General features: G+C 67.5%; 47 protein-coding genes, 1 other RNA gene and 1 riboswitch (1 of these 49 only partly in view). Of the genes, 20 read left to right on the top strand and 28 right to left on the bottom strand.

The window, feature by feature from the left end; translation table 11 throughout:
* From AB4083_RS18050 to AB4083_RS18030, 5 genes are all read left to right on the top strand, one after another.
* Positions 1 to 417: the 3' portion of a TetR/AcrR family transcriptional regulator gene (locus AB4083_RS18050; RefSeq protein ID WP_441609656.1), read on the top strand. 201 nt of this gene lie to the left of the window's left edge; the window shows 417 of its 618 coding nt (coding positions 202-618); its start codon lies off the left edge, out of view; it ends in the stop codon at positions 415 to 417.
* Between the two features lie 76 nt (positions 418 to 493).
* The gene (locus tag AB4083_RS18045; RefSeq protein ID WP_441609655.1) at positions 494 to 2,878 is read left to right on the top strand and encodes a 3-hydroxyacyl-CoA dehydrogenase/enoyl-CoA hydratase family protein; all 2,385 of its coding nucleotides are present in this window, start codon (positions 494 to 496) and stop codon (positions 2,876 to 2,878) included.
* Between the two features lie 73 nt (positions 2,879 to 2,951).
* Complete coding sequence (locus AB4083_RS18040) at positions 2,952 to 4,157, top strand: acetyl-CoA C-acyltransferase (RefSeq protein ID WP_441609653.1); 1,206 nt, start codon at positions 2,952 to 2,954, stop codon at positions 4,155 to 4,157.
* A 311-nt stretch (positions 4,158 to 4,468) separates the two neighbouring features.
* On the top strand, positions 4,469 to 5,221 hold the full coding sequence (locus AB4083_RS18035; protein ID WP_441609652.1) for a methylated-DNA--[protein]-cysteine S-methyltransferase: 753 nt from the start codon (positions 4,469 to 4,471) through the stop codon (positions 5,219 to 5,221).
* Entirely contained in the window at positions 5,218 to 5,955 is a 738-nt protein-coding gene (locus AB4083_RS18030; RefSeq protein WP_441609650.1) for a 2OG-Fe(II) oxygenase, read from the top strand. Before AB4083_RS18035 ends, AB4083_RS18030 begins: the two co-directional genes overlap by 4 nt.
* A 22-nt stretch (positions 5,956 to 5,977) precedes the next feature.
* Here AB4083_RS18030 and AB4083_RS18025 read toward each other — a convergent pair whose 3' ends face one another.
* Complete coding sequence (locus AB4083_RS18025) at positions 5,978 to 6,622, bottom strand: trimeric intracellular cation channel family protein (RefSeq protein WP_441609648.1); 645 nt, start codon at positions 6,620 to 6,622, stop codon at positions 5,978 to 5,980.
* A gap of 127 nt (positions 6,623 to 6,749) precedes the next feature.
* On the opposite strand from AB4083_RS18025, the gene AB4083_RS18020 reads away from it, so the two are divergent.
* Complete coding sequence (locus AB4083_RS18020; RefSeq protein WP_441609646.1) at positions 6,750 to 7,685, top strand: MBL fold metallo-hydrolase; 936 nt, start codon at positions 6,750 to 6,752, stop codon at positions 7,683 to 7,685.
* 184 nt (positions 7,686 to 7,869) lie between these two features.
* Here AB4083_RS18020 and bla read toward each other — a convergent pair whose 3' ends face one another.
* The 13 genes from bla to cmk form a co-directional block, all read right to left on the bottom strand.
* Complete coding sequence (bla, locus tag AB4083_RS18015) at positions 7,870 to 8,745, bottom strand: subclass B3 metallo-beta-lactamase (protein ID WP_441609644.1); 876 nt, start codon at positions 8,743 to 8,745, stop codon at positions 7,870 to 7,872.
* Between the two features lie 80 nt (positions 8,746 to 8,825).
* Positions 8,826 to 9,173, bottom strand: coding sequence for a tRNA-binding protein (locus AB4083_RS18010; protein WP_441609642.1), 348 nt, complete (start codon positions 9,171 to 9,173; stop codon positions 8,826 to 8,828).
* On the bottom strand, positions 9,170 to 10,459 hold the full coding sequence (locus tag AB4083_RS18005) for an NAD(P)/FAD-dependent oxidoreductase (protein WP_441609640.1): 1,290 nt from the start codon (positions 10,457 to 10,459) through the stop codon (positions 9,170 to 9,172). The genes AB4083_RS18010 and AB4083_RS18005 overlap by 4 nt, the downstream gene beginning before the upstream one ends.
* A gap of 100 nt (positions 10,460 to 10,559) precedes the next feature.
* Positions 10,560 to 12,968, bottom strand: a complete 2,409-nt coding sequence (gene pbpC / locus AB4083_RS18000) for a penicillin-binding protein 1C (protein WP_441609639.1) — start codon at positions 12,966 to 12,968, stop codon at positions 10,560 to 10,562.
* A gap of 178 nt (positions 12,969 to 13,146) precedes the next feature.
* Positions 13,147 to 19,170 carry an alpha-2-macroglobulin family protein gene (locus AB4083_RS17995; protein WP_441609637.1) on the bottom strand — a complete coding sequence of 2,008 codons (6,024 nt, stop codon included), beginning with the start codon at positions 19,168 to 19,170 and terminating at the stop codon, positions 13,147 to 13,149.
* A 413-nt stretch (positions 19,171 to 19,583) separates the two neighbouring features.
* Positions 19,584 to 20,459 (bottom strand): UTP--glucose-1-phosphate uridylyltransferase GalU, encoded by an 876-nt coding sequence (gene galU / locus AB4083_RS17990; RefSeq protein ID WP_441609635.1) that lies wholly within the window; start codon positions 20,457 to 20,459, stop codon positions 19,584 to 19,586.
* Entirely contained in the window at positions 20,460 to 22,355 is a 1,896-nt protein-coding gene (locus tag AB4083_RS17985; RefSeq protein ID WP_441609633.1) for a polysaccharide biosynthesis protein, read from the bottom strand.
* The gene (locus AB4083_RS17980) at positions 22,342 to 23,376 is read right to left on the bottom strand and encodes an MraY family glycosyltransferase (protein ID WP_441609631.1); all 1,035 of its coding nucleotides are present in this window, start codon (positions 23,374 to 23,376) and stop codon (positions 22,342 to 22,344) included. Before AB4083_RS17980 ends, AB4083_RS17985 begins: the two co-directional genes overlap by 14 nt.
* A gap of 7 nt (positions 23,377 to 23,383) precedes the next feature.
* Positions 23,384 to 24,556: a lipopolysaccharide assembly protein LapB gene (lapB, locus tag AB4083_RS17975; protein WP_441609629.1), complete on the bottom strand. Its 1,173-nt coding sequence runs from the start codon at positions 24,554 to 24,556 to the stop codon at positions 23,384 to 23,386.
* On the bottom strand, positions 24,553 to 24,813 hold the full coding sequence (locus tag AB4083_RS17970; protein WP_441609627.1) for a lipopolysaccharide assembly protein LapA domain-containing protein: 261 nt from the start codon (positions 24,811 to 24,813) through the stop codon (positions 24,553 to 24,555). The genes lapB and AB4083_RS17970 overlap by 4 nt, the downstream gene beginning before the upstream one ends.
* Positions 24,814 to 24,968: 155 nt before the next feature.
* Positions 24,969 to 25,280, bottom strand: coding sequence for an integration host factor subunit beta (locus AB4083_RS17965; RefSeq protein WP_441609625.1), 312 nt, complete (start codon positions 25,278 to 25,280; stop codon positions 24,969 to 24,971).
* Between the two features lie 69 nt (positions 25,281 to 25,349).
* Positions 25,350 to 27,023, bottom strand: coding sequence for a 30S ribosomal protein S1 (gene rpsA / locus AB4083_RS17960; protein ID WP_441609623.1), 1,674 nt, complete (start codon positions 27,021 to 27,023; stop codon positions 25,350 to 25,352).
* A gap of 155 nt (positions 27,024 to 27,178) precedes the next feature.
* Positions 27,179 to 27,871, bottom strand: a complete 693-nt coding sequence (cmk, locus tag AB4083_RS17955) for a (d)CMP kinase (protein WP_441609621.1) — start codon at positions 27,869 to 27,871, stop codon at positions 27,179 to 27,181.
* A gap of 106 nt (positions 27,872 to 27,977) precedes the next feature.
* Between cmk and AB4083_RS17950 the strand changes: the two genes are divergently transcribed.
* From AB4083_RS17950 to ykgO, 4 genes are all read left to right on the top strand, one after another.
* On the top strand, positions 27,978 to 28,238 hold the full coding sequence (locus tag AB4083_RS17950; protein ID WP_441609619.1) for an acyl-CoA-binding protein: 261 nt from the start codon (positions 27,978 to 27,980) through the stop codon (positions 28,236 to 28,238).
* Positions 28,239 to 28,303: 65 nt separating this feature from the next.
* Positions 28,304 to 30,316 carry an FAD-dependent oxidoreductase gene (locus tag AB4083_RS17945; protein ID WP_441609617.1) on the top strand — a complete coding sequence of 671 codons (2,013 nt, stop codon included), beginning with the start codon at positions 28,304 to 28,306 and terminating at the stop codon, positions 30,314 to 30,316.
* 241 nt (positions 30,317 to 30,557) lie between these two features.
* The gene (locus AB4083_RS17940) at positions 30,558 to 31,472 is read left to right on the top strand and encodes a LysR substrate-binding domain-containing protein (RefSeq protein ID WP_441609615.1); all 915 of its coding nucleotides are present in this window, start codon (positions 30,558 to 30,560) and stop codon (positions 31,470 to 31,472) included.
* 76 nt (positions 31,473 to 31,548) lie between these two features.
* Positions 31,549 to 31,674, top strand: coding sequence for a type B 50S ribosomal protein L36 (gene ykgO / locus AB4083_RS17935; RefSeq protein WP_008215056.1), 126 nt, complete (start codon positions 31,549 to 31,551; stop codon positions 31,672 to 31,674).
* Between the two features lie 172 nt (positions 31,675 to 31,846).
* Here ykgO and greA read toward each other — a convergent pair whose 3' ends face one another.
* The 3 genes from greA to carA are packed head-to-tail and all read right to left on the bottom strand — an operon-like array spanning position 31,847 to position 36,676.
* Positions 31,847 to 32,323, bottom strand: a complete 477-nt coding sequence (gene greA, locus AB4083_RS17930; protein WP_441609612.1) for a transcription elongation factor GreA — start codon at positions 32,321 to 32,323, stop codon at positions 31,847 to 31,849.
* Entirely contained in the window at positions 32,320 to 35,547 is a 3,228-nt protein-coding gene (gene carB, locus AB4083_RS17925) for a carbamoyl-phosphate synthase large subunit (protein ID WP_441609610.1), read from the bottom strand. Before carB ends, greA begins: the two co-directional genes overlap by 4 nt.
* Position 35,548: 1 nt before the next feature.
* Positions 35,549 to 36,676 carry a glutamine-hydrolyzing carbamoyl-phosphate synthase small subunit gene (gene carA / locus AB4083_RS17920; RefSeq protein ID WP_441609608.1) on the bottom strand — a complete coding sequence of 376 codons (1,128 nt, stop codon included), beginning with the start codon at positions 36,674 to 36,676 and terminating at the stop codon, positions 35,549 to 35,551.
* Positions 36,677 to 36,903: 227 nt separating this feature from the next.
* On the opposite strand from carA, the gene AB4083_RS17915 reads away from it, so the two are divergent.
* The 5 genes from AB4083_RS17915 (at position 36,904) to AB4083_RS17895 (ending at position 40,963) form a co-directional block, all read left to right on the top strand.
* Positions 36,904 to 37,599: a 2OG-Fe(II) oxygenase gene (locus AB4083_RS17915; RefSeq protein WP_441609607.1), complete on the top strand. Its 696-nt coding sequence runs from the start codon at positions 36,904 to 36,906 to the stop codon at positions 37,597 to 37,599.
* Positions 37,600 to 37,685: 86 nt separating this feature from the next.
* On the top strand, positions 37,686 to 38,450 hold the full coding sequence (locus AB4083_RS17910; protein ID WP_441609605.1) for a tetratricopeptide repeat protein: 765 nt from the start codon (positions 37,686 to 37,688) through the stop codon (positions 38,448 to 38,450).
* A 19-nt stretch (positions 38,451 to 38,469) separates the two neighbouring features.
* Positions 38,470 to 39,219 (top strand): prolipoprotein diacylglyceryl transferase, encoded by a 750-nt coding sequence (locus AB4083_RS17905; protein WP_441609603.1) that lies wholly within the window; start codon positions 38,470 to 38,472, stop codon positions 39,217 to 39,219.
* Positions 39,204 to 40,640, top strand: a complete 1,437-nt coding sequence (locus tag AB4083_RS17900) for a radical SAM protein (RefSeq protein ID WP_441609601.1) — start codon at positions 39,204 to 39,206, stop codon at positions 40,638 to 40,640. The genes AB4083_RS17905 and AB4083_RS17900 overlap by 16 nt, the downstream gene beginning before the upstream one ends.
* Positions 40,637 to 40,963: a hypothetical protein gene (locus AB4083_RS17895; protein ID WP_441609599.1), complete on the top strand. Its 327-nt coding sequence runs from the start codon at positions 40,637 to 40,639 to the stop codon at positions 40,961 to 40,963. Before AB4083_RS17900 ends, AB4083_RS17895 begins: the two co-directional genes overlap by 4 nt.
* Before the next feature lie 33 nt (positions 40,964 to 40,996).
* Here AB4083_RS17895 and AB4083_RS17890 read toward each other — a convergent pair whose 3' ends face one another.
* The 6 genes from AB4083_RS17890 to hrcA form a co-directional block, all read right to left on the bottom strand.
* Positions 40,997 to 41,998, bottom strand: a complete 1,002-nt coding sequence (locus AB4083_RS17890) for a sodium:calcium antiporter (protein ID WP_441609597.1) — start codon at positions 41,996 to 41,998, stop codon at positions 40,997 to 40,999.
* 18 nt (positions 41,999 to 42,016) lie between these two features.
* Positions 42,017 to 42,228: riboswitch (yybP-ykoY riboswitch) on the bottom strand.
* A gap of 38 nt (positions 42,229 to 42,266) precedes the next feature.
* Complete coding sequence (gene dapB / locus AB4083_RS17885; protein ID WP_441609595.1) at positions 42,267 to 43,061, bottom strand: 4-hydroxy-tetrahydrodipicolinate reductase; 795 nt, start codon at positions 43,059 to 43,061, stop codon at positions 42,267 to 42,269.
* A gap of 79 nt (positions 43,062 to 43,140) precedes the next feature.
* The gene (gene dnaJ, locus AB4083_RS17880; protein ID WP_441609593.1) at positions 43,141 to 44,268 is read right to left on the bottom strand and encodes a molecular chaperone DnaJ; all 1,128 of its coding nucleotides are present in this window, start codon (positions 44,266 to 44,268) and stop codon (positions 43,141 to 43,143) included.
* 133 nt (positions 44,269 to 44,401) lie between these two features.
* Entirely contained in the window at positions 44,402 to 46,324 is a 1,923-nt protein-coding gene (gene dnaK / locus AB4083_RS17875) for a molecular chaperone DnaK (protein ID WP_441609591.1), read from the bottom strand.
* A gap of 162 nt (positions 46,325 to 46,486) precedes the next feature.
* Entirely contained in the window at positions 46,487 to 47,020 is a 534-nt protein-coding gene (gene grpE / locus AB4083_RS17870; RefSeq protein WP_441609589.1) for a nucleotide exchange factor GrpE, read from the bottom strand.
* Between the two features lie 81 nt (positions 47,021 to 47,101).
* Positions 47,102 to 48,163 carry a heat-inducible transcriptional repressor HrcA gene (gene hrcA / locus AB4083_RS17865; protein ID WP_441609588.1) on the bottom strand — a complete coding sequence of 354 codons (1,062 nt, stop codon included), beginning with the start codon at positions 48,161 to 48,163 and terminating at the stop codon, positions 47,102 to 47,104.
* A gap of 159 nt (positions 48,164 to 48,322) precedes the next feature.
* Here hrcA and recN point away from each other — a divergent pair, with 159 nt between their 5' ends.
* Positions 48,323 to 49,999: a DNA repair protein RecN gene (recN, locus tag AB4083_RS17860; RefSeq protein ID WP_441609586.1), complete on the top strand. Its 1,677-nt coding sequence runs from the start codon at positions 48,323 to 48,325 to the stop codon at positions 49,997 to 49,999.
* 190 nt (positions 50,000 to 50,189) lie between these two features.
* On the opposite strand, the gene AB4083_RS17855 is transcribed toward recN, so the two are convergent.
* Positions 50,190 to 50,834, bottom strand: a complete 645-nt coding sequence (locus AB4083_RS17855; protein ID WP_441609585.1) for a response regulator — start codon at positions 50,832 to 50,834, stop codon at positions 50,190 to 50,192.
* A gap of 184 nt (positions 50,835 to 51,018) precedes the next feature.
* On the opposite strand from AB4083_RS17855, the gene AB4083_RS17850 reads away from it, so the two are divergent.
* Positions 51,019 to 52,614: an MASE1 domain-containing sensor histidine kinase gene (locus AB4083_RS17850; protein WP_441609583.1), complete on the top strand. Its 1,596-nt coding sequence runs from the start codon at positions 51,019 to 51,021 to the stop codon at positions 52,612 to 52,614.
* A gap of 537 nt (positions 52,615 to 53,151) precedes the next feature.
* Here the strand turns inward: AB4083_RS17850 and fur are convergent.
* On the bottom strand, positions 53,152 to 53,568 hold the full coding sequence (fur, locus tag AB4083_RS17845) for a ferric iron uptake transcriptional regulator (protein WP_167257702.1): 417 nt from the start codon (positions 53,566 to 53,568) through the stop codon (positions 53,152 to 53,154).
* A 78-nt stretch (positions 53,569 to 53,646) separates the two neighbouring features.
* Here fur and AB4083_RS17840 point away from each other — a divergent pair, with 78 nt between their 5' ends.
* Positions 53,647 to 54,117, top strand: coding sequence for an outer membrane protein assembly factor BamE (locus tag AB4083_RS17840; RefSeq protein WP_441609580.1), 471 nt, complete (start codon positions 53,647 to 53,649; stop codon positions 54,115 to 54,117).
* A gap of 22 nt (positions 54,118 to 54,139) precedes the next feature.
* On the opposite strand, the gene AB4083_RS17835 is transcribed toward AB4083_RS17840, so the two are convergent.
* Both AB4083_RS17835 and AB4083_RS17830 read right to left on the bottom strand, forming a co-directional pair.
* The gene (locus AB4083_RS17835; protein WP_441609578.1) at positions 54,140 to 54,421 is read right to left on the bottom strand and encodes an RnfH family protein; all 282 of its coding nucleotides are present in this window, start codon (positions 54,419 to 54,421) and stop codon (positions 54,140 to 54,142) included.
* The gene (locus AB4083_RS17830) at positions 54,414 to 54,845 is read right to left on the bottom strand and encodes a type II toxin-antitoxin system RatA family toxin (RefSeq protein WP_441609576.1); all 432 of its coding nucleotides are present in this window, start codon (positions 54,843 to 54,845) and stop codon (positions 54,414 to 54,416) included. Before AB4083_RS17830 ends, AB4083_RS17835 begins: the two co-directional genes overlap by 8 nt.
* 81 nt (positions 54,846 to 54,926) lie before the next feature.
* On the opposite strand from AB4083_RS17830, the gene smpB reads away from it, so the two are divergent.
* Positions 54,927 to 55,415: an SsrA-binding protein SmpB gene (gene smpB / locus AB4083_RS17825; protein ID WP_441609575.1), complete on the top strand. Its 489-nt coding sequence runs from the start codon at positions 54,927 to 54,929 to the stop codon at positions 55,413 to 55,415.
* Between the two features lie 39 nt (positions 55,416 to 55,454).
* Here smpB and AB4083_RS17820 read toward each other — a convergent pair whose 3' ends face one another.
* A complete protein-coding gene (locus AB4083_RS17820; protein WP_441609573.1) occupies positions 55,455 to 55,907 on the bottom strand; it encodes a GNAT family N-acetyltransferase in 453 nt (150 codons plus the stop codon).
* Between the two features lie 117 nt (positions 55,908 to 56,024).
* On the opposite strand from AB4083_RS17820, the gene ssrA reads away from it, so the two are divergent.
* Positions 56,025 to 56,376, top strand: a transfer-messenger RNA (tmRNA) gene (gene ssrA / locus AB4083_RS17815).
* Positions 56,377 to 56,661 lie beyond the last annotated feature (285 nt).

The raw sequence follows: 56,661 nt of genomic DNA, 5'->3' as shown, positions 1-56,661 counted from the left end.
GGCCACCGCATGGCCGCGCTGACGCGCATTGCCGGCCTGCCGGAAACCAGCCTGGAGGACGTCCTGGCGGCCTTTATCAAGCCGGCGCTGGAGCTGTCCCACGAAGGCAGCGGCTCGCTCTTCATGCGCGTGCTGGCCCGCGCCTTCGCCGAACACGACGACACCCTGCGCAAGTTCCTGTCGGAGAACTACGGCCACGTCATGCGCCAGTTCACCGCCGAATTCGGCCGCCTGCTGCCGGACCTGAGCAAGCAGGAGCTGTACTGGCGGGTGGACCTGGTCACCGGCGCGCTGACCCATGCCATGTCCGGCTTCGGCATGATCCAGCGCAAAAGCGATGTCACCGAGCGGGTGCATCGTGAGCAGACGGCCGAGCACCTGATCCGCTTCGCGGCCGCCGGCCTCAACGCCCCCTGAATTTTCTGCGGAGGCCGGCGACGGCCTCCTTTGCGTTTTCAACACACCCCTCAGTGTCCGTATCACGGAGAAGCCAATGACCGCTCCAGTCGCATCCCATCCGCTGCGCATCCGCAAGGCCGCGGTGCTCGGCGCCGGCGTCATGGGCGCGCAGATCGCCGCGCACCTGACCAACGCCAATGTCGAGACCGTGCTGTTCGACCTGCCCGCCAAGGAAGGTCCCAAGAGCGGCATCGCGCTCAAGGCGATCGAGAACCTGAAGAAGCTCTCCCCTGCTCCGCTGGCCGACGGCAGCCGCGCCGCCGCGATCATCCCGGCCAACTACGACGACGACCTCGATCACCTGAAGGACGTCGACCTGGTGATCGAGGCGATCGCCGAACGGATGGACTGGAAGCTGGATCTGTACAAGAAGATCGCGCCCTACGTCGCGCCGCACGCCGTGCTGGCCAGCAACACCTCGGGCCTGTCGATCAACGGCCTGGCCGAAGCGCTGCCCGAAGAAATGCGCCACCGCTTCACCGGTGTGCACTTCTTCAATCCGCCGCGCTACATGCACCTGGTCGAGCTGATCCCGACCCGCCTCACCCACCCCGATGTGCTGCAAGGCCTCGAAGCCTTCCTCACCACCGTGGTCGGCAAGGGCGTGGTCTACGCCAAGGACACGCCGAACTTCATCGGCAACCGCATCGGCGTGTTCTCGATGCTGGCCACCATGCACCACACCGAGCAGTTCAAGCTCGGCTTCGACGTGGTCGACGCGCTCACCGGCCCGGCCGTAGGCCGTCCCAAGAGCGCCACCTATCGCACCGCCGATGTGGTGGGCCTGGACACCATGGCGCACGTGATCAAGACCATGGCCGACACCCTGGCCGACGATCCGTGGCACCAGTACTTCAAGGCGCCGGCGTGGCTGCAGGGCCTGATCGAACAGGGCGCGCTGGGCCAGAAGACCGGCGCCGGTTTCTACCGCAAGGCCGGCAAGGACATCGTGGTGCTGGATGTCGCCAAGCGCGACTACCGCGCATCGGAGCAGCAGGCTTCCGACGAAGTGGCCGCGATCCTCGCCATCAGAGACCCGGCGGAGAAGTTCGCCAAGCTGCGCGCGTCGAGCGATGCGCAGGCACAGTTCCTGTGGGCCACCTTCCGCGATCTGTTCCATTACACGGCTTACCACCTGGCCGATATCGCCGACACCGCGCGCGACGTCGACTTCGCCATCCGCTGGGGCTACGGCTGGAAGCTCGGCCCGTTCGAGACCTGGCAGGCCGCCGGCTGGCAGCAGGTGGCGAAGTGGATCGAGGAAGACATCGCCGCCGGCAAGGCCATGAGCAGCGCCCCGCTGCCGACGTGGGTGACCGACGGGCGCAGCGGCGTGCACGGCAAGAGCGGTTCGTACTCCGCCGGTGCCAACGCCGACAAGCCGCGCTCGCAGCACCCGGTGTACCAGCGCCAGCTGTTCCCCGATCCGATCCTGGGCGAGAAGTTCGACCAGGGCAGCACGGTGTGGGAGAACGACGGCGTGCGCCTGTGGACGCTGGGCGACGACGGCGTCGGCATCATCTCGTTCAAGACCAAGATGAACACGGTCAATGACCAGGTGCTCGACGGCATCCAGCAGGCGATCGACGTCGCCGAGCAGCAGCTGAAGGCGGTGGTGATCTGGCAGACCGGCGAACCGTTCTCCGCCGGCGCCGACCTGAAGGGCGCGCTGGGCCTGCTGCAGGCCGGCAAGCTGGGCGACTTCGAGGCGATGGTCGCCAACTTCCAGCGCACCAGCATGCGCATCAAGCACTCGCTGGTGCCGGTGGTGTCGGCCGTGCGCGGCCTGGCCCTGGGCGGCGGCTGCGAATTCCAGATGCATTCGGCGCGCACCGTGGCGGCGCTGGAAAGCTATATCGGCCTGGTCGAGGCAGGCGTCGGCCTGCTGCCGGCCGGCGGCGGCCTGCACGAGCTGGCGATCCGCGCGGCGCAGGCCAACCCGGGCGATCCGTTCGAGCCGCTGAAGAAAGTGTTCGAGACGGTGGCCATGGCCAAGGTCTCCGGCAGCGCGATGGAAGCGAAGCAGCTGGGCCTGCTGCGCGACAGCGACGTGGTGGTGTTCAACGCCTACGAACTGCTCTACGTGGCCAAGCAGGTGGCGCGTGCACTGGCCGAGAGCGGCTACCGCCCGCCGCTGCCGGCGCGCAGCATCCCGGTGGCCGGCGACGTCGGCACCGCCACCTTCCGCGCCTCGCTGGCCAATATGCAGGCCGGCTACTTCGTCTCCGAGCACGACGTGGCGATCGCCACGCGCATCGCCGACACCTTGTGCGGCGGCGCGATCGAGCGTGGCTCGCAGGTGGACGAGGCATGGCTGCTGGAGCTGGAGCGCAAGCACTTCGTGGAGCTGGCGCAGACGGAAAAGACCCAGGCGCGCATCGCCCACACGATGACCACCGGCAAGCCGCTGCGCAACTGACGCCGACGCCACCGAACCCTTCCATCCCTGACGGCGTCGCCGCGCATCGCGCGACGCCACGGAGCAAAAGACCATGAGCAAGCAAGTGCAAGACGCCTACATCGTCGCCGCCACCCGCACCCCGGTCGGCAAGGCACCGCGCGGCGTGTTCCGCAATACCCGTCCCGACGACATGCTGGCCCACGTGATCCGCGCCGTGATGGCGCAGGCGCCGGGCATCGACCCGCACCGCATCGGCGACGTGATCGTCGGCTGCGCCATGCCCGAAGCCGAGCAAGGCATGAACGTGGCGCGCATCGGCCTGCTGCTGGCCGGCCTGCCGGACACCGTGCCGGGCGTCACCGTCAACCGTTTCTGCTCCTCCGGCGTACAGGCCATCGCCCAGGCCGCCGACCGCATCCGCCTGGGCGAAGCGGACCTGATGCTGGCCGCCGGCACCGAGAGCATGAGCATGGTGCCGATGATGGGCCACAAGGTGGCGATGAACCCCGGCATCTTCGATAACGAGCACATCGGCATCGCCTACGGCATGGGCATCACCGCCGAGAACGTGGCCAAGCAGTGGAAGGTCAGCCGCGAAGAGCAGGACACGTTCGCCGCCGCCAGCCACGAGCGCGCGCTGGCCGCGATCAAGGGCGGCGAGTTCAAGGACGAGATCACCCCGTTCAAGCTCGACGACCACTACCCGGACCTGGCCTCGCGCTCGATCAAGACGGATAGCCGTCTGATCGACACCGACGAAGGCCCGCGCCCGGGCAGCACGGTGGACGTGCTGGGCAAGCTCAAGCCGGTGTTCCGCAACGGCCAGTTCGGCGGCTCGGTCACCGCGGGCAATTCCTCGCAGACCTCCGATGGCGCCGGCGCGGTGCTGCTGGCCAGTGAGGCGGCGATCAAGGAATACGGCCTGACGCCGATCGCCCGCTTCGTCAGCTATGCGGTGGCCGGCGTGCGTCCGGACATCATGGGCATCGGCCCCAAGGAAGCGATTCCGAAGGCGCTCAAGCAGGCCGGCCTGACCCAGGACCAGCTGGACTGGATCGAGCTCAACGAAGCCTTCGCCGCGCAGTCGCTGGCAGTGATCAAGGACCTGGGCCTGGATCCTTCGAAGATCAATCCGCTGGGCGGCGCCATCGCGCTCGGCCACCCGCTGGGCGCCACCGGCGCGATCCGCGCCGCCACCCTGGTGCACGGCATGCGCCGCCGCAAGCAGAAGTACGGCATGGTGACCATGTGCATCGGCACCGGCATGGGCGCGGCGGGGATCTTCGAGTCGCTTTGAGCTTTGAAGCCCCTCTCCCACTGGGAGAGGGGTTGGGGTGAGGGTACGGGCGGAGCGCAAGAGTGATGTGCATCGCTCCGCCCGTACCCTCATCCGGCTGCCGCCACCTTCCTCGCTCCTCAGAGCCGCGCACATCCCTGTGCGCTCCCCGCGTGCTCCCACAGGGAGAAGGATCCGGCCTTGGAAAGTAGAGAGAAAAAGCGTCGCCTGGTGCAGCGCTTTTTTATGGACAACGCCCACAGCAAGAATCGGAGTGTGCGCAAGTCGCGCGAAACCTAAGCTGGCGTCACCCTCGAACCAGGAGACGCGCCATGAACGCCGCCGCTCGAATGAAAGACCATATCGACGCCACCCTGCGCGATCCGCGCTGGACGCAGATGCGCAACCGCGACGAGCGTGCCGATGGCTCGTTCTGGTACTCGGTGCGCAGCACCGGCGTGTATTGCAAACCTTCCTGTGCCGCGCGCCCGGCACGCCCCGAAAACGTCGCGTTTCACCATAGGCGCGAAGACGCCGAACGCGCCGGCTTCCGGCCCTGCGCACGCTGCCGGCCGGACCGTGTGCGCGAAGCCTTGCACTACGGCATCGGCGACTCGCCGCTGGGCATGCTGCTGGTAGCAGCGAGCGAGCGCGGCGTGTGCGCGATCCTGTTCGGCGAGAACGCCGGGGCGCTGGAAGCGGATCTGCGCCAGCGCTTTGCGCAGACGGAACTGACCCGCGACGACGCTGCACTGGCCGCGACGCTCGCACAGGCCGCGGCGCTGATCGAGCATCCGGATACGGCGTTCAAGGCCACGCTCGACCTGCGCGGCACGCCGTTCCAGCGCAAGGTATGGGAAGCGCTGCGCGCGATCCCCGCCGGCAACACGGCGAGCTACAAGGAAGTCGCCCTGCGCATCGGCATGCCGGACGCATCGCGCGCCGTGGCCTTGGCCTGCGGCGCCAATGCGCTGGCGATGGCGGTGCCTTGCCATCGGGTGATCCGCGGCGACGGCTCGCTGTCCGGCTATCGCTGGGGTGTCGAGCGCAAGCGCGCGCTGCTGGAGCGGGAGGCGCGGGCATGAGTGCAATGATCGAAGCGTTGGCCGGCGACGATGTCGACGCGCGCCTGGCGGCGTTCGACTGGCCGCGCGTGCTGCAGCAACTGGATGCGCAAGGGCACGCCGTACTGCCCGGCCTGCTCGCGCCGGAAACCTGCGACCGGATCGTCTCGCTGTACGACCGCCCGGCGCTGTTCCGCAGCAAGGTGCTGATGGCTCGCCACGGCTTCGGCCGTGGCGAGTACCAGTACTTCGACTATCCCCTGCCCTCGCCGGTGGCCGAGCTGCGCGCCGCGCTCTATCCGCGCCTGGCGCCGCTGGCCAACCAGTGGAACGAAGCGATGGGCATCGACGTGCGCTATCCGGAACGGCACGCCGAGTTCCTGCAACGCTGCCATCACGCCGGCCAGCTACGCCCGACGCCGCTGCTGTTGCGCTACGGCACCGGCGACTACAACTGCCTGCACCAGGATCTCTACGGCGAACATGTGTTTCCGCTGCAGGTGGCCGTGCTGCTTTGCGAACCCTGGCGCGATTTCAGCGGCGGCGAGTTCGTGCTGACCGAGCAGCGCCCGCGCATGCAATCGCGTCCGCACGTGGTGCCGCTCGGCGAAGGCGATGCGGTGATCTTCGCCGTGCATCACCGCCCCGTGCGCGGCAGCCGCGGCAGCTACCGGGTGAACCTGCGCCACGGCGTCAGCGAGTTGCGCTCCGGGCGGCGCCACACGCTGGGGATCATCTTCCACGACGCCACCTAGGCGCCGCGCGGCCACGCGCGCATCAAGCCGGCGGCTCCTGCGCGCCCATCGCGCGCGGCAGATGCCAGCCGTAGCGGATCGCCATGAAGCGCAGGCCGAAGCAGGCCGCCGCGCCGGTCAGGATGGACAGCGTGGGCGGCAGGTGCAGCCAGTCGCCTGCCACCACGATCGCGGCGCCAGCCAGCGCGGCCACCGCATACAGGTCCGCGCGCAGCACGGTCGGGATCTGCGTGACCAGCACGTCGCGCAGGATGCCGCCGCCGACGCCGGTGAGCATGCCCAGCAAGGCAGCCATCGCCGGATTGAGCCCATGCGCCAGCGCCTTCTGCGCGCCGGCCACGGCGAACAGCGCCAGGCCGGCCGCATCCGACATCTGTACCGGGTTTTTCAGGCGCTCGATCAGGCCATAGCGGTAGAAAGTGACGATGCCGGCCAGCACGGACACCGCCAGGTAGCGCCAGTCGGCGATCGCCGCCGGCGGCGTGGCGCCGATCAGCAGGTCGCGGGTGATGCCGCCGGCATTGCCCGCGGCGAAGGACAGTACCAGCACGCCGAACAGGTCGAGCTGGCGCCGCACACCGGTGAGCGCGCCGCTGAGGGCGAACACGAAGGTGCCGAGCAGGTCGAGCACCAGCAGCAGCACATGCGTCATAAAATCGGGGGTCATGGGCATGAATAATGGTAGGTTGGGGTGAGCCGCCGGCGAACCCCAACAGGCGGGTTGCCGGCGAGACCTGTTGGGGTTCGCCGGCGGCTCACCCCAACCTACCTCAATATCCACGGCGAAGGCGGATATGGCTCCCTCACACGGCATCCACGTCATCGACACCGGCTTCGTCCGTCCGCGCTTCGATGCCGCCTACCTGGTGGTCGAGCAAGGCCATGGCGCCTTTATCGACTGCGGCACTAACTACGCCGTGCCGCGCATGCTCGAGGCGCTGGACCAGGCCGGCCTCACGCCGGCCCAGGTGGACTGGCTGATCCTCACCCACGTGCACCTGGACCATGCCGGCGGCGCCGGCGAGCTGATGGCGCAGCTGCCGAACGCGAGGGCCGTGGTGCATCCGCGCGGCGCGCGGCACATGATCGATCCGACCCAGTTATGGGCCGGCGCCACGGCGGTGTACGGCGATGAGGTGATGCAGAAAAGCTACGGGCGCCTGCGGCCGATTCCGGCCGAACGCGTGGTGGAAGCACCGGAAGGCCACGTGGTCGAACTGCACGGACGGCCGCTGCGCTGCCTGGATACGCCGGGGCATGCAAGGCACCATCTGTGCGTCTACGACGAACAGGGCCGGGCCTGTTTTACCGGCGATACCTTTGGCCTTTCGTATCGCGAGTTCGATACCGAACGCGGCCCCTTCGCGATCCCCACCAGCACGCCGGTGCAGTTCGAACCCGAGGCGCTGCACCAGTCGATCGACCGGCTGGTCGCACTGAAACCCGATGCCATGTACGTCACCCACTTCGGCCCCGTCGGCGATATCGAGCGGCTGGCCAAGGGGCTGCATGCGCAGATCGACGCGATGGTCAGCCTGGGCCATGCGGTGCGCGGCGAGCCGAAGGACAAGCGCCACGAAGAGCTGAAGTGGGCGCTGACCGATCTGTACGCCGGACGCCTGGCGGCGCATGGCTGGAAGGGCTCGCGCGATGACTTGCTGCGGATATTGGGCATGGATATCGAGCTCAATGCGCAGGGGCTGGAAGTGTGGCTGGATCGCGGCGGCTGATTCACCACCGCCCCCAAGTGCGTCACCATCCCGACCCCGTCATTCCGGCGCAGGCCGGAATCCAGTAGCGATAAGGTTTGGTTGTCGCGAGTACGTTCAAGAGCGACGCCCTGGAGCGACTCGCTCCATGCGGCGCCCCTCTACTGGATTCCGGCCTGCGCCGGAATGACGGGGTTGGGTGGCCTCAGGGCTTCGCAGCGCGCTCCTGCTTCAACTTCTCATCGAACTTCACCACCGACGACTGCGCCAGCGCCTTGCACGCATCGCGATCGAACAACGGATCCGGCTGCTTGCCCGCACGATGCGCCGCGGCGCGTCCGAGGAAATCGCTCATATCCGGATGCGTGGTGACCAGCACATCGCAGGGCAGCGCCGCGACGACCTCGAAAGTTTTGCGGAAAGCGGTGACGCGCTCGGGATGCGCGGGGTCGCTGTAGCGATATACGTCGTTGGTGAAGGCGGTGATGCTGTCGGCATAGACCACGTCGAGGCAGCGATCCTTGTCGCAGGAGCGCCAGGTCCACGTCGTCGCACCCGGCGTATGGCCCGGCGTGTAATGCGCGGTCACCACGATATCGCCCACCTTCACCGTGCCGCCGTCGCTCACCTCGTTGACCTTGGCCACCTTCGGGAAATGCGGCGCCTCGCCGTTCTGCGGATCCTCCGCATAATCGCCGCCGGCCTTCAGTTCCTCCGCGCCGTAGTGGCTGGCGTAGACCGGAGCGCCGCTGGCAGCGGCCAGCGCGGCGATCGCGCCGGCATGATCGGCGTGCGCATGCGAGTTGAGGATCGCCTTGACGTCGCCGAGGCGAAAACCGAGCGAGCGGATGTTCTGCTCCACCAGCTTCGCATTCTCCGGCAAGGTGCCGTCGATCAGCACGTGGCCCTGCGGCGAGGTGATCAGGATCGCGCTCAGGCCATGCGTGCCGACGTACCAGGTATCGCCGTAGATGCGGAACGGCTTTTCGGGCGTGCTCCAGCCGCGGTCGTCGGCGGCATGCAGCTGGGCGCAAGCCAGCGCGACGGCGCCGGCAAGAAGGAGGCGGAGCGGCTTGTTCATCGTGCGTCCTGAGCGGGGAAAGACCGCAGCATGCCGGCCGTGTGTGGAGCGGAGATGGCCCGACGCGGGCGAACAGCGGCTCAGGCCAGGCGCGTGCCGTTCGGCACCGGGCGTTCGATGCCGGTGATCACCACGCCCTCGTCGGTGGGAAAGCCGGTCAGCAGGAATTGCGAACGGAACGGCCCGATCTGTTTCTCCGGAAAATTGATCACGCCGACGATCTGCCGGCCGAGCAGGTCCTCGGGCCGGTACAACGCAGCGATCTGCGCGCTGGTCTTCTTCTCGCCGTAGGGGCCGAAGTCCACCCACACTTTCCAGGCCGGCTTGCGCGCCTCGGGAAACGCTTCCACCCGTGTGACGGTGCCGGCCACCAGCAGCACCTTTTCGAAATCGGCCCAGCTGATGGGTGCTGCGTCTTCGGTCGTCATGCTTCCAGCCTCGTCTTGAACCAGTCCCGGCCCTGGTGCCACCAGTAGCTCGCCTGCGCCGCCAGGTAGCCGGCGGGGCGATGCGCATGCGCCAGCCCGTAGTTGGCGAACAGCTTCCAGCGCTCGTCGCGTTCGGCGATCGCCGCGGCGAGCAGCTCGCCGGCCGCGCAGGTGGGTGCCAGGCCGTGGCCGCCGAACGCCTGCGCCCACCACAGGCCTTCCTCGCCGCCGCCGATCTGCGGCATCTGGTGGCGCGCGTAGCTCATCAGGCCGGACCAGGCGAAGTCGACGCGCGCGCCCTTGAGCGCCGGAAACACGCGCAGCATGTCGTGCGTCAGCAGGCGGCGCACCGCCTGCGGCGAGCGGTTGCGGATGGAGATGCGGCCGCCCCAGAGCAGGCGCGTATCCGGCAGCGGGCGGTAGTAGTCGAAGGCGAAGCGGGTGTCGTAGACCGCCGCGCGCGTGTCCAGGCATTCGCGCAGGCGCTCGCCCAGCGGCTCGGTGGTCATCACATAGGTGGCGATCGGCAGGATGGCGCGGTCGATCGAGCGCCGCAGCCCGGCCAGGTAGCCGCCGCAGGCCAGCACCACGTGCTCGGCCAGCACCGCGCCCTGGTCGGTCTCCACGCGCCAGCGCAAGCCGTCGCGGCGCAGCCGCCAGGCGTCGGTGTTTTCGTGGATGCGCACGCCCTGCCCCGCGGCCGCCGCGGCCAGGCCGACGGCGAAGTTCAGCGGATGCAGGTGGAAGGCGTGGCGCTCGTACAGCCCGTCGAAATAGCGCGCGCTATGCACGCGTTCGCGCAGCGCCTGCTGCGGCACCCATTCCCACTGCACGCCATAGTGTTTTTCCAGCAGCGCCTGGCGCGCGCGCAGCACGGCGGGGTCGCGGAACCAGTTGGCCCACAGCACGCCGTCGTCGACCAGATCGCAGTCGATGCCATAACGCAGCACCTGCGCGCGGATGCGTTCGACCGCCGCGGTGGTCAGGCCGAACAGCGCGCGGGCGCGCTCCTCGCCGAGCTGGTCCAGCAGGCTCTGCTCGCCCAGCGAATAGCCGGCGAACACGAAGCCGCCGTTGCGGCCCGAGGCGCCGAAGCCGACCTGCTCGCGCTCCAGCAGCACCACGTCGCGCACGCCGCGCTCGGCCAGTGCCAGCGCCGTATGCAGGCCGGCGAAACCGCCGCCGACGATGACTACCTTGGCCTCGGCGCGGCCGCGCAACGCGGCGTACGGCTCGTAGGCCTTGGCCGTGGCGCGGTAATAGGAAGAGGCCGGTGACTGCTTCATGGTGGCGCTCGGAGGCAGGCTGCGCGGGACAGGCCTGGCAGCATAGCGCAGCCCCGCGCGGGCTCCGGGGTGACCCTTGGCAGGGTCAATCGGGCCTGCCTCATTCGACCAGGCTCACGCCCAGCGGGCGCGTATCGCTCATGCCGCGGTCGTCGACCACGCGCACGTCGTAGTTGCCCGCCGTCGGCGCCTGCCAGAACAGCGGCTGCCCCGGCGCGCTGCTGCCGACATAGGCGTCGTTGACGAACCAGTACAAGGTGCGCGTGGCGGCGTCGCCGTTGGCGCTGAAGGCGATGCGGTCGTCCTCGCGCCGCTTCAGCCGCAGCGCATAGATGCTGCCGCGTAGCGGCGAGGTGATCCGCGGCGGTTCGCCCACCGCCTCGCCGCCGTTGACGCAGGCCTCGTTGCGCGGCGGCGTTCGGCGCGGGATGCCGGCCTGGATAAACACCTGCTGCAGTTCGGACGGCCAGAACTCGTACACCTCCAGATGGGTGCGCTTGCCGGCGTAGGGCGGACAGGCCGGCTTGCCGGTGGCGTCGTCGATCACCACCGGGCGATGCACCTGGCTGACCCGGATCGGCGACTTGCCGGGAATGAACCAGGTGCTGCCCTTCTGCGGACACCACTGGTTCGGCAGCTCGCCGCTGGCCAGGCAGATCGATACGCGCTTGAGATTGGCCGGCATATGGCGGATCGGCTCGGCCATGCCCGGCTGCTCGGCGCGCAGCGCGTCGACGATCTGGAAGAACAGCGGCGCGGCCGCCTCCACGCCGACAAAGGCGGGGTTGCCGCTGCCGTCGAAATTGCCCACCCACACCACCAGCACATAGGGCCCGAAGCTGCCGGCGGTCCAGGCATCGCGGAAGCCCCACGAGGTGCCGGTTTTCCAGTACACCGGCAGGCGGTTCGGCTGCGCGCCGGTGGTTTCGTCCGGCCGCTGGTTCTGCCGCAGCATGTCCATCACCATGAAGCTGGCTTCTTCGCTGAGCAGGCGGGTGCCCTGCTTCGCCACCGGATCGTTCGCCGCCAGGCGCAAGGGTTTCAGTTCGCCACGGTTGGCCAGCATCGCGTACAGGCTCGCCAGCTCCTGCATGGTGACTTCGCCGCCGCCGAGCACCAGGGCCAGGCCGTAGTGCTTCTCGCTGGCCAGGCGACCGATGCCGGCGTCGCGCAGGAACTGGTAGAAGCTCGGCCCGTGCAGCTGCGAGGCGACCCACACCGCCGGGATATTGCGGCTGCGCACCAGCGCCTCGGTCGCCGTCACCGGGCCGAGGAAATGCCCGTCGAAGTTCTCCGGCGTGTAAGGGCCGAACGACGTGGGCACGTCGCGCAGCACGGTCTGCGGATGCAGCACGCCCTGGTCGAAACCCAGCGCGTAGATAAACGGCTTCAGGGTCGAACCCGGCGAGCGCTTGGCCAGCGTGCCGTTGACCTGGCCATGGATGGCGGCGTCGGCATAGCCGGCCGAACCGATCATCGCCTTGATCGACATGTCGCGCGTATCGACCAGGATCGCCGCCGCGTTGCGCACGCCGCGCGACTGGTTGCGTTCGATATAGCGGGCGACCTGTCGTTCCAGGTCGTGCTGCAGGTCCAGGTCCAGCGTGGTGGCAACGCGGCTGTCGGTCGCGGCGGCCTCCAGCCGCCTCGCGTTGAGCAGCTGCTCCACCGCATGCGGCGCCTCGAACGGCAGGCGCGACAGCGAGCGCAGGTTGAGCGGCAAGGCAAACAGCGGCTTCAGCGCGGCATCGGCCGGATGCTGGTGTAACCAGCGCGTGTACAGACGATTGCGCGAATCGGCGAGATGGCGGTTGATCACCTCCGGCGCCGCGTCCGCCGCGGCGCCGCCCGCGCGCAGGCGGCGGGTCGGATCCTGCGGCACCACCGCCAGGGTCAGCGCTTCGGGCAAGGTCAGCGCGGCGGGCGGCTTGTCGAAATAGGCCAGGCTGGCAGCGCCGACGCCTTCCACATTGCGCCCGTACGGCGCGTAGTTGAGATAGGCCTCGAGGATCTCGTCCTTCGAATAGAACAGTTCCAGCTGCACCGCGCGGCCGAGCTGGCGCAGCTTGCCCAGCGGCGAACGCGTATTGAGCCGCCACAGCAGCCGCGCGAGCTGCATGGTGACGGTGGAGCCGCCCTGCGGATTGCCGTGGCGCACATAGGTGACCCAGGCGCCGCGCGCCAGGCCATAAGGATTGAAGCCGGCATGCCAGCGGTACCAGCGGTCCTCGTGCAGCAGCACGCCCTCGACCAGTGGCGGCGCGATGTCCTTCAGCGGCACCCACAGGCGGTAGCGCTCGTCGCTGGCCAGGGTGAGGCGCAGCAGGCGGCCCTTGGCGTCGTACACCGCGGTGGACGAAGGCATCCATTCGCGCAGGCGCGGATGCGGCCACAGGCGCAAGCCCGCCAGCACGGCGGCGATCAGCGCCGCGCCGACCAGCCAGTTCTGCCAGCGGAGGATCCAGCGGGTGAGGGCTTTGACGGCGGGATGGGCTAATAGAGCTTTCATTGCGATCGAAGCTCTGCGGAGCTTCGCTATTTCCTCAGTCTCCAAGCTGGAACCCTTCTCCCTCCGGGAGAAGGTGCCGGCAGGCGGATGAGGGTGCGGGCGGAGCGCAATGTCCCACTCCGCCCGTACCCTCACCCCAACCCCTCTCCCGATGGGAGAGGGGCTTTTTTTTTCACGCTTACGGCTTGCTCACCGTCAACGTCGTGCCACCCGGCGAACGTGCCTGGATCGTGCGGTCGTACATCGACTCGCCATACGCCGGCGGCACGATGAACTTGCCGGCGTTGGTGGCCTTGATGCGATACACGAACTGGCGCACGTCGGTGGTGGCGGCGCCGTAGATCACCACGCGGTCCTCGCGGATATCCGCGTATTCCGGCGTCCAGGTCGAGCTGGACAAGCCGATCGGCGAGCGCCACGCGCTGGCGGCCACCGTGCTGTCGCCGCCCTGGTCGTTCTGCTCGCTGCCGTCGTCCTGGTGGTCGGTCACTTCCGGCGGCGGCTGGATCACCGGCTCGAAACCGCCGGGCAGCAGGTCGACGATGGCCACGTTGGACACGCCCTCGTCGCGGGTGGCGCGGATCTTCACGTGCACGTCGATCTCCTCGCCCACCTTCACCTCGCTCAGCACCTTGCCGCTGGTGTCGGTGTACTCGCGGATGATCTCCAGGCCGTCCTTCACCGCCTTGGCCGGCGCCTCGCGGTCGTAGCCGCCCTGGCTGGCCACGTACCACGCCGGCAGCGAACCGCCGTTGATGTAGCGCAGGCGGTTGGCCGCGGCACTCCAGCTGCCGGCCTGCAGCAGGTTGCCCTGCAAGGCAGCGATGGCTTTGACACTGCCGTCGGCATGCACTTCGTCGATGCCCAGCTTGCTGACATCGCCGGCCGCGTCATTGGCATAGGCGTCCAGCGCCAGGATGGTCATCGACGAGGACAGCGTGTTGTACCAGCGATGCGACAGCGCGTAGGCGATGTTCTCCCACACGTGCGGCGACAGGTTCCTGGCCCGTTCGGGGAAGTGCTTGCCCAGCACGTAGAGCACGCTGGAGTCGCGGATCAGCGCGTCGTAGTAGTAGCCGTAGACGTAGTTCTTGTCGCGGTCGTTGCGCTCCAGCAGCTTCTGCGGGCCGGCGATCAGCTGCGCGGCCTGCTTGTCCTGCTTCAGCAACTGGTACGAAGCCGCCAGCCAGGCCGCGGCGAGGTCGTTCTTCCACTGGTCCGGATAGACGTCCTGCAGGCGCTTCTGCACCGCCGCCAGGTCGTTGGTGGTGACGTTGCCCTGGCGGGTCAGCAGATAGACGGCGTAGGCGCGCTGGCGCAGCTTGTCCAGCGAGTCCATGCCGTTGTCGCCGGCGAGCTGGCGCAGGTAGCCGTTGCCGGCGTCGAACATGTCCTTGGGCACGCTGACGCCGCGGTCGCGCGCTTCGATCAGGAAGTTCATCGCATAGGCCGACACGAACGGCTCGGCATCCGGCGTGGCCGTCCACAGGCCGAAGCCGCCCTGCCCGTTCTGGCGCGTGTGCAGCACGTCGAGGAAGCTGGACAGCGCCTCTTCGTTGCTCTGCTTCTTCTGCTCGAAGGTGGGCTGCAGCGCGTGCGCGAACACCGGCACCACCGGCCACTTCGGCAGCACCAGGCGCGGCATCGCCGAGCTGATGATCTGCTCGCTGCAGTAGTTCTGGTAGTTCACCAGATAGCTGCTCAGGCCCTGCGCCAGCACCACCGGCAGCGGCGAGATGGCGGTGTCGCGCGCGGCGTACTCGTCGTAGAGCTTCCGCAGGTCCGGCAGGTCGGCCTTGGCGCCGGCATCCACGCGGCCGACGTCGACCTGGGTGCGGTAGGCCGCGGCCGGGCGCACCGACAGATCCACGCTTTGCTTGGCCGACTTGCCGCCATAGCCCGCGCTGAAAGTCAGATTGCCCGAGCCGAGCTTGTCGGTGGCCTTCACCCGGAACAGCGCCACGCCTTCGCGCATCTCGCCCAGGCTTAAAGATTGCGTCGCCTCGCCCAGCACCTGCAGCTGCGGGCCGGTCTTCAGGGTCACCGCCACCGGCACCGGCTTGCCGCCGAGGCCGGTGAGGTTGTTGGCCACGCCGACGCTGACTTCGGCCTCGTCGCCCGGGGCCAGCGTGGTGGGCACGTTCGGCGACAGCACGAAGTCGCCGCGCACGGTGGTGGCGCCTTCGAAGGTGCCTACGCGGTCCGGCGACACGCTGACCGCCATCACGCGCAGCTTGCCGTTGAAGTAGTCCGGCACCTGGTAGGTGAGTTCCTTCTCGCCGTCGATGTCGACGATGCCGGACCAGAACGCCACCGGCTTGTCGCGCTTGCGCTTGAACGGATTCAACTGGCGGCCGATCGCGCCGTCGGCGTCGCCGCCGGGGGCGGCCATGGCCATCAGCTTCTCGAAGTCCGGCAGGATCAGGTCGAGGATCTGCGAGGTGCCCACTTCCAGCATGCGCTTGCGGAAGAAGAACTTCAGCGGATCGCCCAGCTTGTAGCGGGCCACCTGCAGGATGCCCTCGTCCACCGCGAACACCACCGCCCTGGTCGGCTGCGGCGCGCTGAGCTTAAAGGTCACCGTCTCGCCCGGCTTCACCAGCGCCGGCGCGTCGACCTTGATCGCATTGCGGCGCGCGTCGAGGTTGACCGAGAACGGCACCACGCCATAGCTCAGCGGGCTCATGAAGACCTCGTCCGAGGACGGGTCGCGGATGTACTGCACGTTGATGTAGCCGTTGCCTTCGAAGTCCGCCGGCACGGTGATGTGCTGCACCGAGCTGGTGGTGTCGGCATGGAACCAGGCGTGCGCGTAGACCTTGTCGCGCTCGATGGTGATCAGGCCGCTGCCCGCGTACGGCGCGCGCACGGCGATCTCCACCGCCTCGCCCGGGGCGTAGTCCGGCTTGCTGAGGGTGAGCTGCAGTTCGGCGTTGCGGTCCAGCGAGCGCGACACGTTGGCGTCGCCGGCCACCGAGAAGTCGACGCGGTTGACCTCGACGCGGTCGCTGCTGCGCCGGATCACCAGCGCGTAGTTGCCCGGCTTGTCGGTGGGCAGCGCGTAGTCCATGCCGGCCGCAGGAATCGCCAGCGGCTTTTCGGTGACGGTGACTTCCTTGAGCTTGGACTGGTACTTGTAGACGCCCGAATCCTGCTTGGTCAGCACCGAGATATAGCGGCGCTCGATCAGCTCGGCGCGCAGCTCCTTCAGCTCCGTCGACTTGGCGTGGCTGTCGATCGCCACCAGGTGCACGCTGCGGGTGGAGCCGCGGTTGACGTAGTCCAGGCTGTCCGCGGCGCGGTAGCCGACCAGCCAGTCGTTGCTGGAAACCAGGGTCTGCGCGGCGGCGGCGACATTGCGGCCGCCCTCGGCTTCATAGGCCTTGGCCAGGAAGTACAACTGGTAGGTGGCGTCGGCGTATTTCTTCAGGTCCAGCTCGAATTCGGCGTGGCCCTTGTCGTCGGTAGTGCCGTCCTGCAGAGCTTCTTCGTAGCCCTCCTTGGCGCGGCGCACGTCGTAGAAGTGATAGTCCGGCCAGCTGCGGAACGCCGGCCAGGCCGGACGCAGGGTGAGCGAGGCTTCGACGCGGCGGTTCTCCGCCGGCGTGCCGAACAGGTTCTGCACGTCGACCAGGCCCTTGAGCTGGTCCGGCTTGACCCAGCCCTCCGGCACCTGCTGCGACAGCTTGGCCTCGACCTTCATGCGGTCGGGCAGGAATTCCTTCACCTGCACGGTAGTGCTGCCGATCTGCGCGCCGGGCTTGCCGTCCTTGACGATGTAGAGGTTGACGGTCCAGGTGCCGGTCGGCGCGGTTTCCGCCGGCGCGTAGGAGAGCTCGCCGAAGCCGCTGGCATCCATGCTCATCGGCAGCTGCTTCACCGACACGCCGCGCGGGTCGACGATCTCCGCCTGCAGCGGCACGCCGGCCACGCTGCGCGTCCAGCTGGCGGCGCGCACGATCAGGCCGATATGGAAGGTGTCGCCCGGGCGGTAGATGCCGCGGTCGGAGAACAGATAGCTGGAGAGCTGGCCCTGGTTGGTGGCGTTGCGCTCGCCGCCGATATCGAAGCGCGAGTAGTCGAGCTGGCGGTCGTAGCTGCCGATCGGCAGGAAGGACAGATCCTCGCCCTTCTTCACCAGGTACAGCACCGGGCGCTTCTCGCGCTCCAGGCCCTTGAGCGTGGGGAAATGCACCACGCCTTCGGCGCCGGTGCTTTCGCTGAACAGGGTCTGCCCGTTCACTGCGAGCACGGACACCGTGGCGCCGGCCACCGGCTGGCCGTCGTGGATGGACTGCACGAACACGTCCTGGCTGCCGTCGACGGCGCGCTTGACCAGCATGCCGAGGTCGGTGACCACCACCAGGCGGGTGTCGGCCGGGTCGGGCGTGCTGGTGTCGGCTTCGGCGCCTTCGCCCTCGGCTTCGCCTTCGCCCTCTGCGTTGGCGCCGTCATCGGAGGCTTCGGTGGTGCGCGGCGCGGCTTCCGGGCCTTGTTCCGCCGCGGCGGCCGCTTCGGCTTTCTTCTTCTCGGCAGCGGCGTCGTAGGCCGACAGATGCAGCAGGAACACGCCGCGCTTGCCGTCCTTCAGGTACTGCGCCAGGTCGACGCCCTCGTAGCGCGCCTTGCCCGGATCGCCCTTGGGGAAACTGCGCTTCTGCTCGAAGCGGTCGACGATATGGTCTTCGCTGAAAGCGTAGTTCAGCGACGGATGCGCGTAGTTGCCTTCGTTGAGGCTGACCAGGTGCTGCAGCTGGTCCGGCAGCACGCGGCCGATTTCGACCCGCATGCCCGCCAGGTTGCGCGACACCACCGAGATGCGCTTGCTGCCGCTCAGCGACAGCAGCGAGCCGTCGGCCATGAAGCGCAGCAGCTTAGGATAGTCCGGTACGGTCAGCGCTTCCACCTTCGGCTGGCCGAGGATGTAGCCGCCGAACGACTTCAGGCCCTTCTCCACGCGCACGTAGACGCGCTGGCCGGGTTCGGCGTGGAACTTGAAGCTCTGGCCGGCTTCGTATTCGTTCTCGGTCGGCACCAGTTCCAGCTTCAGCGGCTGCGACTTGCGCAGCAGCTCTTCGCTGACCTGGGAGACCTCCCACGGGTACGGCGCATCGTCGTCGCCCTGCTCCACCTGCGGGTTGCGCTTCGGGAGGATCCACGCCTTGGTCAGGCCGGCCAGTTCGCTGTCGCGCACCGTGCCGCTGACGCCGACCACCAGCACCTGTTCGGGCTCGTACTTGTCGTTGTCGACCAGGGTCGGCGCGATCTCGTCGATGGTCAGGCTGTACAGGCCCGGCACCTTCACCGCGGTGTCGAGCTTGTCCTTGAAGGCGTCGCCGCCGCGCAGGCTGCGCACGCCCTTGTCGAGCGCGTACTTCACCGCGCCGTCGTCGCGCGGCAGGGCCAGCGGCTGCGAGTGGATCCACGCCTGCAGCTTGTACGGGTCGTAGACGACGGTGAACTTCAGCGCGCTGTCCGAGCTGCCCTTCTGGGTCAGGGTGAGCGCGATGCGCTTCTCGAACTGGGCGGTGTCCACCGGATAGTTGAAGGACACCGGCTGGATGGTCTTCTTGGCGGTGGCGTCCTGCGGGTCCTGGAAGAACTCGCCGCGGCCGAACTTCACCGTGAACGGCTCGGTGTCGAAGCCGAAATGGTCATCCGCCATCAGCACGTGCGGGGCGAAGGTCTTGGCGATGTCGAAGCGCACGTCGAAGTGCTTGCCGACCGGCCAGTCCTCGCTGGGTGCGAAGCGCAGGGTGCGGTCGTCCTGCCAGCTCCACTGCCCCTTCATCACCGGGTCCATCACCACGCCGGTGGTGACCGGCTTGCCGACGCCTTCCAGCGGCGCCGCCGAGCGCGAGAAGCGCACGACCAGGCTGTCGTAGGTGATGGTCTGCGCGGTGTAGTTGGTGATGCCCGGCTTGTTCACCTCGAAGGTGATCCGCGTCGGCTCCACCGGCTTGGGGCGGTTCTTGTACCACTCCCAGCCGAACCAGCCGCCCACGGCCAGCGCCACCACGCCGAGCACCAGGCCGGCCGACTGCAGCGGCTTGCGCTTGACGAAGGAGCCCGTGGCGGGCACCCAGCCCGGCGCGGACCAGGACACGTTGCCCAGCAGCGGCCGCAGCAGCAGCGCGATCACATGGAGCAGGCCGCGCAGCAGACGCACGGGCAACGAGAGCAGAAACCGCAGCAAATCCATAATGCTTCCTGGCAATTCATCCGATGAAGAGGCAACACCGCGCTAGGCCGGCCTCAGGCCGGAACCCGCATGCGACGACGCTGCTCCAGCGAGTGGAACAGCATGATCGACAGGTTTTCCCCTTGACGCATCCTGCCTGCGATTCCTGGCGGAATGCGGTAGCGATTGTGGCATGGCGGCGGTGGGATGTGGGCGGCGCGACGTCTTGCGCGCCTACAAATCGGAACTCTTCTCCCCGCCGGGGAGAAGATGGCGGCAGCCAGATGAGGGGTCGCTCTAGCGACAAAGTTTCAACGGCGCGAAAAAGCTTTGGAGCCTTCTCGACCCTCAGCTCACCACTCCGCCCGGCCCCTCACCCCAACCCTCTCCCCGGAGGGGAGAGGGAGCCAGGTTGTCGCAAATCGAGGGTTCTCTTAGAGCCCGGCGAGCAGCTCGCGCACCACCGGTGCAAGCTTGGGATCCTGCAGCGCCATGTGCATGGTCGCGCGGACCAGGCCGGCCTTGTTGCCGCAGTCGAAGCGGGTGCCTTCGAAGCGATAGGCCAGCACCTTGCCCTGCTCCTTGAGCAGCGCGTCGATCGCGTCGGTGAGCTGGATCTCGCCGCCGGCGCCGGGCGTGGTCTTTTCCAGCAGCTCGAAGATGCGGCCGGGCAGCACGTAGCGGCCGACCACCGCCAGGTTCGACGGCGCCTCGGACGGCTTGGGCTTTTCCACCATGTGGCGGATCTGCGCGCTGCGCGGATCGATCGGGGTGGCGTCGACGATGCCGTACTTGTCGGTGTCGCTCTGCGGCACTTCCTCCACCGCGATCACGCCGCTGGCGCCCTGGCCCTGCGCCAGCTCGGCCATCTGGCCCAGCGCGCCCTTGCCCTTGTTCCAGATCAGGTCGTCCGGAAGGATCACGCCGAACGGCTCGTCGCCGACCACGGGCTTGGCGCACAGCACGGCGTGGCCCAGGCCCAGCGCTTCGGGCTGGGTGACGAAGATGGCGCGCACGTTGCGCGGCAGCGTGCCCTGCACCAGGGCGAGCAGTTCGTCCTTGCCCTTCTCCTGCAGCTTGGCTTCCAGCTCGTAGGACTTGTCGAAGTAGTCGGCGATGGCGTGCTTGTAGCGGTTGGTGACGAACACCAGGGTATCGGCGCCGGCATCGACGGCTTCATCCACCGCGTACTGGATCAGCGGCTTGTCCAGCACCGGCAGCATTTCCTTGGCGACCACCTTGGTGGCCGGCAGGAACCGCGTGCCCAGGCCTGCCACCGGAAACACCACCTTGCGCAGAGGCTTGCTCACTCACTTCTCTCCTGATTCGTTGCGACGGATCGACACCACGTTGTCCGGCTGCGCCACGTCGCTCCAGCGGAACGACGGCAGCAGGCTGGACACGCAGCGCCTGAGGGTTTCTTCATCGTAGGCGACCGTGGCTTCGGACGCCTTCACCAGCTGCGCCTGCAGCAGGTCCCAGCTGACCTGGCGGTACTGCGCCAGGAAGATCTTGGCGTGCGCGGTCGCCGTGTAGTTTTCCAGCGGATGGAACAGCTCCTCGAACAATTTCTCGCCCGAGCGCAAACCGGTGAACACGATCGGGATCTCGGTGCCGGGCTTCTTGCCGGCCAGGCGGATCATCTGTTCGGCGAGGTCGCGGATCTTCACCGGCTCGCCCATGTCCAGCGCGAACAGCTCGCCGCCCTTGCCCAGGCTGGCCGCCTGCAGAATGAGCTGGCAGGCCTCCGGGATGGTCATGAAATAACGCGAGATTTCCGGATGGGTGATGGTGACCGGGCCGCCCGCGCGGATCTGCTTGCGGAACAGCGGCACTACCGAGCCAGCCGAATCGAGCACGTTGCCGAAGCGCACGGTGATGTAGCGCGTGGCCGAGCGTGCGTCCAGGTTCTGGCACCAGATCTCCGCGATGCGCTTGCAGGCGCCCATCACGCTGGTCGGATTGACCGCCTTGTCGGTGGAGATCAGCACGAAGCATTCGGCGTGGTGGCGGTCGGCGAGGTCCGCCATGTTGCGCGAGGCCAGCACGTTGTTGCGGAAAGCCGAACGCAATTGGCCCTGCAGCAGCGGCACGTGCTTGTAGGCGGCGGCGTGGAATACCACCTGCGGCTTGTATTCGACGAACAGGCGCGTCATCGCGGCGGGGTCGCCGCAGTCGGCCAGGATCGGGTCGAACAGCATCTCGGGGAATTCGAGGCGCAGTTCCTGCGCGATCTGGTAAAGATTGAATTCGCCGTTGTCCACCACGCACAGCGACTGCGCGCCCAGGCGCGCGACCTGCCGGCACAGCTCCGAACCGATCGAGCCGCCGCCGCCGGTGACCAGCACGCGCTTGCCGGTGAGGGTTTCGCGGATCGCGGTCCAGTCCAGCTCCACCGCATCGCGGCCGAGCAGGTCCTCGATCGCGACCTCCTTGATCTCGTTGAACTGGGCACGGCCGGCGACCACGTCTTCGAGCTTGGGCACGGTGCGGTACGGCAGGCCGGTCTGGTCGCACAGCTCGACCACGCGGCGCATTTCCTCGGTGGACGCGCCAGGCATGGCGATCAGCAGCATCTGCGCGGCCACTTCGCGCGCCAGCTCGGGCAGCAGCTCGATCCGCCCCAGCACCGGGCGGCCGTTGATGCTGGCGCCGCGCAGGCTGTCGTGGTCGTCGACGAAACCGACCACGGCGTAGCGGCTGTCGCGGTGCAGGTCGCGCGCCAGCGCCTCGCCGGCGCGGTCGGCGCCGACGATCAGCACGCGCTGCACCGGCTGCGACTGGAACATGTCGATGCGGCTGTCTTTCCAGAAACGGTAGGCCAGGCGCGGGCCGCCCAGCAGCATCGACAGCACCACCGGATAGACCAGCAGCACCGAGCGCGGCACGTCTTCCAGGCGGTTGTAGAGGAACAGGATCAGGCCGATGGCGAGCGAGCCGATCACCGTGGCGCGCAGGATGTTCCACAGGTCCGGCAGGCTGGCGAAGCGCCACAGGCCGCGGTACAGGCCGGTCCAGTTCAGCACCATGCCCTGCACGGCCAGCACCAGCGGAAATTCCAGCAGGTGGAAGTGCACCGTCACGTCGCCGACCAGCGCATAGCGCAGCGACTTGGCGATCCACCAGGCCAGCGCCGCCATCAGCAGGTCGTGCAGCACGACGGCCGCACGCGGATGGATGACAGCGATCAGTTTACGTAGCGACATGACTGGCCTTGTGCTGGATACGCCACCGACAGTAGCGCTTGGCGAGCACCCAAGCTGCGCCGGCGATCAAATACGTGACGACGCAGATCGTCCATCCCCAACCTGGACAGAACCATGACAACCACGCCAGCGGCGCCGCCATCACCAGGTTCCAGGCCAGGTAGCACGCGCCCCCCTGCGCGTGCGACATGCCACTGCGAACCAGCCATTGGTACAGGTGTTCGCGGTGCGGAGTGTACCAGCGCCGTCCTTTCAGAAAGCGGCTCAGCAGGGTAAGGCTGGCGTCCGTTATGAAGGATGAACTGAGGATCACGGCCGGCCACAGCAGGCCGTGGTCGACCCGCCACAGCAGCGCGGTGAAGGCGAACAGCAGGAAACCCAGGGTGCCGCTGCCCACGTCGCCCATGAAGATCGACGCCCGCGGCCGGTTGTAGCACCAGAAACCCAGCGCGGCGGCTGCCAGGCAGGCGGCGGACACGGCCAGCGCCGGCTGCCCCGCCCCACCCGCCAGCACGGCCAGCCCCACCGCCACGAACAGGCATTGCTGGGCCAGGATGCCGTCGATGCCGTCCATGAAGTTGTGCAGGTTGATGCTCCAGGCCCCACCCAGCACCAGCAAGGGCAGCCACAGCCAGGACAGCGCCCCGAAGCTCAGCGCACCGCCGAACAGCAGGCAGGCCCCGAGCTGCACGCCCAGACGCGGCAGTACGGGCAGCGAATGATGGTCGTCCCACCAGCCGATCGCGGCCACCAGGGCGGTGGCCAGCGCGAACGCCAGGGCGAGGTAGCACGGCCATGCCGGCGCGAACAGCAGCAGCGCCCACGGCGCGGTCGCCAGCACCGCGATCACCATGCCGATGCCGCCGCCGCGCGGGGTGGGGATCGAATGCGAGCGGCGCTGGCCGGGGTGGTCGAGCATGCCGCGGCGGTGGGCGTAGGCGACCGCGCCGCGCACCACCAGCAAGGCGAGCACGAACGCAGCCAGCACCATTCCAGAGGCCGGCACCAGGGGCAGCATCATCGCGACCTCACTCGTTGGCGACGCCGTGGATCGGGCGGATCGTGCTCCAGCTCTTGCAGCTCGGGCATTGCCAGTGGTGCGCCTTGGCGCCGAAGCCGCAGCGGCTGCAGCGGTACATGGCCTGGCCTTCCAGCAGCTTCTTGGTGAGGTCGCGCAGGATCAGGAAGTTCTCGCGCGCCTCGCCTTCGACCTTGTCCATGGTGGCATCGATCAGCGCCATCAGGCCGCGCACCGACGGCCGCTGGCGCAGCTGCGAAGTAAGGAAATCGATCGCCATGCGCTCGCCGTCGCGCTGCTGGTACAGGCGGGTGAGCGCGAGCACCGGCGAGATGCCGTGGTAGCGCTCCAGGATGTCGCGCAGGAACCGCTCGGCGCGTTCCATCTGCTGCGAGCGCGCATAGCTGTTGAGCAGCGGCGGCAGGATTTCCGGCACGAAGGCGATATCCGCCTCCACCGCTGCCTCGTAGGCTTCGATGGCCTGGGCGTGCTCGCCGTCCTCGGCGTGCAGGCGGCCGGTGAGCATGAAGGCGCGCACGCTGTCGGGCTGGCAGGTGAAGGCCTGGCGCAGGTATTCGCGGGCGTCCTGGCGCGCGCCGTGCTGGCGGGCCTGTTCGGCCAGCTCGCAATAGAACTGCGCGATCATGCCGGCCTCGTCTTCGCCGGTCATCGCTTCGAGGCGGCGCGCGTGTTCGATCGCCTTGTGCCAGTCGCGTTCGTGCTGGTAGATCGCGATCAGATGGCGCAGCGCGGACGGCGCGTGCGCATCCATCGCCACCAGGTCGGAGAACAGCGTTTCGGCGCGGTCGAGCAGGCCGGCGCGCATGTAGTCCTCGCCCAGTTCCAGCAGCGCGACGGTCTTCATCGCATCGGACAGGCCGGGCCGCGAAACCAGGTGCTGGTGCAGGCGGATCGCGCGGTCCACTTCGCCGCGGCGGCGGAACAGGTTGCCCAGGGCGAGATGCGTTTCAACCGTGTCGCGGTTGTATTCCGCCAGGCGCAGGAACACTTCGATCGCCTTGTCCTGCTCTTCGTTGAGCAGGTAGTTCAGGCCGCGGAAGTAATCGGAGGACAGCTCGCTGACTTGCGCGCCCGAGCGCTTCGCTCCGGCGCTCCGGGCGGTCCACCAGCCACTGGCGAAAGCGACCGGGATCAGCAGGGCCAGCACATAGAGGGCGATCATGCGTCGGCGGGCAGCTTGGAATCCGTGCCGCGGGCGTTCTGCCTGCGCTGGCGGCGGTGCCGCGCGCTGGTGCCCAGCCATGCGGTGAGCCCACCCAGCAGCCAGCCCAGCGCCATCGCGGCGAGCAGGGCCGCACCCTTGGGCAGCTGGAAGCGCGCGAAGCCGAGGTCGTAACCGACGAGGTCGGCATTGAGCGCGCCCAGCGCCACGCCGGCGGCGATAAAGAGCAGGAGAACGAGCGTGACGATCAATCGCATGCCCGGGACTTTAACCGATTGGTGCCTACCGGCACAGGCGTCCGCGGGGCCGCGTTCATGCGGCGCGGAGCGTCTTCCAATTCACGACGCGCAGACAAAAAAGAAGGCAGGACCGGCTCGACGCCGCCTGCCTTCATCGCTTGCCTGCTCCCGCTTTAAGCGGACGCTGCTGCTTCAGCTTCGGCCAGGGCCTGGTTGACGCGTTCGCGCAATTCCTTGCCCGGCTTGAAATGCGGTACGTGCTTACCCGGCAGCGCCACCGCTTCGCCGGTCTTGGGATTGCGGCCCATGCGCGGCGGACGGTAGTGCAGCGCGAAGCTGCCGAAACCGCGGACTTCGATGCGTTCGCCGTGCGAAAGCGCGTTGCTCATCTGTTCGATGACGCTCTTGACGGCCAGCTCGACGTCGCTGAAGGCCAGATGGGTCTGGCGCCGTGCCAGCGCTTCGATCAATTCGGATTTGGTCATGGGTCCCCAATGTCCGTGACGATGGAACCACGGGGCGGCGAGCGCCGCCCCGTGTCGTGCGTGTATTGCTTAGTCAGCCTTGTTCAGCTGCTCTTTCAGCAGAGCGCCGAGCTTGGTGGTACCGCCGGTAGCCGACGTGTACTCCTGCATGGCGTCGTGCAGATCCTCTTCATCCTTGGCGCGGATGGAGAGCTGCAGCTGGCGACCCTTGCGGTCCATGCCGGTGAACTTGGCTTCGACCTTGTCGCCCACCTTCAGGTGCTGGGTGGCGTCGTCGATGCGCTCCTTGGCGATGTCGTTGGCACGGAGGTAACCCTCCACGCCCTCGCCCAGGTCGATCACCGCACCCTTCGCGTCGACTTCCTTCACGATGCCGTTGACGATGGTGCCGCGCGTGTTGGTCGCCATGAACTGACCGAACGGATCCTGCTCCATCTGCTTGATGCCGAGGGAGATGCGCTCGCGCTCCGGATCCACCGCCAGCACCACGGCCTCGATCTCGTCGCCCTTCTTGAAGTTGCGCACGAGGTCTTCGCCGGTGCCCTGCCAGGAGATGTCGGACAGGTGAACCAGGCCGTCGATGCCGCCGTCCAGGCCGATGAAGATGCCGAAGTCGGTGATCGACTTGATCTGGCCGGACACCTTGTCGCCCTTCTTGTGCATGGCGGCGAAGGCTTCCCACGGGTTCGAGCGGGTCTGCTTGATACCCAGCGAGATGCGGCGACGCTCTTCATCCACGTCCAGCACCATCACTTCGGTCTCGTCGCCGACCTGCACCACCTTGGCCGGGTTGACGTTCTTGTTGGTCCAGTCCATTTCGGACACGTGGACCAGGCCTTCCACGCCCGGCTCGATCTCGACGAAGCAGCCGTAATCGGTGACGTTGGAGACCTTGCCGAACAGGCGGCTGCCGACCGGGTAGCGGCGAGCGATGGCGACCCACGGGTCGTCGCCCAGCTGCTTCAGGCCCAGCGACACGCGGTTGCGCTCGCGGTCGTACTTCAGCACGCGGACATCCAGCTCGTCGCCGACGTTGACGACTTCGGACGGGTGACGCACGCGCTTCCACGCCATGTCGGTGATGTGCAGCAGGCCATCGATACCGCCCAGGTCCACGAACGCGCCGTAGTCGGTGAGGTTCTTGACGGTGCCCTTGACCACCGCGCCTTCGGTCAGGCGCTCAAGCAGCTTCTCGCGCTCCTCGGAGAACTCGGTCTCGACGACGGCGCGGCGGCTGACGACCACGTTGTTGCGCTTGCGGTCCAGCTTGATGATCTTGAACTCGAGGTCCTTGCCCTCGAGGTACACCGGGTCGCGCACCGGGCGCACGTCGACCAGCGAGCCCGGCAGGAAGGCGCGGACGTCCTTGATGTCGACGGTGAAACCGCCCTTGACCTTGCCGGAGATCTTGCCGGTGATGGTCTCTTCCTTCTCGAAGGCCGCCTCGAGGTCGTCCCATACCATGGAACGCTTGGCCTTCTCGCGGGAGAGCTTGGTCTCGCCGAAGCCGTCTTCCAGTGCGTCAAGAGCGACCTTTACTTCGTCGCCCACCTGCACCTCGAGCGTGCCGCTCTCGTCCTTGAACTGCTCGATCGGGACGATGCCTTCGCTCTTGAGGCCGGCGTTGATCACGACGACGTCGTTGCGGATTTCCACAACGATACCGCTGACGATCGCGCCCGGCTTCAGCTTGGAGATGGCCTGTTGGCTCTGTTCAAACAGCTCGGCAAAACTTTCAGTCATGTTGATTCCAGAAATGAGAAAAGGCCTGCTCCACGGTGCGCATGGGAATGTTTGCGCAATGCGGATCGGCCCACCGGTTGTGGGTGTCTTAGGAGGAAGTTCCCCTTCGGCACCGTTGACCAAAATCCCGCGCCAGGCGCGGGCACCTTATGCCTTCAGGCAGCCGGGTGAGGCTGCAGGACGGCAAGTACTTTCGCGACGACGGCCTCGATGTCCATGCCGGTGCTATCCACCAGTACCGCATCGTCGGCCGGCTTGAGCGGCGCAACGGTGCGGGACGCATCCCTGGCATCGCGCGCCTCGATCTCTCGCTGAAGGCCGGAGAGTGTAACGCTGAGACCCTTTGCTTTCAACTGTTTATAGCGCCTTTTCGCCCTTTCGGCGGCGCTCGCGGTCAGGAACACCTTGTAGGGGGCGTCCGGGAAGATCACGGTGCCCATGTCGCGCCCGTCGGCGACCAGGCCCGGGGCCTTGCGGAAACCCAGCTGCAGGTCGACCAGGGCAGCCCGCACCGAGGGGATCGAGGCGATCGCCGAGGCCGCCGCGCCGGCGGTTTCGGTGCGCAGTTCGTCGGTGGCGTCGTGGCCGTTGACCAGCACATGGGTCTCGCCGCCGTCCGGGGCGGCCTGGAAGCGGATCTTCACGTGCTGGGCGCAGCGGGTGACCGCCTCGGCGTCGGACAGGTCCAGGCCCTCCATGCCAGCCGCGTAGCCGACCGCCCGGTACAGCGCGCCCGAATCCAGCAGGCGCCAGCCCAGATGCTCGGCAACCAGCCGGCTGACGGTGCCTTTTCCGGATCCCGAGGGCCCGTCGATGGTCAGTACGGGAACGGGGGTCGAGGGACTCATCGGGGCTCCGGCGGCAGGCAAACCATTATGTTAACGCGTTGACCCCACCCGGAGCGCATGCTATCTAGCCGGCCGCCTCCGTCCTGCCGCGTGCCCAAGCCCTGCCATGAGCGACGACCTTCAAAGCGAGTTCCAGCAAGCCGCCGAGGACGTCCAGGGCCTGGGCGAGCGCCCGGACAACGACACCCTGCTCAAGCTCTACGCGCTCTACAAGCAGGGCTCCGAGGGCGACGTGCAGGGCCCGGTGCCGGGCTTCTTCGACTTCGTCGGCACCGCCAAGTACGAGGCCTGGGCCAAGCTGCGCGGCAGCTCGCGCGACGACGCCATGCGCCGCTATATCGCCCTGGTGCACCAGCTGCTGGCCTGAAGCCTTGCTTTTGGGCCCGCTCAGCGGGCACATTCATACGACCGTTTGAACTGACTCCGGGCCGTATGGACTACCCCCATCTCTTCGCGCCGCTCGATCTGGGCCACACCATCCTGCCCAACCGCATCCTGATGGGCTCGATGCATACGGGCCTGGAGGACAAGGCCGCCGACTACGACAAGCTCGCCGCATATTTCGCCGAGCGCGCCCGCGGCGGTGTCGGGCTGATGGTCACCGGCGGCATCGCGCCGAGCATCGAAGGCTGGCTGAAGCCGTTCGGCGGCCGCCTCTCCATGCCCTGGCACGTGGCGCGGCACCGCAAGCTGACGCAGGCGGTGCACGCCGAGGGCGGCAAGCTGTGCCTGCAGATCCTGCATGCCGGGCGCTACGGCTATCACCCGTTGTCGGTGGCGCCGTCGAAGCTGAAGTCGCCGATCACCCCGTTCACGCCGCGCGGGCTCTCCTCGCGCGGGGTGGAGCGCACCATCGCCGACTTCGTGCGCTGCGCGAAGCTGGCGCGCGAGGCCGGCTACGACGGCGTCGAGGTGATGGGCTCGGAGGGTTACCTGATCAACCAGTTCCTGGCCGAGCGCACCAACCGCCGCAGCGACGGCTGGGGCGGCAGCGCGGCCAGGCGCGCCCGTTTTCCGCTGGAAATCGTGCGCCGCATGCGCGAAGCGGTGGGCCGCGACTTCATCATCATCTACCGCCTGTCGATGCTGGACCTGGTCGAGCAAGGCCAGGACTGGGACGAGATCGTCGCGCTGGCCAAGGCCATCGAAGCCGCCGGCGCCAGCATCATCAACACCGGCATCGGCTGGCACGAGGCGCGCATTCCCACCATCGTCACCAGCGTGCCGCGCGCCGGTTTCGCCTGGGTGACGCGCAAGCTGAAGGGCGAGGTCGGCATTCCGCTGATCACCACCAACCGCATCAACATGCCCGACGTGGCGGAGCGGATCCTGGCCGAAGGCGATGCCGACATGGTCTCGATGGCGCGGCCGCTGCTGGCCGATCCGGACTGGGCGAAAAAAGCCCGCGCCGGACGCGCCGACCGCATCAACACCTGTATCGCCTGCAACCAGGCCTGCCTCGACCACGTGTTCCAGAACCAGCGCGCCAGCTGCATGGTGAACCCGCGCGCCTGCCACGAAACCGAGCTGACGATTACGCCGGCCGCGCAGCGCAAGCGCATCGCCGTGGTCGGCGCAGGCCCCGCCGGCATGGCCTGCGCCAGCACGCTGGCCGAGCGCGGGCACGAGGTCACCCTGATCGACCAGGCCGACGAGATCGGCGGCCAGTTCAACTACGCCAAGCAGATTCCCGGCAAGGAGGAATTCCACGAGACGCTGCGCTATTTCCGGCACCGGCTGGCCGACCTCGGCGTGACGCTGCGCCTGCGCACCAAGGCGGACGTAGCCACACTGCGCGGCTACGACGAAGTAGTCATCGCCACCGGCATTGCGCCGCGCAAGGTGGCCTTCCCCGGCAGCGACGATGCGCGCGTGCTCAGCTATCTGGACGTGCTCGCGCATAACCGGCCGGTCGGCCAGCGGGTGGCCATCATCGGCGCCGGCGGCATCGGCTTCGACGTGGCCGAATTCCTGGTCGAACACGCGCCCTCCCCAACCACCGACGTGGCCCGCTGGACGCGCGAATGGGGCGTGGACATGCATCTCGATGCACGCGGCGGCCTGCTCGCCGCGGCGCCGGAAAAACCGGCGCGGCAGATCTGGCTGATGCAGCGTTCCGAAGGCCGCCCCGGCGCGCGCCTCAACAAGACCACCGGCTGGGTGCATCGCGCCACGCTGAAGAACAAGCAGGTCGCCATGCTGGGCGGGGTGAGCTACGACCGCCTCGACGAGGCCGGCCTGCACATCAGCATCGACGGCAAGGCGCAGCTGCTGCCGGTCGACCACGTGATCGTCTGCGCCGGCCAGGAACCGCTGCGCGAGCTGGCCGACGCCCTGCTCGCCGCCGGCCTCACGCCGCACGTGATCGGCGGCGCCGACATGGCTGCCGAACTGGATGCCAAGCGGGCGATCGCCCAGGGCACGCGGCTGGCCAGCACCCTCTGAGGGGCTGGTCGGCGCGGCGTCGCGGGAGTTTCGGAGCGCGAAAAAGAAAGCGCCCCGCAAGACGACGCGTCGATAGCGGGCCAGGGGGAGGGGGCCGGGTATCGCGGGGGTAGCGTCGCTGCGGGGCGAGGGTCGCCGCCACCTGGGGGGAGGGGACGGTGGCGGGACGAACGAAAGGATAGGTTCGACACCGCATCTAAACCAATATATATTTTCGACGTAACTTATATGTAAACCCTATATGTTCGATTTCCGCCAGCTGCGTTACTTCGTCGCCGTCGCCGAGGAGCTCAGCTTCACGCGCGCCTCGCAGCGCCTGCATATCTCCCAGCCGCCGCTGTCCCAGCAGATCCAGGCCCTGGAAGCGGACCTCGGCGTACGCCTGCTGGACCGCGACAAGCGCAACGTGGCCCTGACCGAGCCCGGCCGCGTATTCCTGGAGCAGGCCCGGCAGATCCTGGCCAAGGCCGACGAGGCGCGCAGCCAGGTGGCGCAGGCCGCCGCCGGCTTCAGCGGGCAGCTGCGGCTGGCCTACACGGTCTCGGTGACCTTCCACCCTTCCCTGCCGCAGACCCTGCTGCGCTACGGGCGCCACGCGCCGCACGTGCGGGTGATCCTTACCGAGATGTATACCGAGCCGCAGTTCGCCGCCCTGCTCAGCGGCGAGCTGGACGTGGGCTTCGTGCGCGACCTGCCCAAGCACGAGGCGGATACGCACGCCCTGCGCATCGACGAGATCGACCGCGAGCCCCTGCTGCTGGCCCTGCCCTCCGAGCACCCGCTGGCCGCGCGCCGGCGGATCTGGCTGCGCGAAGTGGCCGACGCCCCGTTCGTGGTGCAGCCGCGCGAACTGGCCGCCACCCTGTACGACCGCCTGACCCTGATCGCCGCCAAGGCCGATTTCCACCCGCTGATCCGCCAGCACGCACAACAGATCAACGGCTTGCTGATGCTGGTGGCGGCCGGCATGGGGCTGGCGCTGATCCCGGCCTCGATGTGCACGGTGAGCCTGGCCGGGGTCAGCTATGTGGAGCTGGAAGACCCGGACGCCTACATGCTGCTGGCCGTCGCCAGCCGCCGGGACGACGCCTCGCCGGTGCTGGCCCAGTTCCTATCCCTGGTGGCCGAAGCGCGCTCCGTACCGAATTTGTTGTGAATACATACTTGTTCCAAGGCAATCAAGCGGCTACACTTGCGAGCTTGTCTTTTCCCGTTAGTGTCAGGAGCTGGCCGTGAAGGTGCTTTCCTCTTTGAAGTCCGCCAAGCAGCGGCACCGTGACTGCAAGGTTGTGCGCCGTCGCGGCAAGGTGTTCGTGATCTGCAAGAGCAACCCGCGTTTCAAGGCCCGTCAGCGCTGAGTTTCAGCCGCGACGAGTCATAAGAAGGGCCGCATTCGCGGCCCTTTTTTATGGCCTGGATTTCGTACGACGTAGGTTGGGGTGAGCCGCAGGCGAACCCCAACATCGCAGACTTCATATGCATCGTGCTGTTGGGGTTCGCCTGCGGCTCACCCCAACCTACGGCGATCGGTCAGCTGTAGCGCACGCCGATGATCACATACCGCTTCGTGCCATTCGGTGCCTGGAACTCGAAGCTGTCCTCTGCGCTCTTGCCGATCAGCGCGCGGGCGATCGGCGAAGACACCGCGATCAGGCGCTGTTTGATGTCCGCCTCCAGGTCGCCGACGATCTGGTAGGTCACCGCCTCGCCGCTGTCTTCGTCTTCCAGGTCCACGATGGCGCCGAACACCACGCGCGAACCGGGATTGAGCCGCGTCACGTCGATCACCTCGGCGGTCGACAGCGCCGCTTCGAGTTCGGCGATGCGCCCCTCGGTGAAGCTCTGCTGCTCGCGCGCCGCGTGGTACTCGGCGTTTTCCTTCAGGTCGCCATGCGCGCGCGCCTCGGCGATGGCCGCGATGATGCGCGGCCGGTCGGACGACTTCAGGCGTTCCAGTTCGCTGCGCAGGCGCTCGGAACCGGCCTTGGTGATGGGGGGACGACTCATGCTTTCAGCTCCTTGTGCAGCTCCTGCAAGCTGTGCACTTCACCGGCGCCGTGGTAGTCCAGCGAATGCACCAGGGCACGGGCACCGGCGACGGTGGTTGAGTAGGTGACGCGATGCTGCAGGGCTTCGCGGCGGATCGAGAACGAGTCGGCGATGGCCTGCTTGCCCTCGGTGGTGTTGACGATATAGACGATCTCGCCGTTCTTGATCAGGTCGACGATATGCGGGCGGCCCTCGGCCACCTTGTTGATGCGCTCGCAGGCCACGCCGCGCTCGGCCAGGTACTGGGCGGTGCCTTCGGTAGCGACCAGGCTGAAACCGCGCGACACCGCGTCCCTGGCCACCGGCAGCAGGCGGTCCTTGTCGGCATCGCGCACCGACACGAACACCTTGCCCTTCGGCGGCGTCTTGATGCCGGCCGCGTCGTGGCCGCGCGCGAAGGCGGCGCCGAAGCTGCGGCCCACGCCCATCACTTCGCCGGTGGAACGCATCTCGGGGCCGAGGATCGGGTCCACGTTCTGGAACTTCAGGAACGGGAAGATCGCTTCCTTCACCGAGTAGTACGACGGAATCACTTCCTTGGTGGCGTTCTGCGCGATCAGCGAGCGGCCGGCCATGGCGCGCGCGGCGATCTTGGCCAGCGGCACGCCGGTGGCCTTGGACACGAACGGCACCGTGCGCGAAGCACGCGGGTTCACTTCCAGGATGAACACGGTCTCGCCCTGGATGGCGAACTGGGTGTTCATCAGGCCGATCACCTTCAGCTCCCTCGCCATCAGCGCGGACTGGCGGCGCAGCTCGTCCTGCACTTCCTTGGACAGCGAATACGGCGGCAGCGAGCAGGAGGAGTCGCCGGAATGCACGCCGGCTTCCTCAATGTGCTCCATGATGCCGCCCACCAGCACGTTGCCTTCGGCGTCGGCGATGATGTCCACGTCCACTTCGACCGCGTGGTCAAGGAAGCGGTCCAGCAGCACCGGCGAATCATTCGACACCTGCACCGCCTCGCGGATGTAGCGCGAGAGGTCGGCGTCGCCGTAAACGATTTCCATCGCGCGGCCGCCCAGCACGTAGCTCGGGCGCACCACCAGCGGGTAACCGATTTCGCGCGCCAGCACCAAGGCCTCGTCGGCATTGCGCGCGGTGCGGTTCGGCGGCTGCTTCAGGCCGATCTTCTCGATCATCTGCTGGAAGCGCTCGCGGTCCTCGGCCAGATCGATCGAATCCGGCGAGGTGCCGATCACCGGCACGCCGGCCGCCTCGAGCGAGCGAGCCAGCTTCAGCGGGGTCTGGCCGCCGTACTGCACGATCACGCCCTTCGGCTTTTCGAGATCGACGATCTCCAGCACGTCTTCCAGCGTCAGCGGCTCGAAGTACAGGCGGTCGGAGGTGTCGTAGTCGGTGGACACGGTTTCCGGGTTGCAGTTGACCATGATGGTCTCGAACCCGTCCTCGCGCAGCGCCAGCGCCGCGTGCACGCAGCAGTAGTCGAACTCGATGCCCTGGCCGATGCGGTTCGGACCGCCGCCCAGCACCATGATCTTGTCGCGGTCGGTGGGGTTGGCTTCGCACTCTTCCTCGTAGGTCGAGTACATGTAGGCGGTGTGGGTGGCGAACTCGGCGGCGCAGGAGTCCACGCGCTTGTACACCGGGCGCACGCCCAGCGTGCGGCGCAGGTGGCGCACGGCGGCTTCGTCGGTGTCGGTGAGTTCGGCGATGCGTGCGTCGGCGAAGCCCATGCGCTTGAGCTCGCGCATGCGCAGTGCGTCCAGCGCACTGATGCCCTGCGCCTGCACCTCGTTCTCGGTCAGCACGATGTCTTCGAACGCAGCGAGGAACCACGGATCGACGCGGCTGAGGCCATACACCTCTTCCAGCGACAGCCCGGCGCGGAACGCATCGCCCAGGTGGAACACGCGGTCGGGACGCGGCTCGCGCAGCTCGCGCTTGAGCGCGGCCAGGCCGTCGTCGGTGCTGAAGTCGACGCCGGTCGGGTTGAGGCCGGTCTTGCCGATCTCCAGGCCGCGCAGCGCCTTCTGCAGCGATTCGTGGAAGGTGCGGCCCATCGCCATCACCTCGCCCACCGACTTCATCTGGGTGGTCAGGCGTGCATCGGCCGAGGGGAATTTCTCGAAGGCGAAGCGCGGAATCTTCGTGACCACGTAGTCGATGCTCGGCTCGAACGAGGCCGGGGTGAGACCGCCGGTGATGTCGTTCTTCAGCTCGTCCAGCGTGTAGCCCACGGCCAGCTTGGCCGCGATCTTGGCGATCGGAAAGCCGGTGGCCTTGGAGGCCAGCGCCGAGGAACGCGACACGCGCGGATTCATCTCGATCACCACCACGCGGCCGTCCTCGGCATTGATGCCGAACTGCACGTTGGAGCCGCCGGTGTCCACGCCGATCTTGCGCAGCACGGCGATCGAGGCGTCGCGCAGGCGCTGGTATTCCTTGTCGGTAAGCGTCTGCGCCGGCGCCACGGTGATCGAGTCACCGGTGTGCACGCCCATCGGATCGAGGTTTTCGATCGAGCACACGATGATGCAGTTGTCCGCCTTGTCGCGGACCACTTCCATCTCGAATTCCTTCCAGCCCAGTACCGATTCCTCGACCAGGATTTCATGCACCGGCGAAAGATCGAGGCCGCGCTTGGCGATCTCCTCGAATTCTTCCTTGTTGTAGGCGATGCCGCCGCCGGAGCCGCCCAGGGTGAAGCTGGGGCGGATGATGGTGGGGAAGCCGACCTTGACCTGGATCTCCAGCGCCTGCTCGAAGTTGCGGGCGACTTCGGCCTTCGGGCATTCCAGGCCGATGTCCTTCATGGCGATGCGGAACAGCTCGCGGTCCTCGGCCATGCGGATGGCTTCGCGCGAGGCACCGATCAGCTCGACGCCGTACTTCTCCAGCACGCCGTTGTCGGCCAGGTCCAGCGCGCAATTGAGGCCGGTCTGGCCGCCCATGGTGGGCAGCACCGCGTCCGGGCGCTCCTTGGCGATGATGCGTTCCACCGTCTGCCAGTTGATCGGCTCGATGTAGACCGCGTCGGCGGTCTCCGGGTCGGTCATGATCGTGGCGGGGTTGGAGTTCACCAGGATCACCCGGTAGCCCTCTTCCTTCAGCGCCTTGCAGGCCTGCGCGCCGGAGTAGTCGAACTCGCAGGCCTGGCCGATCACGATCGGGCCGGCGCCGATGATCAGGACGCTCTTGATGTCTGTGCGCTTGGGCATCTCAGCGGGACTCCTGCATCAGCTTGGCGAAACGTTCGAAGAGGTAACCGATGTCGTGCGGGCCGGGGCTCGCTTCCGGGTGGCCCTGGAAGCAGAACGCCGGACGGTCGGTGAGCGCGAAGCCCTGCAGCGAGCCGTCGAACAGCGAGCTGTGGGTGACCCGCACATTCGCCGGCAAGGTGGCCGGGTCGACCGCGAAACCGTGGTTCTGCGAGGTGATCAGCACGCGGCCGTCGTCGTGGTCCTTCACCGGATGGTTGGCGCCGTGGTGGCCGAACTTCATCTTCAAGGTCTTGGCGCCCAGCGCCAGGCCCATGATCTGGTGGCCCAGGCAGATGCCGAACAGCGGGATCTTCGCGTCCAGCAACTGCCGCGTGGCGGCCACCGCGTAGTCGCAGGCCGCCGGGTCGCCGGGGCCGTTGGACAGGAACACGCCGTCCGGCTTCATTGCCAGCACCTCGGCGGCGGGCGTCTGCGCCGGCACCACGGTGATGTCGCAGCCCTGCGCGGCGAGCAGGCGCAGGATGTTGAACTTCACGCCGTAGTCGTAGGCCACCACCTTGAAGCGCATGGCCGGCTGTTCGAAGGCCTGGCGATCGAGGTCGTAGGTGCCTTCCTTCCAGGCGTAGGGCTTGGTCACGCTGACCACCTTGGCCAGGTCCATGCCGTTGAGGCCAGGGAAGGCTCGCGCCTTGGCCAGTGCGGCCTCGGCGTCGACGTGTTCGCCGGCGACGATGCAGCCGGCCAGCGCGCCCTTGTCGCGCAGGATGCGGGTCAGGCGGCGGGTATCGATGCCGGCGATGGCGACGATGCCTAGGCGCTTGAGGTAATCGGGCAGGCTTTCCGTGCTGCGCCAGTTGCTCGCGCGGCGCGGTACGTCGCGCACGATCAGGCCGGCGGCATGCACGGCCAGGGATTCGGCGTCCTCGGCGTTGACGCCGGTGTTGCCGATATGGGGATAGGTCAGGGTCACGAGCTGACGCGAGTACGAGGGATCGGTGAGGATCTCCTGGTAGCCGGTCATGGCGGTGTTGAACACCACCTCGCCGACGGTTTCACCAGTCGCACCCACGGCCTGGCCGTGAAATACGCTGCCGTCTTCGAGAGCAAGCAGAGCGGGAATAGGCATGGAGGGGGCCGCCTTTTAGGTGCAGCAAAGTCCGCAAGCCGCTGCTAGCTGGCTTGTGGACCTTGGTCGAGGAAAGTCTTTGGGCGGGTTGCAATGATAGGTGCGAAGGCCGGTTCTGTCCACCGATCTCTGCCTCGAAAACCGGCGTGAACGGAGCGTGTTGTTGTCCGCGGGGCGGCGGCGCAGGCGCTACACTAGCGCCCGTTCCAATGGAGATGCACACGCCTATGAGCGCTGCCGTTCTGCTCGATCCTGCCCGTCTCGACCGACCGGATACGGATATCAGGCTGGAACCCTTCCCGTTCCTGATCGCCCACGGGCAGCTCCCGGACGAGTCGCGCAGCGACCTGGAACGCGATTTCCCGCGCTACGCCAGCGCCGGCTTCTTCCCCTACGACGCCAGCGATTGCGGCCCCACCGTCAATGCGCTGGTCGGGCGGCTGACCACCCCGGAGTTCGCCAGCGCGATCGGCAAGCGCTTAGGCATCGAGAACCTGGGCAGCTACCCCACCCTGGTCACCCTGTGCCGCTCGCTCAACAAGCGCCACGGCACCATCCACACCGACAGCAAGTCCAAGGTGGCCACCGCCCTGCTCTACCTCAACACGCAGTGGCCGGACACCAGCGACGGCTGCCTGCGCTTCCTCGGCAGCATCGACAATATCGACGACATCGTGGCGCCGGAACTCAAGCCCCTGTACGGCGAGTTCGCGGTGTTCAAGCGCTGCGACAACTCCTTCCACGGCCACCTGCCCTACGAGGGCGAGCGCCGGGTGATCCAGGTGGCCTGGCTCACCAGCGAGGAGGAAAAGCTGCGCAAGACCAAGCGCGGCAAGTTCGCCCGCGCCTTCAAGAAGCTGTTCGGCTCGCTGGACCGCCGGCTGGGCGCGGACCGCGACCGCAGCGCCGCCCACCGCGACTGAGCCGCCGCTTCGACGGCGGATTCCACCTAACACCCGCCTTGGCGTAGCATCGGCCAATTGGACCGCTTGCATCCTAAGGAGAGGGCATGCCCGTCGTCGTCATGCTGTCCCTGGCCCTGCAGATCGGTTGCGCCGTGCACGTGGTGCGCAGCGGGCGGCCGATGTACTGGATCTGGCTGATCCTGATCGGCTCCTATCTTGCGGTGGTGGTCTACGTGCTGGCCGCCGTGCTGCCCGACCTGCGCCGCGACCCGCGCGGCCGCAAGGCCGCCGGCACGGCCATGCGGGTGATCGATCCGCAGCGCCGCCGCCGCGAACTGCAGCGCCGGCTGGAACTGAGCAACACCATCGACAACCGCCGCCGGCTGGCCGAGGAATGTCTGCAGCTGGGCGACCATGCCAATGCCCAGGAGCTGTTCCAGAGCCTGCTCACCGGCATGTATGCGACCGAACCCACCTTCATGCTCGGCCTGGCTCAGGCCCAGGCCGAAGGCGGCGACCCCGCCGCGGCCCGGCACACGCTGGAGGCGCTGATCGCGGCCAATCCCGGCTTCAAGTCCAGCGAAGGCCACCTGCTCTACGCCCGCTGCCTGGAAGACCTGGGTGACACCGAGGCAGCGCTGCAGGAATTCCGCGTACTGGCCGACAGCTATCCCGGCGAGGAAGGCCGCTTCCGCTACGGCCGCCTGCTCGGCCGGCACCAGCGCCATTCCGAAGCGCGCGACGTGTTCGAAGCGCAGCTGCGCCGCGCCAAGCTGATGCCCGGCTACTACCGCCGCAAGGAACAGGCCTGGCTGAAGGCTTCCAGGCAGGAACTGTCGCGCCTGGATGCCAGCGCGGTCGAGCCGTGAGTACGGCGGGCGGGCCAGGGTGAGTCCCGTCGCGCTGCATACCCTGTTCGAGGCGCTGGCCTACGCGATCGGTTTCCGCACCTTCCTGTGGACGCGCAAGAAGATCGCGCCGCAGGCGTTCTCGCACGACGACCACCTGGCCTGGGTCGGCGTCGGCGCCATCGTCGGTGCGGCGCTGGGCGCCAAGCTGTCGTTCTGGCTGGACGACCCGCTGGCGGCGTTCCGCGACTTCCCCGACCTGTGGCATCTGCTCGAAGGCAAGTCGATCGTCGGCGCCCTGCTCGGCGGCCTGGCCGGGGTGGAGCTGGCCAAGAAAATCGCCGGCGTGCGCCACTCCACCGGCGATGCGTTCGTGCTGCCGCTCACCGTGGGCATGTGCATCGGCCGCATCGGCTGCTTCCTGGCCGGCTTGAACGATCACACCTACGGCAACCCGACCGCGCTGCCCTGGGGCATCGATTTCGGCGACGGCCTGCCGCGGCATCCGACCCAGCTCTACGAGATCGCCTTCCTGCTCGCGCAGTACGCCCTGATCCATGCGCGCCGCCACGCGCTGGCCGAAGCGGGCGACCGCTTCCGCGCCTTCATGATCGGCTACCTGTCGTTCCGCCTGCTGGTCGAGTTCATCAAGCCCCTGCCCTATGCCTACCTGCATGCGCTGTCCGGCCTGCAGCTGCTGTGCGTGGCGGGACTGCTCTACTACCACCGCGACCTGCCCCGCATCCTGCGGGCGCTGTTCGCCAGGAGAGGCGCATGGGAGCCAAGGTAAGGCCGTACTTGTTCTACGACAGCGCGATCTCGATCTGCACCACCTGCCTGCGCCGGGTGGAGGCGAAGATCCTGATCAAGGACGAGCGCGTCTACCTGGAGAAATGGTGTCCGCAGCACGGCCGCGAGCGCGTGCTGCTGGCGGACGACGCGGCCTATTACCGGCAATGCCGCGAGCTGTACATCAAGCCGCCGGAGCTGCCGCAGCGCTTCAACACGCCGCAGCACTATGGCTGTCCGTACGACTGCGGCCTGTGCCCCGAGCATATGCAGCACTCCTGCCTGACCCTGGTGGAGATCACCGACCACTGCAATCTGCGCTGCCCGGTCTGTTATGCCGAAAGCGGCCCGCACCGCGAGGGCTTCCGCGACCTGGCCACGGTCGAGCGCATGCTCGATGCGGTGGTGGCCAACGAAGGCGAGCCGGACGTGGTGCAGATCTCCGGCGGCGAACCCACCTTGCACCCGGATTTCTTCGCGATCCTGGACGCGGCGCGGCAACGCCCGATCCGCCACCTGATGGTCAACACCAACGGCCTGCGCATCGCCAGGGAGCCGGACTTCGTCGCGCGCCTGGCCGAGTACCAGCCGGGCTTCGAGCTGTATCTGCAATTCGATTCCCTGCGCGACGAGGTGCACAAGGACCTGCGCGGCGCACGCCTGCGCGACGTGCGGCTGAAGGCGCTGGAACAGCTGAACCGCCACGACATCTCCACCACCCTGGTGGTGACGGTGAAGAAAGGCCTCAACGACGGCGAGCTGGGCGAGATCATCGACTTCGCGCTCAGCCAGCCCTGCGTGCGCGGCGTGACGTTCCAGCCGATCCAGGCGGCCGGCCGCCTGGAAGGCTACGAGCCGGAGCGCGACCGCCTGACCTTGAGCGAAGTGCGACGGCGGATTCTCGAACAGAGCCCGCTGTTCCAGCCCGACGACCTGATTCCGGTGCCGTGCAATCCGGACTGCCTGGCCATGGCCTATGCGCTGAAGCTGGGCGAGCAGGTGCTGCCGCTGACGCGCTTCGTCTCGCCGGAGACGCTGGTGAGCAAGGGCCGCAACACCATCGTGGTGGAGCGCGACGAAGAACTGCGCGCGCACGTGTTCGAACTGTTCGCCACCAACCATTCGCCCGAATCGCAGGCCTGCTCGCTGGCGGACCTGCTGTGCTGCCTGCCGCAGGTGCAGGCGCCGGCGGAGCTGTCGTACCGCAACGTGTTCCGCGTGCTGATCATGCAGTTCATCGACGCGCACGGCTTCGACCTGCGCGCGGTGAAGAAATCCTGCGTGCACATCGCGCAGCCGGACGGGCGCATCGTGCCGTTCGACACCTTCAACCTGTTCTATCGCGACGACAAGGCGGCGAAGCTGCAGGTCTTGCGGCAGGAGATCGAACAGGCGCGCGCCATCGAAAGGAGCAACCCATGAGCGAGCAGCAACCCGGCACCGGGCCGACGCCGCGTCCGCCGGCTCCCCAGGAGCCGAAAAATCAGGGCTCGCTATGGGGCGGCGTCGGCCTGGCCTGGGCCGTGATGGTGGGCGGCGAAGTGGCGCTGTTCTCGCTCGGCCTGATCGCCTGGGCGGTGCCGCCGGCAGCGATCGTGGTGTGGGCCGTGGTGCTGCTTGTCCAGGGCCGCACGCGCACCGGCCGCGGCATGCTGCTGGGGCTGGCGTCGATCGTTGCGGTGATCGCGCTGCTGGTCGCCGCGTGTTTCGGGCTGTTCTACGGCAGCGGCGGTTTTCACGGCTGAACGGCGCCGGCCCCTGGCCGGCGCCAGCCATGCTCAGCCCGCGAAATGCCAGGCCACGTACAGCGCGAACACGCCGTACAGGCCGCCCACCGGCACGATCCAGCGCGCATCCACGCGGCCTCGGCGGAACAGCCACCACAGCGCGATCACCGCCACGCCGGTCAGCACGCCGGCCACCATCAGCGGCGCATCGAACAGCCACGGCGTGGCGAAGATCGCCAGCGCGCTGGGAATGGTGGCCTGGATCATCATCGCGCCGGAGATATTCGCCAGCGCCAGCCGCTCCTTGCCCTGGCGCACCCAGATCAGCGCATTCACCGTCTCCGGCAGCTCGGTCGCCACCGGGCTCAGCACCAGCGCCACCAGATGCGGCGAAAGCTGCAGCGCCACGCCGATCGCCTCGATCTGCTTGACGAAGGTATGCGAGGCGAAGGCGATCACCAGCAGTGCCAGCGTGGTCTGCAGCAGCACGCGCGACAGTGCGGGGTCGAGCGCCCTGGGCTGGAACTTCAGCGGCTCCAGTTCCTCTTCTTCCGGCGCGGTGTCGTCGTTCTGCAGCTCGCGCCACACGTACAGGCCATAGGCGGCCAGGAACAGCACGCCCAGCCACGGCTTCCACGCGAACGCGATCAGGCCCAGGCCGCACTTCACCACGAAGATGCCGAGGAACCAGGCCTGGTCGCGCGCCAGCCGTCCATGCTCGACGCGCACCAGGTTGTCGGTGCGCTGCAGCCGGCAGCGATTGGCCCATAGCGCCATGCCCACCACTGCGTACGCGATCGTGGCCAGCACCAGCGGACCGCCGAGCGCGGCGCCGACGCCGATGTCCTTCTGTTCGGGCGTGCGGCCCAGCACCACGGCGACGAAGGTGACGGCGCTTTCCGGCAGCGCCGTGCCGAACGCCGCGAGCACCGTGCCGGTGGCGGTGGCGCCGAGACTGAGCTTGCGTCCGAACCATTCGACGCCGTTGACGAAGTACTCGCAGGCGACATAGATCGCGCCGGCGGAAAGCAGGAACAGCAAGGCGGTGAGCATGGGACAGGGTCCTTGGCCGGGCGAGCGGATAACCGATGGCAACGACGCACCTCACCCGGCCGGGTAAGCGCGTCGTGCCAAAGGTCTCGCCGGGCGTGCGACCACCGTGACCGGTGGCGGCTGCCATTCGCGCCATGAGGCTGAGGCCTCAAGTGTGTTGACGCGAATTCCTCTGATAGTGGAAGCAAAGCTTCCGGGAGCGAGGATGGCTACTCCCCAATGACAACGGGCGGCATGTTAGCGGCGCCGCCAGGCCGGGGCAAGCCGATCAGCGGCCCAGGCGCTCCGCCAGCATGGCATCCAGGCCGTAGGCGCCCGGCGCGTGGCCGGCGAGCCAGTGCGCCGCTTCGATCGCGCCGCGGGCGAAGATCGAGCGGTCGGTGGCGCGGTGATTGAGTTCCACCCGCTCGCCCTGCCCGATCATCCACACCTCGTGCTCGCCGACGATGTCGCCGCCGCGCACCACGGCGAAGCCGATGCTGCCGTGCCGGCGCGGGCCGGTACTGCCTTCGCGGGCGTAGACGGCGCTGTCGCTCAAGGAAATGCCGCGTCCCGCCGCAGCCGCCTCGCCCAGCGCCAGCGCGGTGCCGGAAGGCGCGTCCAGCTTGCGCTGGTGGTGCGCTTCGACAATCTCCAGGTCCCAATCCGGCAAGGCCGCCGCGGCCTCGCGCACCAGGCGGCGCAGCACCGCCACGCCGAGGCTGAAGTTGGCGGCGTGCAGTACGGGGATGTCCTGCGTGGCGGCAGTCAGTTCTGCCTGCTGGGCCTGGTCCAGGCCGGTGGTGCCGGTGACCAGCGCGATCTTGTGTGCGCGGCAATGCGCGAGCGCCGCACCGAGGCCGGCGGGACCGCTGAAATCGATCGCCACCTCCGGTGCCACGTCCGGCCATTCGCGCGTGAAGCGCAAACCTTCCTCGCCCGCATGCACCGATTCACCGAGGCGCGACGACGACGCCAGCGCCGCCACCACCTCGAACCGCGCATCGTCCTTCAGCAGATCCAGCAAGGCCCGACCCATGCGGCCCGTGGCGCCGACGACGGCGAGGCGAAGAGGACGGCTCATGCGGGAACTCCTGCGGACGGTGAAGCGTCGATGCTAGCGCCGGCACGCGCCGGCGCAACCTGCTTCAGAACAGCAGCCATCACGAAGTGACGCGCGACCAGAACTGCTTCACGCCATCGACCCAGCCCTTGGCGCGCGGCGTGTGCTTGTCCGCATCGTCGTGCTCGAAGGTGGCTTCCAGCTGTTCCATCAGCTCGCGCTGCTGGCGGGTCAGGCGTACCGGCGTTTCCACCACCACGTGGCAGATCAGGTCGCCGGTGCGCCCGTTGCGCACCGACTTCACGCCGCGGCCGCGCAGGCGGAACTGCTGCCCGGTCTGCGTTTCCGGCGGCACCTGGATCGCCACTTCGCCTTCCAGCGTCGGCACCAGCAGCTCGGCGCCCAGCGCGGCCTGGCCGAAGCGGATCGGCAGTTCGCAGTAAAGATCATTGCCCTGGCGCTGGAAGATCGCGTGCTCGCGCACATGCACTTCCACGTACAGGTCGCCGGCTTCGGCGCCCGCGCCGCCGGCTTCGCCCTGCCCGGTCAGGCGGATGCGGTCGCCGGTATCGACGCCGGCCGGGATGTTCACCGACAGCGTGCGGGTTTCTTCCAGGCGGCCTTCGCCGCGGCAGGGCTTGCAGGGCTTTTCGATGGTCTGGCCGGCGCCGCCGCAATGCGGGCAGGTCTGCTGGATCGAGAAGATGCCGTTCTGCATGCGCACCCGGCCGTGGCCGTTGCAGGTGCGGCACTGCGCGGTCTTGCCGTCTTCGGAGCCGGAGCCGTTGCAGTGCTGGCAGTTGACCTGGGTCGGCACCTGGATGTTCTTCTCGACGCCGAACACGGCTTCTTCGAGATCCAGTTCCATCAGATAACGCAGGTCGGCGCCGCGGCGCGTGCGTCCGCGCCCACCGCCGCCCATGCCGAAAATATCGCCGAAGATGTCGCCGAAGATGTCACCCATATCGCCGAAGCCGCCGGCGCCGCGCCCGCCCATGCCGGCCTCGAAGGCGGCGTGGCCGTGCTGGTCGTACAGCGCGCGCTTCTGCGCATCGGAGAGCACTTCGTAGGCCTCCTTGGCCTCCTTGAACTTCTCCTGCGCATGCGGATCGTCCGGGCAACGGTCCGGGTGGTACTTCATTGCCAGGCGGCGGAAGGACTTCTTCAGCTCGACCTCGGTCACCGTCCGTTCGACGTCGAGGATTTCGTAGTAGTCGCGCTTGCTCATGCTGGTTTCCGACTGGATCGCGTTCCATGAATCGGAAGCGATCCATGTCCTCTCAAGGTTCCTTCACAAAACAGCCCGCGCCTGGGTTTCCCCGGGCGCGGGCTGCGTCAGGTCGGCCATGACGGCCGCTCCGTCACTTCTTTTCGTCGCCCTTCACTTCGGTGAACTCGGCATCGACCACATCGTCGGCCGGACCGGTCGGGCCACCCTGCGGGCCAGCCTGCGGACCGCCGGCGCCGGCGCCCTGGGCCACCGCGTACAGCGCCTGCGCGGCCTGCTCGAGCTTCTCGATCTTCGCTTCGATCACGGTCTTGTCGTCGCCTTCCTTCGCCTTCTCCAGCTCCGACAGCGCGCCTTCGATCGTGCTCAGCTGCTCGCCCGGCACCTTGCCGCCGTGTTCCTTCAGCGCGCTGCGCGTGGCGTGCACCAGCTGATCGGCCTTGTTGCGGGTGCCGACCAGTTCCTGGAACTTCTTGTCTTCTTCCTTGTTGGCCTCGGCGTCCGCGACCATGCGGGCGATCTCTTCCTCGGACAGGCCGGAGCCGGCCTTGATCTCGATCTTCTGTTCCTTGCCGGTCTTCTTGTCCTTGGCCGACACGTGCAGGATGCCGTTGGCGTCGATGTCGAAGGTCACTTCGATCTGCGGCATGCCGCGCGGCGCCGAATCGATGCCGGTGAGATCGAACTTGCCCAGCGACTTGTTGGCACTGGCGCGCTCGCGCTCGCCCTGCAGCACGTGCACGGTCACCGCGGTCTGGTTGTCGTCGGCGGTGGAGAACACCTGCGAGGCCTTGGTCGGCACCGTGGTGTTCTTCTCGATCAGCTTGGTCATCACGCCGCCCATGGTCTCGATACCCAGCGACAGCGGGGTCACGTCCAGCAGCAGCACGTCCTTCACCGAACCGCCCAGCACGCCGCCCTGGATCGCGGCGCCCACGGCCACGGCTTCATCCGGGTTGACGTCCTTGCGCGGCTCCTTGCCGAAGAAGTCCTTCACCGACTCCTGCACCTTGGGCATGCGGGTCTGGCCGCCGACCAGGATCACCTCGTCGATGTCCGAGACGCGCAGGCCGGCATCGTTCAGCGCGGTGCGGCAGGGGTCGATGGTGCGCTTGACCAGCTCTTCCACCAGCGCTTCGAGCTTGGCGCGAGTCAGCTTGATGTTGAGGTGCTTCGGGCCAGAGGCGTCGGCCGTGACGTACGGCAGGTTCACTTCGGTCTGGTGGCTGGAGGACAGCTCGATCTTGGCGCGCTCGGCGGCGTCCTTCAGGCGCTGCAGGGCGAGCGGATCCTTGCGCAGGTCCATGCCCTGGTCCTTCTTGAACTCCTCGACCAGGTAATCGATCACGCGCAGGTCGAAGTCTTCGCCGCCCAGGAAGGTGTCGCCATTGGTGGCCAGCACCTCGAACTGCTTCTCGCCGTCGACGTCGGCGATCTCGATGATCGACACGTCGAAGGTGCCGCCGCCCAGGTCGTACACCGCGATCTTGCGGTCGCCGCCCTTCTTGTCCAGGCCATAGGCCAGGGCCGCCGCGGTCGGCTCGTTGATGATGCGCTTCACTTCCAGGCCGGCGATCTTGCCGGCGTCCTTGGTGGCCTGGCGCTGGCTGTCGTTGAAGTAGGCCGGCACCGTGATCACCGCTTCGGTGACCGGCTCGCCGAGATAATCCTCGGCGGTCTTCTTCATCTTCATCAGCACCTTCGCCGAGATCTCCTGCGGCGCCATCTTCTTGCCGTCGGCGGTGCTGACCCAGGCGTCGCCGTTATCGTGCGCGACGATGCCGTACGGCACGATGTGCAGGTCTTTCTGCACTTCGGCGTCGGTGAACTTGCGGCCGATCAGGCGCTTCACCGCGTAGAAGGTGTTCTTGGGATTGGTGACGCTCTGGCGCTTGGCGGGTGCGCCCACCAGCACTTCGCCGTCCTTGGTGAAAGCGACGATCGACGGGGTGGTGCGATCGCCTTCCGAGTTCTCGATGACCTTGGCCGTGCTGCCATCCATGATGGCGACGCACGAGTTGGTCGTGCCCAGGTCGATGCCGATGATCTTGCCCATGATTTATATGCTCCGAATCTCGATGCGGCCCCGCGGCCGCGCTGTCTGGTCAAATGGGGCCCGGCTCATGCGATTCAACGCGCCGGCGGGCCCTCACCTTATGTTTTGAAGCGTCTGGCGTGGCCGCGTTCAGGCGGCTAAACCAAGTTGGTGCGGTGCCGATCAGTCCTTGGCGACCGCGACCAGCGCGGGACGCAGCAGACGATCGTTCAACACGTAGCCCTTCTGCAGCACGCTGACCACCGTGTTCGGCGCCTGGCCGGGCGCATCCACCATGCTCACCGCGTGATGGCGCTCCGGGTCCAGCGGCTCGCCGACCGGGTCGACCTGCACCAGGCCATTGTTCTCGGCGATCTTCAGCAGCGACTTCAGCGTGAGCGCGATGCCCTCGCGCACGCTGGCCACGTCGCCGCCTTCCGCCGTCAAGCCCATTTCCAGGCCGTCGTACACCGGCAGCAGCTCGTTGAGCAGCTTCTCGTTGGCGAAGCGGCGGGCCTGCTCGACGTCGCGGTGCAGGCGGCGGCGCTGGTTCTCGATCTCGGCCTTCTCGCGCAGCACGCTGTCGCGCAGGTCGGTGTTGGCCGCTTCGAGTTCGGCGACCCGGGCCTTGAGGGCCTCGAGCTCGGCGTGGGCCGGCGCGTCCGGCGCGCTGGCCTCAGGCGCCCCGCTGGGCACCGGCTGGTCGTTGTTCTGCATGAAAGACTCCAAAACCCAAACATGGCCGGCACGACGTGCCGACCCCCAAGCTTGCGCGGGTAACCCCGCCTCCCGTGGCGGTTATAAGGCCGTGGCGGCGCGATTCAAGGCGTCGCTCAATACGCCGGCCGTGGCCTGCACGACCGGGATCACCCGTTCGTAGGCCATGCGGGTGGGGCCGATCACCCCGACCGCCCCCAGCACGCGGCCCTGGGTGCCGTAGGTGGCCGTGACCACGCTGCAGCCGTCCAGTGCCGCAAACCCCGATTCCTCGCCGATGAACAGCCGCACGCCCGGTGCCCGGGCGCACACTTCCATCAGCTGCAGCAGTTCGTTCTTCTTCTGGAACGCCTCGAACAGCTCGCGCAGGCGCTCCAGGTTGGCCAGTTCCGCATAGCCCATCAGGTTGGTCTGGCCGCTGACCAGCACGTCGTCGGTCTCGCTCTGCGGCGCGAACGAGGCGGCCGCCAGCTCCACCGTGCTGGACATCATGCGATTCAGTTCGCTGCTGGCCTCGCGCAGTTCGCGCAACAGATGACCGCGGATGTCGTCCAGGCGCAGCCCGGCGAAGTGCGTATTCAGATAATTGGCGGCCTGCTCCAGCTCGCCCGGCTCCAGCGGCTTGGCCAGCTGGATCACGCGGTTCTGCACCTGGTTGTCCGAGAACACCAGGATCACCAGCACGCGGGCGTCCGGCAGGGCCACGAAATCGATGTGGCGCAATGGGAAGTCGGCCTGGCGCGGCACCGTCACCACGCCGGCGAAGTGGGTCATCGCCGAGAGCAGGCTGGACACGTTGCCGAGCAGGTCGCGGGTGGTGGTGGGGCCGGCGGGCAGCTCGCGCTGCAGGCGGGCCATTTCCTCCACCGGCAGCGGCTGCAGCTCGATCAGGCTGTCCACGAACAGGCGCAGGCCGCGCGGCGTCGGCACGCGGCCGGCCGAGGTATGCGGCGAGGCGACCAGGCCGGCGTCTTCCAGGTCCGCCATGATGTTGCGGATGGTGGCGGGGCTGACGTCCAGGCCGGAGGAACGCGACAGCGTGCGCGAGCCCACCGGCTCGCCGTCGGCCAGGTACTGCGCGATCAGCGTGCGCAGCAGCCGCCGCGCACGGATATCCAGGTCGTTGGCAAGAGGTCGAGACATGCGCTCTGTGGCAATCCGTGAGACGGCTAAGAAATAAGGTTTGATCCGGTAGTTTGCAAGAAAACCGGACAGGCGGGGGCTGGTACCGGGGCATTCAGGCCCGCTCCACCCCGCCGGAGTCTGCCCTTACAATCCTCCGACTCAACGACGCGACACCCCATGCTTACCTCGCTCTACGTCCGCCATTTCGCAGTAGTAGAAGAAGCCGAGATCGCCTTCGGCCCTGGCCTGACCGTGGTCAGCGGCGAGACCGGCGCCGGCAAGTCCCTGCTGGTCGACGCCTTGCTGCTGCTGGCCGGCGGCCGCGCCGACAGCGGCATGGTGCGCGCCGGCAGCGACCGCGCCGAGCTGGCCGCCGAGTTCGACCTGGCCACCCTGCCCGAGGCCCGCGCCTGGCTGCGCACCGAGGAACTGGACGAGGCCGACGGCAGCTGCCGCCTGCGCCGCGTGATCCGCGCCGAAGGCAGCTCGCGCGCCTGGATCAACGGCCGCCCGGCCAGCGCCAGCCAGCTCGGCGAGCTGGCCACCCTGCTGGTGGAGATCCACGGCCAGCACGAACACCAGGCGCTGCTGTCCCGCGCCCACCAGATGGCCCTGCTGGACGCCTACGCCGGCCACGACAGCCTGCTGGCCCAGGCCCGCGACAGCGCCGTGCAGTGGCGCGAGGTCGGTGCGCGCATCCGCAAGCTCAGCGGCGGCGAAGACCGCGAGCAGCGCCTGGAACTGCTGCGCCACGAGGCCGCGGAACTGGAGCAATGGGTACTGGCCCCGGCCGAGCTGACCGAACTGGAAGCCAGCCACAAGCGCCTGGCCAATGCCGGCCGGCTGGCCGAAGGCGCCTCCGGCGTCGCCGAGCTGGTCGACGGCGACAGCGAACTGGCGCTGAGCCGCGCCCTGGCCCGCGCCCACGCCGACCTGGACAAGCTGGCCGCCCTGGACGACCGCCTCGCCCCGCTGCTGCAACTGCTGGACGATGCCGCCATCCAGCTCGGCGAAGCCGCCGACGGCCTCAATCGCTACGCCCAGGACGTGGACCTGGACCCGGAGCGCTACACCGAGGTCGACACCCACCTCACCCGCCTGCACGAACTCTCGCGCAAGCACCGCACGCCAGTTTCCGACCTGCACGAAAAAACCGCCGCCCTGCGCGCGGAACTGAGCGAGCTGGAAGGCGCCGGCGACGCGCTGGAACAACTGGCCACCCAGCGCGACCAGCTACGCCGCGACTACGACGCCGCCGCGACGAAGCTGAGCAAGGCCCGCACCAGCTCCGCCGCCAAGCTGGGCAAGGAGGTCGGCGCGCTGATGGCGGAGCTGGGCATGGCCGGCGGCCAGCTGGTGATCGAACTGGAACCGGCCGGCAGCGACGAACCCGACCCGCAAGGCCGCGAACGCTGCGAACTGCTGGTCAGCGCCAACCCCGGCCAGCCGCCGCGCCCGCTGCGCAAGGTGGCTTCGGGCGGCGAACTGGCGCGCATCAGCCTGGCGATCGAAGTGGCCACGCTGGGCAAGGACACGGTCGGCAGCATGGTGTTCGACGAAGTCGACACCGGCATCGGCGGTGCGGTGGCCGAAGTGGTCGGCCAGAAGCTGCGCTCGCTCGGCGGCCAGCGCCAGGTGCTGTGCGTCACCCATCTGCCGCAGGTGGCGGCGCAGGGGCATGCGCATCTGCGGGTGAGCAAGCAAAGCGATGGCAGCTCGACGCAGACGCGGATCGAGAAGCTGGATGCGGGTGGGCGCCGCGACGAGCTGGCGCGGATGTTGGGTGGTGTGGAGATCACCAAGGAAACGCGGGCGCACGCCAAGCAGATGCTGGATCGGGCGCAGACGGCCTGAGCTCGAACCGACCTTCAAGAGTGAAGCCTTCTCCCTCCGGGAGCACGCGGGGAGGGCACAGGGATGTGCCCGGCTGTGAGGAGCGAGGAAGGTGGCGGCAGCCGGATGAGGGTCCGGGCGGAGCCGGGCGCCCCACTCCGCCCGTACCCTCACCCCAACCCCTCTCCCGATGGGAGAGGGGCTCAGCGCATCAGGCCTTGCCGTCTCTACGCGGCAACAACCCGCGCTCGCTCGCCATCCGATAAAGATCAAGTTCCGAGCCCGCCCCCAGCTTGCCCATCAGGCTGGCGCGGTGGATGTAGACGGTCTTCTGCCCGATCCCCAACTCTCCCGCCACCTGCTTCGGCGCGCGCCCTTCCGCCAGCAGCAGAAAGACTTCGCGCTCGCGGCTGGTCAGGCGGTTGATCGGGTCCAGCGCCTCGCTCGGCCGTTCGGCGCGGCGCTGGCGCAGGTCGGAGCTGAGGAAACACTCGCCCTGCATCACCGCACGCAGGCCGGCCACCAGTTCCTCCGGCGCCACGCCCTTGGTCACGTAGCCGCTGGCGCCGCGGCGCAGGGCTTCGGAAACGTAGGGTTCGCCGTCGTGCATGCTCAGCACCACGATGCGGGTCTGGTCGGCCACGCTGCGCAGATGCTCGATCAGCGGCAGGCCGCTGCCATCGGGCAGTGAGAGATCCAGCGCGACCAGGTCTGGGCGGCGTTGGCTGACTGCCTCCACCGCGTCGTCGGCGCTGCGGCACTCGGCCACGACCTCGAGGTCGGGCTCCAATTCGATCAGCCGCTTGAAGCCTTCGCGGACTATGGCGTGGTCATCGACCAGGACGATGCTGTACATGGGTCCGCACTGTATAGCAGCCCCCGGCGGTTTGCCCACGGGCCCCCTCAACCTCCAAATTCGAATCCTTCTCCTTCCAGGAGAAGGTGGCGGCAGCCGGATGAGGGTCCGGGCGAAGCGACACCCATCACTCCTGCACCTCACGCCCCTCGCTCCGCCGCTGGCCGCATGTACCATCGCCGCCATGCTTTCGAGACCCCTGTTCCTGCCCTGGGCCGGCATCCTGGCCTGCGTCGGTTATTTCCTGCTGTGGCTGCTGCTGTGGCCCACCGAGCAGCCGTACTGGATGCTGCCCTACGGCCTGCGCTTCGGCGCCCTGCTGCTGTCGCCGACGCGGATGTGGCCGTGGCTGCTGTTCGCCGAATTCGGCGCGACCACCCTGCTGGCACTGACCCAGGGCATGCCGCTGGGCTGGCAGGGGCTGATCCTGGGCGAGCTGCCGGAGCCGGTGGTGGTCACCATCTGCCTGTGGCTGATGCGCCGCGCGCAACTGCACGTGAGCATGCGCGACCCGGAAGACGTCTCGCGCCTGCTGCTGTCGGCCGCCTTCACCGTGGCCGCGACCACGGTGGTGGATGCGGCGATCCTCACCGCGGTGCATGCCGTGCCCTCCTCGCAGCTGCTGATGCGCGCGCTGGGGCAGGACCTGCTGGGCAACTACGTCGGCACGCTGCTGGTGACGCCGCTGCTGATCATGCTGTTCCGCGCGCACCTGGAGCATCGCGCCTTCACCAACCTCACCATGGATGGCCTGCTGGTGATGTTGCCGGCGCTGGCGATCCTGCTGCTGCTTTCTTCGCATCCGGCGCCGCAGCCGCAGTTCGCGCGCATTCTTTCGCTGGCGCCGGTGCTGTTCTTCGCGTTCCGCCATGGCTGGCGCGGCGCCAGCCTGGCGATGCTGATCTCCAGCCTGGGCATGACCCTGGTCGACCATTTCGCCGGCCGCCCCGCACCCGAGGCTCCCGCGCAGTTGTTCCTCGCCGTGGCCGGCACCGGTGCGCTGATGCTGGGCGCGGCCACCGACGCGCTACGCCGCAGCAGCGAGCGCGTGGCCGAGCAGAACGTCTATCTGGCCGCGGTGAACCGCCGCCTGGACCAGCTCGCCCGCCAGCTGCGCGACGCCGCACGCGGCAACCTGCAGGCGGAAGAAAACCAGCGCCGCCATATGGCCTCCGAACTGCATGACGAGCTCGGCCAGAACCTCACCGCCATCTCCACCCATCTGAAGCTGGCGCAGGCGCGCCTGGCGCAGGCGGGCATGGACGACATCGGCCTGTCGATCAACGGCATCCTCGGCCATATGCGCCGCGCGCTGCATCGCCTGCTGGACGATCTGCGCCCCGCGGTGCTCGACGAATTCGGCCTGCTGCGCGCGCTCGACGAAGGCCCCATTCGGGACTTGCTGGCCACCGCCGGCGTGATCTACCGCACCGACCTGCACGGCGACCCGCGCCTGCTCGACGAAGACACCCGCACCGCGATCTATCGCCTGGTGCAGGAAAGCGCGACCAATGCGGTGAAGCACGCGCAGGCGTCCACCTTCCAGTTGCGCCTGCGCATCGGCGAACGCCAGGGCGGCGCGCTCGCCCTGCTGGATATCCGCGACGACGGCGTCGGCCTGCCCACACGCATGCCACGCGGCGGCCGCGGCCTGCAGGGCATGCGCGACCGCGTGACCTCGCTGGGCGGCGTATTCCGGCTGCGCCCGGAATCGCACGGCGTGCACCTGCGCATACTGCTGCGCAGCAGCAATGCGAACGGCTTCACACAGCGTTTGTAAACCGTTCCAGAAAGTTCCCACTTCTAGGAAATTTTCCAATACCCGGCTCGTGAACAGCTCGTTAGCATCCTTCCCATCGATGTGGGGGAGCCACCATCGCAAGATGGTGAGCCATGCCAACCGTGGGGACGGTGGGCATGAAGAGCGGCAGGATGCCGTTCCTCCGCTATCAGGAGGCACAGCCTGACAACTGGCGAGCAATTCGCCCCGTCAGGAAGCCGATCGGTAGCGGATCAGCCGCCGGGTGGACAGGAGTCCTCCCGCGGCTTTTTTTATGGGCGAAGGTTTTTCCGGGGCCCCATCTCAACCTTCCAGACCGAGCCCTTCTCCCTCCGGGAGCACGCGGGGAGCGCACAGGGATGTGCGCGGCCTTGAGGAGCGAGGAAGGTGGCGGCAGCCGGATGAGGGTTCGGCCGGAGCGGTGCACATCACCCTTGCGCTCCGCCCGTACCCTCACCCCAACCCCTCTCCCGGGGGGAGAGGGGCTAAAAAAAAAGCCGGCGGCCATGCCACCGGCTTTCTGCACCCCGCCGAACCTCAACGCCCGCGCGGCTTCGGCCGCACATACAGCACCAAGCTGTGGTCCTCGATCACATACCCATGCCGCGCCGCGATTTCATGCTGGAGACGTTCGATCTCCTCGCTGACGAACTCGATCACTTTTCCACTGTCCACATCGATCATGTGATCGTGATGCTTGCCGCGATCCAGTTCGTAGACGGCCTGGCCGCCTTCGAAGTTGTGCTTCACCACGATGCCGGCGGCCTCGAACTGGGTCAGCACCCGGTACACGGTGGCCAGGCCGATGTCTTCCTGGTGGGCGAGCAGCTTCTTGTAGATGTCCTCGGCGGTGAGGTGGTGAGCCTCCTCTTCTTCGAGGATCTGCAGGATGCGCATGCGGGGGTGGGTCACCTTCAGCCCGGCTTTGCGCAGTTCCTTGGTTTCCTGTTCCATCGCTCGACCTCCAGGCACACGGTGCCATCAACTCGATAGTGTATCATCCGCCACCTTCACGATCCGGACGCAACACGCATGCACAAGCTGATCCGCACGCTGGGTTTCGCCTTGCTGGGCCTGTCCCTGGCCAGCTGCCGACTCGTCTATACCCCCGACGTGCAGCAGGGCAACCTGCTCGACAAGAAGAACGTGGATCAGCTCAAGCCCGGCATGACCAAGCGCCAGGTACTGGTGCTGATGGGTTCGCCCTCGGTGGCCACCCCGTTCGACCAGAATCGTTGGGACTACGTATCCACCCAGCAGCACCGCGGCGGCCCGATCAAGGTGCGCACGCTGAGCCTGAGCTTCAATAACGACAGCCTGGTGCGCACCGAGGGCGATTTCTTCGCCGAGGACGCCAAGAAGCTGGTCGAGGAGCAGAAGAAGTTCCGCGCCGGCTACCCAGTGGACGAGAACTCGGGCGACAAGACCAAGACGCCGGAAGAGCAGAAAAAGGACGGCAACACCTTCCCGACTGGCAACAACGGCAACAACGGCGGCAACTAAGCGTTGTTGCCGAAGGTTGTAGCTAGGGGTTCTGGGCGCGCCGCCGGCGCGCCTCCTTCGGATCGAGGCTGAGCGGCCGGTAGATTTCCACCCGGTCGCCGTCTTCCAGTAGCTGGTCCGGCGTCGCTTTACGGGAAAACACCCCCAGCCGCGCCGGATCGATCGCCAGCCCCGGCACCTGCTCCACCAGCCCGGACGCCTCGATCGCCTGCATCACCGTGGCGCCGGCCGGCAGTTCCACCGGCAACACCCATTGGCGGCCGGCTTCCGCGTAAGCCACTTCCACCGCGATGCGCTCAGCCATAGACGCGCTCCGCCTCGCGGCAGAAATCCTCCACCATGCGGCTGGCCAGGCCCTGGAAGCCCAGCTTCAAGGCCGCGCCACCCAGCTTGTTGGCGTAATCGAAATCGAGGGCGAAGTTGATCTTGCAACCGGCATCGCCCAGGGCCAGGAAGTCCCACACGCCGTCCAGGCTGCGGAACGGACCGTCGACCAGGCTCATATGCAGGCGCTGTGGACGCTCGGTGGTATTGCGGGTGGTGAAACTCTGGCGCAGGCCGGCGAACTTGAGATCCAGCCGCGCCACCAGCATGTTGTCAGCGCGCTCCAGCACCTCGGCGCCGGCACACCAGGGGAAACGCTTTGGGTATGCTTCGACATCGTTGACCAGGTCGAACATCTGCGCCGGGGAGTACTTCACCAGCGCGCTGCGGCGGATCTCGATCACATCAGCCTCTTCTTCGAATCACTCGGTGCGGCCACCCGGCCGCATCGCCAGCGGGGTCGTCGGCCCCGAAGTTTAGCGGACATGGCCAAGGCTAAGGACAAAGACAACAAAGGCGGCGGCACCATCGCGCTCAACAAGCGCGCCCGCCACGAGTACCACATCGACCAGCGCTACGAGGCGGGCATCGCCTTGCAGGGCTGGGAGCTGAAGGCACTGCGCGCCGGCCGCATCAATTTCGGCGACAGCTACGCCATCGTGCTGCGGGGCGAGATCTTCCTGGTGGGCACCTCGATCCCGCCGCTGATCAGCGCGTCCTCCCACGTAATCGCCGAGGACCGCCGCACGCGCAAGCTGCTGCTGCACCGCGAAGAGATCGACCAGCTCGTCGGCGCGGTGGAGCGCAAGGGCTACACCCTGGTGCCCATGGCCATGTACTGGAAGGGCAACAAGGTGAAGGTCGAAGTCGGCGTGGCCCGCGGCAAGCAGGCACACGACAAGCGCGAGACCGAGAAGGAACGCGACTGGCTGCGCGAGAAGCAGCGCACCATGCGCGCCCACAATCGCGCCTGAGGCCTGGCCCTAAAGCTACGTGCCTCTAAAGCTGCGGCCTCAGGCGAGGCCCAGCTTCATCGCGTCATTCGATGATTTGAAGCCGTGGCGCTCGTACAGCGCCCTGGCCCGCGCATTCGCATGCAGGGTCAGTGCGTCGATACCGTGCTCCCGCGCCGCCGAGCCCACCGCCGCCAGCAGCGCCGTACCCACGCCACCCTGGCGCTGCGCGGGCCTCACGTAGACGTTGAGCAGGTACCAGCCCTGCCCCGTCGGATAATTCGCCGAAGGCAGGTGCGGATAGGGATTGACCGCCGCACTGCCGACCACCCGCCCCTCGTGCTCCGCCATCCAGGCATGCAGCCTGCCGGCCTGCAGCGCGGTTTCGATCCAGTCGCGCAGATGGTCCGAGAAGCCCTCGGGCAGGTGCTGCCCCATTTCCTCCAGGAACGCGCAACGCAACTCCGTCAGCGTGCCCGCATCGCCTTGTACCGCCAGCCGAACCCTGGTCATGTGCCTTCCCCTGTCGTCTGCGTGGGCCAACGATACCGGCAGAATGCGGTTCATCCGCAAGCTTGAAGTGAGCCGCCTCAGCTCCATATACTGTCGCGTTCCAGCAATCTTTTCCCCGGGGGTGTTCTGGCTTCGACGGGGGTAGTGAGATAGTTTGGTGCATGCCGAGGGGGCGACTTTCCTCGTAAAACCAGTTGCAAACTTATAGTTGCCAACGACGACAACTACGCTCTGGCCGCTTAAGGCCTAGCCCCGAACCCACTTGTGCTCGTGCTCGTGGATGTAGGGTCACTATCACGAGATCGCCCAAAGCTGCCGCCTGTCGGTAAGGGTTAAATCAAGCAGGCTGGTCCTTCGATGCGCTTCGCACACTGTGCTGTCGCGGGATGAGATCTAACGGTGAGCTAAGCATGTAGTACCGGGCGTCAAACGCCTTCGGACGCGGGTTCGACTCCCGCCACCTCCACCAATGAAGCAGGAAAAAGCCCGGCGAGAGATCGTCGGGCTTTTTGTTAGGCGCGGAAAAGTTAACCTCATTCCGTTCTTCAAACTGAACTTAGCCCCATTCTCGAAGCCCCCATCGCGCGCGACCATCGCCTCCCTCAGGGGGCCTATCCTAGATTTTGTGTAAACGGGGCATTGGCAGGAAACTGCCATCTGACCCGGAGACACCATGAGTCCACGCAAACACGAAGTGCCCGACGAGCTGCTTAGCAGTCTGTTAGCCAACTATCAGAAGCCCGAAGATCTCGTT

Source organism: Dyella sp. 2RAB6 (assembly GCF_052115385.1).
GTDB lineage: Bacteria > Pseudomonadota > Gammaproteobacteria > Xanthomonadales > Rhodanobacteraceae > Dyella_D.
The sequence above is the reverse complement of the archived record's forward strand: the minus strand, read 5'-3'. Positions and strand labels throughout refer to the sequence as shown.

Excerpts from the sequence above, each read along its gene's own strand:
- smpB (WP_441609575.1), top strand. The coding sequence starts at position 54,927 with ATGGCCAAGGCTAAGGACAAAGACAACAAAGGCGGCGGCACCATCGCG.
- rpsA (WP_441609623.1), bottom strand. The coding sequence starts at position 27,023 with ATGACTGAAAGTTTTGCCGAGCTGTTTGAACAGAGCCAACAGGCCATC.
- dnaK (WP_441609591.1), bottom strand. The coding sequence starts at position 46,324 with ATGGGCAAGATCATCGGCATCGACCTGGGCACGACCAACTCGTGCGTC.
- greA (WP_441609612.1), bottom strand. The coding sequence starts at position 32,323 with ATGAGTCGTCCCCCCATCACCAAGGCCGGTTCCGAGCGCCTGCGCAGC.
- AB4083_RS18040 (WP_441609653.1), top strand. The coding sequence starts at position 2,952 with ATGAGCAAGCAAGTGCAAGACGCCTACATCGTCGCCGCCACCCGCACC.
- AB4083_RS17900 (WP_441609601.1), top strand. The coding sequence starts at position 39,204 with ATGGGAGCCAAGGTAAGGCCGTACTTGTTCTACGACAGCGCGATCTCG.
- cmk (WP_441609621.1), bottom strand. The coding sequence starts at position 27,871 with ATGAGTCCCTCGACCCCCGTTCCCGTACTGACCATCGACGGGCCCTCG.
- carA (WP_441609608.1), bottom strand. The coding sequence starts at position 36,676 with ATGCCTATTCCCGCTCTGCTTGCTCTCGAAGACGGCAGCGTATTTCAC.
- recN (WP_441609586.1), top strand. The coding sequence starts at position 48,323 with ATGCTTACCTCGCTCTACGTCCGCCATTTCGCAGTAGTAGAAGAAGCC.
- AB4083_RS18020 (WP_441609646.1), top strand. The coding sequence starts at position 6,750 with ATGGCTCCCTCACACGGCATCCACGTCATCGACACCGGCTTCGTCCGT.
- AB4083_RS17895 (WP_441609599.1), top strand. The coding sequence starts at position 40,637 with ATGAGCGAGCAGCAACCCGGCACCGGGCCGACGCCGCGTCCGCCGGCT.
- AB4083_RS17950 (WP_441609619.1), top strand. The coding sequence starts at position 27,978 with ATGAGCGACGACCTTCAAAGCGAGTTCCAGCAAGCCGCCGAGGACGTC.
- AB4083_RS18045 (WP_441609655.1), top strand. The coding sequence starts at position 494 with ATGACCGCTCCAGTCGCATCCCATCCGCTGCGCATCCGCAAGGCCGCG.
- AB4083_RS18025 (WP_441609648.1), bottom strand. The coding sequence starts at position 6,622 with ATGACCCCCGATTTTATGACGCATGTGCTGCTGCTGGTGCTCGACCTG.
- AB4083_RS17985 (WP_441609633.1), bottom strand. The coding sequence starts at position 22,355 with ATGTCGCTACGTAAACTGATCGCTGTCATCCATCCGCGTGCGGCCGTC.
- AB4083_RS17995 (WP_441609637.1), bottom strand. The coding sequence starts at position 19,170 with ATGGATTTGCTGCGGTTTCTGCTCTCGTTGCCCGTGCGTCTGCTGCGC.
- AB4083_RS17855 (WP_441609585.1), bottom strand. The coding sequence starts at position 50,834 with ATGTACAGCATCGTCCTGGTCGATGACCACGCCATAGTCCGCGAAGGC.
- carB (WP_441609610.1), bottom strand. The coding sequence starts at position 35,547 with ATGCCCAAGCGCACAGACATCAAGAGCGTCCTGATCATCGGCGCCGGC.
- fur (WP_167257702.1), bottom strand. The coding sequence starts at position 53,568 with ATGGAACAGGAAACCAAGGAACTGCGCAAAGCCGGGCTGAAGGTGACC.
- AB4083_RS17910 (WP_441609605.1), top strand. The coding sequence starts at position 37,686 with ATGCCCGTCGTCGTCATGCTGTCCCTGGCCCTGCAGATCGGTTGCGCC.
- AB4083_RS17980 (WP_441609631.1), bottom strand. The coding sequence starts at position 23,376 with ATGATGCTGCCCCTGGTGCCGGCCTCTGGAATGGTGCTGGCTGCGTTC.
- grpE (WP_441609589.1), bottom strand. The coding sequence starts at position 47,020 with ATGCAGAACAACGACCAGCCGGTGCCCAGCGGGGCGCCTGAGGCCAGC.
- AB4083_RS18005 (WP_441609640.1), bottom strand. The coding sequence starts at position 10,459 with ATGAAGCAGTCACCGGCCTCTTCCTATTACCGCGCCACGGCCAAGGCC.
- dapB (WP_441609595.1), bottom strand. The coding sequence starts at position 43,061 with ATGAGCCGTCCTCTTCGCCTCGCCGTCGTCGGCGCCACGGGCCGCATG.
- bla (WP_441609644.1), bottom strand. The coding sequence starts at position 8,745 with ATGAACAAGCCGCTCCGCCTCCTTCTTGCCGGCGCCGTCGCGCTGGCT.
- AB4083_RS18030 (WP_441609650.1), top strand. The coding sequence starts at position 5,218 with ATGAGTGCAATGATCGAAGCGTTGGCCGGCGACGATGTCGACGCGCGC.
- AB4083_RS17970 (WP_441609627.1), bottom strand. The coding sequence starts at position 24,813 with ATGCGATTGATCGTCACGCTCGTTCTCCTGCTCTTTATCGCCGCCGGC.
- AB4083_RS17820 (WP_441609573.1), bottom strand. The coding sequence starts at position 55,907 with ATGACCAGGGTTCGGCTGGCGGTACAAGGCGATGCGGGCACGCTGACG.
- lapB (WP_441609629.1), bottom strand. The coding sequence starts at position 24,556 with ATGATCGCCCTCTATGTGCTGGCCCTGCTGATCCCGGTCGCTTTCGCC.
- AB4083_RS17835 (WP_441609578.1), bottom strand. The coding sequence starts at position 54,421 with ATGGCTGAGCGCATCGCGGTGGAAGTGGCTTACGCGGAAGCCGGCCGC.
- AB4083_RS17940 (WP_441609615.1), top strand. The coding sequence starts at position 30,558 with ATGTTCGATTTCCGCCAGCTGCGTTACTTCGTCGCCGTCGCCGAGGAG.
- AB4083_RS18010 (WP_441609642.1), bottom strand. The coding sequence starts at position 9,173 with ATGACGACCGAAGACGCAGCACCCATCAGCTGGGCCGATTTCGAAAAG.
- AB4083_RS17945 (WP_441609617.1), top strand. The coding sequence starts at position 28,304 with ATGGACTACCCCCATCTCTTCGCGCCGCTCGATCTGGGCCACACCATC.
- dnaJ (WP_441609593.1), bottom strand. The coding sequence starts at position 44,268 with ATGAGCAAGCGCGACTACTACGAAATCCTCGACGTCGAACGGACGGTG.
- AB4083_RS18035 (WP_441609652.1), top strand. The coding sequence starts at position 4,469 with ATGAACGCCGCCGCTCGAATGAAAGACCATATCGACGCCACCCTGCGC.
- pbpC (WP_441609639.1), bottom strand. The coding sequence starts at position 12,968 with ATGAAAGCTCTATTAGCCCATCCCGCCGTCAAAGCCCTCACCCGCTGG.
- AB4083_RS17965 (WP_441609625.1), bottom strand. The coding sequence starts at position 25,280 with ATGACCAAATCCGAATTGATCGAAGCGCTGGCACGGCGCCAGACCCAT.
- hrcA (WP_441609588.1), bottom strand. The coding sequence starts at position 48,163 with ATGTCTCGACCTCTTGCCAACGACCTGGATATCCGTGCGCGGCGGCTG.
- AB4083_RS17840 (WP_441609580.1), top strand. The coding sequence starts at position 53,647 with ATGCACAAGCTGATCCGCACGCTGGGTTTCGCCTTGCTGGGCCTGTCC.
- AB4083_RS17850 (WP_441609583.1), top strand. The coding sequence starts at position 51,019 with ATGCTTTCGAGACCCCTGTTCCTGCCCTGGGCCGGCATCCTGGCCTGC.
- AB4083_RS17890 (WP_441609597.1), bottom strand. The coding sequence starts at position 41,998 with ATGCTCACCGCCTTGCTGTTCCTGCTTTCCGCCGGCGCGATCTATGTC.
- AB4083_RS17915 (WP_441609607.1), top strand. The coding sequence starts at position 36,904 with ATGAGCGCTGCCGTTCTGCTCGATCCTGCCCGTCTCGACCGACCGGAT.